We start from the raw sequence: 54,768 nt of genomic DNA on the forward strand, positions 1-54,768 counted from the left end.
CCGATCAGCTCCCTCGGCTGCCGGTGCACGCCGAGCGCGTTGCGCAGATGGCAGGAGTCCTGCAGCGCCACGCGGGCGCGCCGCGGCCCGGCCCGCACATCGCCACGCGGTGCGGCGTCCCGCTCGGCGAGGTACTCGCTCAGCTCCCGCACCCGCTCGCGGCCGAGGCACGCCGCCAGGTGCGCGGCACAGCCGCCCGCCGTGGTGACGATCGTGCCGGGCAGCCGCCTGCCCACCTCCGCCGCCAGCGACGTACAGCAGCCCGTGCGCGGCGGCCGCGTCGGCGAGGCACGCGGTGGACACCCCGGGCTGCACGCGGGCGAGCAGCTCCGCCTCGCTCAGCTCGACGATCGCCGCCATGCGGGTCAGCACGAGCACGATCCCGCCGCGCAGCGCGACGGTGGCCGCGCAGAGGTTCGACCCGGCACCGCGCGGGATCACGGGAACACCGCGCGCCGTGGCGAGTGTCAGGATCTCCGAGACCTCCCGCGTGCTGCCGGGAAACACCACCGCGTCGGGTGTGCCGCTGAACAGCGGGGTCGCGTCGCGCGCGTAGGGCGCCAGCTCGCCCTCGGCGAAGCGGACGTGGGCCGCGCCCACGATGCCCGTGAGCGCGTCGGCTACCTCGGCGTCGAGCGGCATGTCACGCTTGCCTGCACACCGACCGCTGCCTGCCGAGCCCGGCGACCTCCATCTCCATGACGTCCCCGTCGCGCAGGTAGCCGAACCGGCCCGACAGCGCCACGCCCTCCGGCGTTCCCGTGTTGAGCAGGTCGCCCGGTTCCAGGACGAGGAACTGCGAGAGGTGCCACACGAGCTCGGCGACGGTGAAGATCATGTCGGAGGTCTTCGAGTCCTGCCGTGCCTCGCCGTTGACCCACGAGCGCAGCGCGAGCGCCTGCGGATCGGCGATGTCCCCGGCGGGCACGAACCACGGGCCGACGGGGTTGAACGTCTCGCACGACTTGCCCTTCGACCACTGGCCGCCCGGCCTGCCGAGCTGGAAGTCGCGTTCGGACACGTCGTTGACGGTCACGTAGCCCGCGATGCACGAGCGGGCCTCGCCGAGCGACTCGAGGTACCGGGCCCTGCGCCCGATCACCACGCCCAGCTCCACCTCCCAGTCGGTCTTCTCCGACCCACGCGGGATGAGCACGTCGTCGTAGGGGCCGACGACGGTGTTGGGCGACTTGTGGAACAGCACGGCCTCCGACGGCGGTTCCACTCCGGACTCCGCGGCGTGCGCGCGATAGTTCAGCCCGATGCAGAGCACGGCACCCGGCCTCGCGATGGGCGGCCCGACACGCCTGCCCGTGACGTCCAGCGGTTCGAGCTCGCCCCGGTCGAGGGCGCGGCGCACGATCCTCGGGCCGTCCCAGCCGAGGAACACGCCGTCGATGTCGTCGGTGACGGGCGAGAGGTCGTAGTGCACGCCGTCCTCGGCCAGCACCACGGGACGTTCGGCGCCGGGCTCACCGACGCGCATCAGCTTCATCATGGGTTCCCGGGGTCGAAGTCGGGCAGCTCGAACGGATACATCGGACGGCGGCGGTGGTGGTAGGCCAGCTTGTCGAGGTTCATCGCGGTGACGCCCTCGGTGTCGGCCACGACCATGCGCGAGGCGATCGGCCCGTAGGCCGCGCGCGGCGAGTTGACGCCCTTCGCCACCACCACGCGGTAGTCCCTGGGATCCACGCCGACGCTGTAGTGCTGGTACAGGCTGGAGTTCATCACCGGCTTCGACGTGAGCACGAGCGTGTGGCCGGCCTCGGTGTCGACGACCGCGGTCGGTCCCATGTCGAAGAACCGCAGCCCGGCGTGCACCGAGTCCTTCGCCTCGAACCGGCCGTCCGAGAGCGCGCGGACCCGGCCCACGACGGGCACCGGGTTGCCCGCGGCGTGCGCGCTGCACGCCCCCACCCGCAGCCTGACCTCCGCCCCCGTCCCGGCCACCTCGCAGCAGCGGGCCGACTCCGGGTCCCACAGCGTCTGCAAGAGCGAGCCGAGGCCGCGTTTCACCGCCGCCTCGAGGATCACGGTCGAGTCGCCGGGCGCGCCGCCGCCGATGTTGTCGCCGACGTCGAGGAGCACCACCGGCCCCTCGGGTTCGCACTCGGCGAGGTCGAGCGCCTGGTCGACGTCCAGCTCGCGCGCCTGCAGCGCCGCCCTGCGGTCCCACACCTCGGCCGCGAGCTCGCGCGTGGCGGCGTCGGCCTGCGACTGGTCGCCGTCGTGAACCGCGAGGCACGTCATCCCCATGTGCGCGACGTCGGCGTACGGGAAGCCCTCCACGACGCTCACCGAGAGCATGCCCGGCCGCCGGGCCAGCTCGGCGGCCTTCGCGACAAGACCCGACATGGGCTGCTCGTTCGTGTCCTGGCGCGCGATGTTGACCACCAGCGGCAGTTGCACGAGCGACTGCCGGGGCGTGAGCTCCCCCCTCGCGCACCCGGCGACGAGGCGGGTGCAGGCGATCGCCTGCTCGCGCGCGTCCACGTGCGGGTTCGTCTGGTACACCAGCGTCACCGTGAGCGCGTCCACGAGGCGGGGCGAGATGTTCGCGTGCAGGTCGAGCACCGCGCCGACGGGGACGTCCGGCCCGACGACGCCGCGCACGCGGCTCGCGATCTCGCCGTCGGCGTCGGGATGGCGCTCGGCCACCGCCGCGCCGTGGATGTTGAGCAGCACGCCGTCCCACGGACCCTGCTCGGCGAGCCGGTCGAGCATCTCCCCCACGATCGCCTCGAACGCGTCGTCGGTGATCGCGCCGACGGGGTTGACGAAGGCGAACACGAGTGGCACCAGCTCGATGCCGAGGCGGTCGGCCTCCGCGAGGTAGCCGCCGATCGTGGCGCTCGACCCGTCGTACTCGGCGACGATCTCCCGGCCGCGCAGGATGCCGCCCGCGGTGAACAGCCGCCGGTCTGCCGGTGTCGGGGAGAAGGTGTTGGCCTCGTGGAACAATCCGAGTGTCGCGAAGCGCATCCCTTACCCTCCCCCGAAGGCCACGACGTCGATCTCGAACTTCACCGTGCCGCCAAGGCAGTTGGCGATCGTGGTCCTCGCGGGCAACGGCGGGTGGAAGTACTCCAGGTACAGCCGGTTGAACTCGGGCACGTCGGCGGGATCCTCGACGTAGGCGCCGACCTTGACCACGTCGGCCAGTGTCAGTCCCTCGCCCTCGAGGATCCGCCGGACGTTCTCGATCGACCGGCGCATCTCCTCTTCGAAGGTGCCGGGCACGATCGCCCCGTTCTCCACCGAAGCCTGGCCGGAGACGAACACGAAGCCGCCCGCCTTCCGGCACGGGGAGAACTTCGAGGTGTTGCCGTCGCGTGCGCCGTTTTCCGTTGAGCCAGCAGGCCGGGTCATCCTCACGCCCAATCAGTGAGAGTCTTGTCGAATCTGGTCAGTGCCGCGTCGAGCTCCTCGGGGCCGTGCTGCGCGGAGACGTACCAGACTCCGCGGCCCGCCACCCACAGCCCGTGCGCGACGAGCTCGGGCGCCAGGCGTGCGTACCGGCTGAGGTCGAGCTGTTGCAGCGAGCGGTAGTCGCTGACCTCCGCGTCGCCGAAGGAGACGTGGAACGCCATCGGCAGGCCCTCCACGCGCAGCGGGAGGTCGTGGCTGCGGCCGAGGTCGCGCAGCCCGTCCATGAGCGCGGAGCCGTGGGAGGTGATCGACGCGTAGGGAGGGTTCTCGATGAGGTGCGAGACGGTCGCGTGGGTCGCGGCCATCGCCATCACCGAGCCGTTGAACGTGCCGGAGTGGTTGACCTTGCCGCTGCCGAACAGCGTCATCAGCTCCGCGCGGCCTGCCAGCGCCGAGACCGGCCAGCCGCCCGCCATCGCCTTGCCGTACGTGGCGAGGTCGGGGAGCACGCCGTAGCGGCCTGCCGCGCCGCTGAGCCCGACCCGGAACCCGGAGATCACCTCGTCGAAGATCAGCACGACACCGTACTCGGAGCACAGCGCGCGGGCCGTCTCGAGGTAGCCCGGCTTCGGCTCGATGACGCCGGCGTTGATCATCACCGGCTCCATGATCACCGCGGCGACCTCGTCGTGGTACCGGTCGAGCGTCTCGGTGAGCGCCGTGGAGTCGTTCCACGGCAACAGAAGGAAGTCGTCGAGGTGCCCGGCGACCTGGCCCGCGCTGGCGACGCCCCACCCGTTGTCGCCGTCGGCCATGAGCACGTTGTCGAGCCAGCCGTGGTAGTGCCCTTCGAACCGGACGACCTTGGTCCTGCCGGTCGCTCCGCGGGCGAGCCGCAGTGCCGCCTGCACCGACTCCGTGCCGGACACGCCGAAGCGCACCATGTCCGCCCAGCCGAGCGCCTCGCACACCGTCTCCGACGCCTTCACCTCGAGCTCGTGCTGCCCGCCGAAGATGAGTCCACGGCCGCATGCCTCACTGACCGCCTCGGTGACGTCGTCCGGTGCGTGGCCGAGAAAGTTGGGCCCCTGCCCGAGGAGGTAGTCGACGTAGTTCACGCCGTCGACGTCGTACAGCCACGCGCCCCGTGCGTGGTCGATGAAGACCTGCGGTCCGGCGAGGCGGACGTTGGAATGGACCCCGCCGGGGGTGCGCGCGAGCGCCCGCTGGCGCAGGGCGTTCGAGCGGACGAGAAGCTCAGCCGCGTCGCTCATGTGCTCTCCGTTCTGCCTGGTGACGTTTCCGAGAAACCGCCGCACGCCGCACCGCACCCACCAGGTTTTATTGAATGAAACACGTGGACCGTTTCGCAATCACGCTACGGGCGCACGGTGGGCACCGTCAAGGGGGCCATGCGCCGAACCAGGGGCGCCCCAAATGCTGGCCCCCTGCTTCACCAGAAGGGACCCGCTAGGCTTCTGAAATGCCGAATCCGATTCTGAGGGGAAGTGAGTAAACTGCCACGGCGAAGGAACCAGGGGCAGGACGAGAACGCCGAAGAGACCCCGGCCACCGGCGAGGAACGCGACTACACCGTCCGTGCCGTGGAACGCGTCTGCTCGATCCTGAACCTGCTGCAGAATTCGATCGACGGGGTGTCCTTGATCGAGGTCGGTCAGGCCACCGAACTACCGAAGTCCTCCGCATTCCGTTATCTGTGGACGCTCGAGGCCCACCGTTACGTCGAGCGTGACGAGCACACTGGTCTGTACCGGCTGGGGCTCGGCTTCGTGGGCATGCAGTCGCGGCACCTCGAGGTGCTGCGTGAGCGCGCCCGGCCGTGGCTGGAGGAGCTGCGCGACGAGTTCGAGGAGACCACGAACCTCGGCATCCTCGACGGCGACCACGTGATCTACGTCGACATCGTGGAGAGCAGGCACAAGGTCCGCTCGGCCTCCTCCCGCGGCGACCGCGACCCGCTGCACTCCACCGCGCTCGGCAAGGCGATCGCGTCGCAGCTGCCCGATGCCCGGGTGCGGGACCTGCTCCAGCGCACCGGCATGGAGCGGCACTCGGACAACACGATCACCTCCATCGACGCCTACATGGACGAGCTGGCGAAGGTGCGCAGGCTCGGCTACGCCCTCGACAACGGGGAGAACGCGCCCGACGGCCGGTGCATCGCGGCACCGTTGCTCGGCACGCACCTGCCCGCCGCGGTCAGCATCAGCGCTCCCGCCGCCCGGTTCACGCTCAAGGACGTGGAGAAGGCCGCCAAGAAGCTGCTCGACGTCGCCGACCAGCTCACCACCAACCCGGTCACCGACCAGCAGCTCGACGAGGCGCCCGCCTGATCCGCCGCACGATGCTCACTCCCCTCAGCTGCCCGGCACCGTGTCGACGCCGGGCAGCTGTCGTCAGGTCCGGTCGCCGTCGGGCCACCAGCGGTCGGTGAGGTCCTTGCGGGCGTCGAGCAGCGCCTGCTCCCTGAGGTCCACGACGTACACGCCCCGCCAGCGCCAGAACCCGATGCGCTCCAGCGCCGCGCCCGCCCGCGCGGCGTCGAGCTCCGCGCCCGTCGCGTCCACGCCCTCGCCGGCGAAGTCCGAGGGCGCGGGGCTGCACACCGCGAGCCGCGCCGAGCGGGACATCGCCCGCAACGCACCGGCCAGCAACGCCGCGCCCATCCCGTGACCGCGCCAGTCCGGCGTGATCTCCACGCGCCGCACGATCACGAACCGCTCGGGCCCCGGCCCGATCCACTCGCCCAGCTCGGGATGCAGGCGGCGCTCGTCCAGTGCCACCGCCTCGACGAGGAAGTCCTGCACCCACCGGCCCAGCGCGGCGGCCTCCAGCAGGTCCCGATCGCGGAACAGGTCGGCAGCCGCGAACGCCATGTCCCCGACGTGCCGCAGATCGTCCGGGCAGACATCGAGCCGCCAGACATCCGCGGACACGTCCCACCGTTCGGGGTCCTCGTCCTGTTCCTCCGTGTGCCACCACAGCCGCCGATGGCGCAACGTGAGCTCGATCGACAGCGGATTGGCCGGAAGATCAGGTATCAACTGCCTCTCCTCACCGCGCGTTTCCCCGTGTGACATGCAGAGGGAGAAACGGCATCCACTACACGGCTCTGTAGGAACGACAGAGAACAGAACCATAACGAGTGACGCGAACCGACGCAGTGTAGCGCGGTGCCCCGCGTCCTGCCACTTCAGGCAGCTCAGGGCCGTTCTAAGGTTCGCGGTATGAGCGGTCCTGGCAAGAAGTACAACCCGGAGAACAAGACGGGTTACGAGTACGAGCTCCTCGCCGAGCACCTCGCCGGCCTCATCGAGCGGGGCGAATGGGCGCCCGGCAGCAGGCTGCCCGGTGAGCGGTCCCTCTCCGAGGAGTACGGCGTCGCGCTGGACACCGTCCGCAAGGCCACCCAGATTCTGCGCGACCGCGGGCTGGTGCAGACGCTGAAGTCCAAGGGAACCTTCGTCTCCCGCTAGGACCTCATCGCCGGAGGGTCTGGGCGGGGCTCTCGCCGAACCGGTCCCGGTACCAGCCCGAGAACCGGCCGAGATGCCGGAAACCCCAGCGCCGCGCCACCCGCGCCACCGCACCCACCTGCGGATCCAGCGCGAGCAGCTCCTCCCGGACCCTGCGCAGGCGCGCGTCCCGCAGGTACTCCGTCGGCGTCATTCCCAGCTGGCGGCGGAAGCCACCTTGCAACGCGCGCGTCCCGACGCCGGCCGCCGCGGCGAGGCTGCCGGCGGTGTGCGGCCGCTCGGGACCCGCCTCGATGAGATCGACCGCCACCCTGCACCAGGAGGAGCCCGGTGATCAGCTGCTCCTCCAGCGGCGCCGCCACGCGGGGGTCGGTGAGCAGCGTGCCGTCCAGGTTGGCCCGGCTGATCTCCGCCAGCAGGGACGCGAACCACTCCGCGGGCCTGCCCTCGCCCACGTTCATCCCCGGCCGGAACTCGAGCGGGTGGCGCAGCGGGCCGCCGAGGTGCCTGCTCAGCACCGCCTCGACCGCGGTGCGCTCGAAGCGGACGACCAGCAGCCTGCTCGTCTCGGACAGGCGCATGCGCAACGGCGCGGTCGGGGTCGTCACGGCAGCGAGCCCCGGCTCCGTGTAGACCTCGCACTTCCCGGACCGCACCACGCCCTTGCCCGCGAGGTGCGCCTGCACGACGTGGAACGACTCCGTCCTGCCCGGGGTCACGTCGACCTCGGCGCCGTAGTGCACGTAGTTCAGGCTCACCGCCCTGAGCCGGCACGAGTGCATCCTGGCGTCGAGGCGCCCGCGCGTTCCCACGAGCTCGAGCCGGTGGTCGCAGAGGACACGGGCCATCCGCTCCCGGGTCTGGTCGACGTCGCTGGACCGGAACAGCAGGTGCCGGTCCAGCGGCAGCCGGTTCACCGCCGGAGTGTCTGTGCGGGCCATTCGCCGAATCGCTCCCGGTACCAGAGGAGGAACGCCCGGTTGTGCGCGAAGCCCCAGCGCAGGGCGACCTCGTCGATGGTGACGCCGGCGAGCGGGGCCGCGAGGAGGTCCGCGCGGACCCCGTCGAGCCGCACCAGGCGCAGATACTGCTGCGGCGTCATCCCGCAATGCTCGCGGAAGGCGTCGTGCAGCGCGAGCCGGGTCAGTCCGACCGCGCCGGCGATCTCGGTCAGCGAACCAGACCCCGCACGCGGGCACCGCTCCAACGTCTCTATTACCCGCCGAACCGCCCGACCCCCGACGCCACTCATCCCGTCACTCCGCACGCGGCACGACACAGTGCGGCTGGAACGACAGCAGCTCGCGGATCAGCATCTCCTCGACTCCCGGCACGGCGCCGGCACCCGGGTAATCGCTGCGCAGGCAGGAGCGGACCCGGTTCCACCAGCTGAGGCCGTCGCCCTCGCGAAGGTCCAGCAGGGGGTCGAACACCAGCGACTGACTCGGGAGGTAGCCCGCCGAGCTCGCGCGGACCCTGGCGATCGCCCGCTCGTTGATCCGCAGGACGAACGCGAGGGTGTCCTCGCTCAGGCTCATCCACAGCGGCTGGCTCGGCGAGGCGAGCACCCCGACGCCCGGATCCGCCTCGACGACCTCGGCTCCACAGTGGAACGTGCCGTGCCCGCGCAGCGGGACGATCAGCGGGTGGTAGCCGGCGGTGAGGCCGGGAACGACGTTGGCGACGGCGCCGTAGTCGAGCACGGTCACGACGAGCTCTCGGAACCGCGTCGCCATCATGCGGACGTCCACGGCGTCGCCCTCCGTCAGCAACCGGAGCCGGTGCGGGGAGAGGTACCTCGAGACGCCGTCGCGGGCGTCCTCGACGCTGGTCCAGCGGAAGAACTCGAACTCGGGCACAGGGCCGACCTCCGTGTCCCCCCGACTGTTGCCGATATTGCCGTTTCGAGGCGAGTTCCATACAATGAAACTCACAGGTCATTACAGCGAAGGAAGCCTATCGACCCCGGGAGACGGGGTCAAGACGACCACGTCGGCAGCGGTGCCGTCGTCGAGCGAAACCAGGTGGGTCCGTGCCGGGACGCAGGAAACCTAATCCCCCAGAGGAAGAGCCGTCAAACGAGAGCCGGGACTACTCGGTGCGGGCGGTCGAAAGAGTGTGCTCGATCCTCAACCTCGTGCAGGAGTCGGTGGATGGGGTCACGCTCAACGCGGTCGCGAAGACGACGCAGCTGCCCAAGTCCTCGGCCTTCCGCTACCTCTGGACGCTGGAGAACCACCGGTACGTGGAGCGCGACACCGACAGCGGCCTGTTCCGCCTGGGGCTGGGCTTCGTCGGGATGCAGTCGCGGCACCTCGAGGTGCTGCGCGAGCGGGCGCGACCGTGGCTGGAACGCCTGCGGGACGAGTACGACGAGACCACGAACCTGGGCATCCTGGACGGCAACGCGGTGATCTACCTCGACATCGTGGAGAGCAGGCGCACGGTCCGGCTGTCGGTGTCCAACGGCCACCGGGACCCGATCCACTCGACGGCGCTGGGCAAGGCGATCGCGGCCCACCTGCCGGAGGGCCGGGTCCGCGAGATGCTGACGCAGGCGGGGATGCCGGGGGTCACGCCGAACACCATCACCACTCCGGACGCGTACCTCGACGAGCTCGGCAAGGTGCGCGAAGACGGATACGCGGTGGACAACGCGGAGAACGAACCGGACGGCCGCTGCGTGGCGGTGCCGATCCTGGGCACGAGACTGCCGGCGGCAATCAGCCTGAGCGCCCCGGCGTCCCGCTTCGCACGAGAAGACGTCGCCAAGGTGGCAAAGTCACTGCAAGAGATCGCGGACCAGATCGCCGCTCCGGAGGAACGCCCGGAACAGGAGTGACGATGGCGCCAGGAGTGAGGCCAACAGCATCACTGAGAGAACTTGCGCAGCCTGACGATTTCGTTTCCCATGAAATCGAATATCGCGACAGCCTCCTTGTCCGGACCTGAATCACCGCTCTTCTTGTCCACCGAACGCTCCGACCACAGCACGACCACCCTGTCGCCTTGCGCGAAGTACTCCAGGCTTCTGGTGAGGCGGATCTCTTCCGCCAGCATCGGGTCAGAAAGCGATTCGAACAGGTCAGTCACATAATCTACGAGTTCCTGTTTCGAACAGGTCGATCCCGACGCGCCTGGTGACGCGTACTCGAAAACGACGCCTTCAGCCAAGAGATCGAAGAAGGGGCGATAGTCCTCCAAGCTCCTTTCGGTGATCTTGGTGTCCAGATGCGACAGAGCCTTCCTTGCCAGCTGCACTCGATCAACCAGCACGTCACTCATAGTCGTTGATCCAATCTATACAGTCGTCTGACACGGATTACCTACTGTTTCAGCCGTCGTGCCACGTCGACGCGACGCCGCTTTCCGCCTCAGCGGGAATGAACTCACCTGCGGACACAGCCCGGCGTGCGGACTGAACCATGTCCCGGTAGTCGTACAGCGGCTCATAGCCAAGGCGCTCACGCGCCGCGTCGATACTCAACTCCAGCCGGAAAGTCATCGGCATCTCCACCATCAGCTGGGGTACACCGAAGGTTTCCGCGATCACCGCGGCTCCCTCGTCGTGCGAGGTGGGCTCAGCAGCGGCGATGTTGAAGGGGTGACCGATCGCCCCGGGCGCTGTCATCGCCCGGTAGACACCCTGGACGGCATCGCGCACGTCGACCATGCTCAATGTCCAGGGCTCGCCGTCCGGGCCGGTCAGGCCCACCGCCGCGTCGGCGGGCACATCCCTCACCGCGGCGTCGTAGAGCTTCGCGAGGTCGGGCTGGTTCTCGAACAACGGCCAGAGATGACTGTCCTTGCCCATCGCCTGCCACCGGAGAATCGATCGCCAGAAGCCGGCCCGGAAGATGTTCGGCGCTTCTTCCGGGCTCACCACGGTCGCGAACCGCACGATCGAGAACGGCAGGCCGAACTGGACGGCATGGTTGCGCAAGATGATCTCACCGAGCAGTTTGGCCGTACCGTAGTAGTCTGCGGGCTCCTGGGGCACGTTTTCCGTCAGCGGCACGGCGGGCGGAGCCCCGGGACGGTAGGTCCCGTCCGAACTCACCAACACGAACCGCTCGATGTCACCCCCCGCGTGAACAACGCCTTCGAGCAGGCGCAGCGTGCCGAAGGCGTTGACGTCGAAGAACCGGTCCACCGGAGTGGCTCCTCGTACCAGCTGCGCGGCGAGATGGACCACATGGGACACGTCCTCGCATGCCGAGTCGATCGCCGCCTGATCGGCGAGGTCCGCCTCCACGACCTGCACCTCGGCGAACCGGTCGAGCTTGCTCGCGTGCGGATCACCCGGCATCACCATCGCCCGCACCTCGTAGCCTTCCGCCAAGAGCCGCCGGACCATGTTCGCGCCCACCCGACCTGACGCACCGGTCACCAAAACCCGCATCAACGTTCACCGCTTCCGAGTCGCTTCGCCTGACTGCAGCGTTCCAAGTCGTCCTTGGGTTCGAACCCCGACACGGCTATAGTGAAATAGTCGTTTCGATAATGCAAGATGTTGCAACGCCGCGGGAGGACGATGCGTATGGCGGAGCCGGGCCCCACCTCCCGAAAGGAATCCGTGCTCACCGGTGGAGTGGTACTGACCACTCTCCGTGGGCGTCCCGAAGGCCCGGTTGTCGCGTTGCTGGGCGGAGTTCACGGCGACGAGGACGAAGGCGTACTGGCCGTCCTCCGAGTGCTCGACGAGGTGTCGCGAGCACCGATCGCCGGGACTCTTCGCGCGGTCGCGCGGGCCAACCCGGTGGCGTGGGCCGCGCAGAGCAGGTTCAACCCGCTCGACGGTCAGAACCTGGCCCGGTGCTTTCCAGGTGACGGTGACGAATCACCGACGTCGGCGCTGGCCGCCGGCATCACGGACGAGGTCATCACCGGCGCGGACCTCCTCATCGATCTGCATTCGGCAGGGCTGAACTACCAGATGCCGCTGTTCTGCGGCTATACCGAGGACAGCGCGGCCGAGGATTCCCGGCGGGCCGCGGTCGCCTTCGGCGCGCCCCTCATCTGGTCGCATCCGCGCACCGGCCCGGGTCGGAGCCTGTCCGTTGCCGCCGAGCTCGGAATTCCGGCCGTCTACGCCGAGTGCGCCGGAAGCGGTGCCGTCCGCAGCGGCGAACTCGACGCCTACGTTCGTGGCGCCCTCGGCATCTTGACCGAGTTCGGCATGCTCCCGGAGACGTACCGGACCGACACCCCATCGGACGCCAGGTGGGTGTACGGCGACGGCGACCTCGACGACGGCGCCCAGTCCAAACACGACGGTCTCTTCACCGGCACGGTGGCGGCGGGAGCGGCGGTCACGCACGGCCGGGAGATCGGCCGGCTCTACGACTACGGCGGCCGTCTGCTCGAGACGGTTCGCGCGACCTACGACGGTGTCGTGATGTTCCTGCGCCACCGTGCTCGGACGTCGGTCGACGACGTGCTGTTCGTACTGGCCAGGACCAACGCAGACCAGGAGTGAACCAGGTGGAACCTCGCAACCAGGGACTGAACCGGTTCGCAGCAGACCTCCCGGCTGTCGACCAGTTCGTCAGCCTCGGAGAGGGGAACACGCCACTGCTACCGCTGCCCTCCCTCGCACGGCAGCTCGGACTCGCCCGGCTGTCCGCGAAGCTGGAGTCGCAGAATCCCACGGGCTCCTACAAGGACCGGGTCGCCGCGATGTCGCTGTCCCTGGCAAGGCAGCGCGGGCAGAACGGATGGATAGCCACGTCCTCGGGCAACGCAGGACTGTCCATGGCCGCCTATGGCACGCGCGCGGGGCTGCCCGGGTTCCTGTGTCTCGTCGCGTCGGCACCGCTCGAGAAGCGCCAGCCCCTGATGCCGTACTCGATCGGCGTCGTCGCCGTCGAGGGAGTCGGACGGCGTTCGAAGGCATCCACCGACAACGGCCTCTTCGACCATGTCCGCTCGGCAGCGGAACGCCACGACCTGTACCTCGCTATCACCGCCCACGAGTTCAACCCCGAAGGCATGCGCGGCATCGACACCATCGCGTACGAACTCGTCGAGCAGGCGCCCGATGCCTCGCACGTCTACGTGCCCACCGGCGGTGGCGGCCTGGTCACCGCCATCGGGCGAGGGCTGCGGGCTCGCCGGTCGGCGGCGAAAGTGATCATTTGCCAGCCAAGCGGATGCTCACCCATCGTGCGTCATCTGAGCCGGGAGATTCCCTCACCTGTCATAGAAACGTGCGAGAGCGACATCTCGGCACTGCAGATCCCGCACCCTCCCGACGGGGTTTCCGCGGTCGAGGCGGTGCTCGACTCCGCCGGATGGGCCACCGCGACGGGAGACAACGCCATCCTCGCGGCCCAACGGCGTCTGGCGGAGACGGAGGGCGTGTTCGTTGAACCCGCGTCGGCCGCGGCCCTCGCCTGCCTCGAACGAGACGTCGCGGAGGCCCGGATCGGCGCCGGCGCTCACGTCGTGCTGATCCTGACGGGCGCAGGCTGGAAGGACCTGGGCCGGTTCGGCGCCGAAGCCGCCGCGATCGACCCGGCCGAGCTCGACGAGGTTCCGGCGCGCGTCGACGACTGGGCCGAGGCCTCCGTTCCCGGATCCTCCTGTACGGATTTCGTCGCCCGCTGACCCGCTCTCTGGAGGATCGATGTGCACGTCAGGCAGCTCACATGTTTAGGTCCACGTCCGAGTTCACGCTGCATGCGGTGCCGGTCTCCGAGTCGGTTTCCGGCCTCGGCGAATCGCCCCTGTGGGATCCCCCCGCCGGGCTCCGATGGCTCGACATCGCCGGCGACCGGCTCCACACCATCGACGCCGACGGCCACGAATCGTCAATCTCCCTGTCGGTGACCGCCACGGCCGTCGAACTCGGCCCCGGCTCCGACCTGTTCACCGTCACCCGGACGGGGTTCGGCTGGCTCGATCCCGCCAACGGGCGAATCGCGCAGAAGGTCACGGCAACGGAGGCCGACGGTGTCACCATGAACGACGCCGCGATCGATCCGCATGGCAGGGCCTGGGCCGGTTCCGCCGTCATGGACGACAGCCGCCGAGGTGCGCTGTACCGCCTCGACGACCGCGGCGTAACCACCCAGTTGCACCGGCTGAGCATGTCCAACGGCATCGACTGGTCGCCGGGCGGCGACACGCTGTACCACGTCGACAGCACCGCGGGCACCGTCACGGCATGGGACTACGACCTCGGCTCCGGCGAGCTGGGAGCGGCGCGTGTCCTGCGAACCGTTCCCGGCGAGATCGGGCTGCCCGACGGTCTCGCCGTCGACGCGGAGGGCTCGATCTGGCTCGCGATCTGGGGGCCAGGGCAGGTGTGGCGGCTGGATCCCCGGACCGGTGACGTCACGGCCACGGTCGACGTGCCGACTCCCTGCACCACGAGCTGCACCTTCGGAGGGACCGAACTGTCTACTTTGTACATAACGACCGCCAACCACGAGCAGCCGGAGGGTGGTGGTCTCCTGTACGCCGTGGAGACACCCCTGACCGGCCGCCACACCCACCGGTTCACCGAAGCGCTGTGAGGACGATGATGCATCGAACTGGAGTCGCACTCGTCACCGGAGCCTCGCAGGGCATCGGGGCTGCGATCGCCCGGCGGCTCGCGGCGGACGGCGAGTTCGTCGCGATCAACAGCTATCCCGACGAGGACATGATCGCCGCGGCGAAGAAGGTCGCCGCGGACATCCACAGCGCCGGTGGCAAGGCGGCCGTGCTGCCGGCCGACATCAGCGATCCCTCCTCCGTGGACACGATGTTCACCCGGTGCGAGGCGGAGCTCGGGCCGGTCGGTTCGCTGGTACTCAACGCGGCCGCGACCGGCCGGTCGACGTGGCACGAGATCACCGAGCACGAGTGGGACAGGATGGCCGACGTCAACCTCAAGGGCCTATTCCTGTGCTGCAGGAGGGCTTTCGCCAGGTCCGGCCGGCCAGAGAACTCGGCGATCGTCACCGTCAGCAGCGTGCAGGCCAAGCTCGGCGCACCCGACTCCCTGCACTACGCGACGACCAAGGCCGGCATCATCGGATTCACACGTTCCCTCGCCGGCGCGCTCGGGCCTCGCGGGATCCGCGTCAACTGCGTGATGCCGGGCGCGATCCAGACCGAGGCGGAGATCGCGGCGTTCCCCGACCAGGAGCAGGTCGCTCAGATCATGTTCGCCAGCCAGATGCTGCAGCGCAGGGGAAAACCGGAGGACGTCGCGAGCGTCGTGAGCTTCCTTCTCGGCCCCGACAGTTCCTTCATGACAGGACAGACGGTCTGCGTCGACGGCGGCTGGGTCCTGCTGTGAGCTTGAAGAAGCCCCTTCCCATTCAAGACAGCTCCGGAACGCGGCTCGACCAACCGACGCCAAGTTCCGACTCGATATAGTCATTCAGATTGGAGATTATCCTAATTCGGGTTATCAGCCCGTCTGTGAAATCCATGATGACGGCGTTCCAGTTATTACGTACCGTCTTCGCGGTTTTTTTAATGAAATATCTCTCCTCGTTGATCATCACAACTCGGTCCCCAGTAGCCAAGAACTCTAATGGCTTTACTACCGGGTCCTCAAGATCAACATCGACAATGACGCCTTGCTCCCATGAGAGCATTTCCACCAAAGCCTGCTTGCCCCGAACTTCACCAGGATAAGTCGGCAAATCAGGGCACTTGGGGCCTTCATGAGACCAGATCACATCTTCTGCCAAGAGCTCAAAGAGGACCTCGTCACCGTTACCAGGGGCACGAAAAGCCGAGTTTATATAGAAGAACGACCATGCCCGTAGCGCAAGCCCGATATTAAGCTGCTCACGAGTCCACCCACCGTTGCAGTTTTTCAAACCGATACCCTCCACTACGCCGTCAAAGAATCATTTTCCTTCAGATAAGGCCCTGTGAGCATCTACGAACTCCATCATCTCCTTAATACGCCTATCCCGAACCAATAGGCCATCTGCGAACTCCAGGATTACGGCGAACGCCTTACCTTCGACACGGTGACCATTCGCCCTAATGCGGTAACTTTCGCGCCCCAAGATTGCAACCTTGTCTCGTCCACCCACAAACTCCACGCTTCCGTCAACGCGCAGTTCTTCAAACAGTTCGTGCAAACCGGAAACAAAAAATTCTTCGACGGCAGCTTTACCGCGGATAGATCGCTGCAAAGGAGTCCCAGAAGGAATACCGAACTCTAACGATATGTCCGGCGCCAACAGATCCAGGTACGGGGCGTAAAAGTCTGACTCGCAGCCTCGCTGAAAACCAGTATTCTCAAGAGTGCAAAGCGCTCGCTCTGCCAGAAAATGTCCGCTCATACTCACTTCCCAGATCCGCTTTTCTCGCATCGAGACATCGTCGCGCCCACGTACAACTGGACAGACGGAATCTATCATCGCGCAGCCATCAAGCCCAGGGCCTAATTTCGCCCGCTCGAGGCCAATCTCACGTGGGGGTGATAGCAGGCAAAACCGCGACTTGCGTGCTCTTCGAGTATCGGACGCACGGAACATCTCTCAGTAACCCGCTCACACCGATCCCGAAATCTGCAACCTTCCAAAAACGATTCGGGCCGACGAACCTGCCCAGGAATCGACTTCAACTCCTCGGCCCCTTTCTCCAAACTGACACTTGCCGCAACAAGTCCTGCCGTATATGGATGACGAGGGTCTTGTAGCACTTCGGACGTCGGCCCCGTCTCTACGATCTGACCTGCGTACATTATCGCAATCCTCTGTGTGAACTCCGAAACCAAAGCCAGATCGTGGCTAATAAATAAAAGAGCGAACCGCAAGTTGCTTTGCAAGTTCAGCAACAGTTCCATTATCTGCGCCTGTACAGTCACATCGAGCGCGGTAGTCGGTTCGTCGGCGACGACAAGTCGCGGATTACGCGCCAGCGCCAGCGCAATGAGCACTCTTTGCCTCTGCCCACCTGACAATTGATAAGGTTTAGCCCGCAAAATACGTTGAGTATCGCTGAGCCGCACTGACTCCAATAGCTTCGCTGGCGTCGCTTCTGCGCCCGTGCGCTTGCAGACCTGCGACAATTGACTTCCGATGCTCATCCCGGGGTTCAGACTTGTCATCGCATCCTGATATATTATTCCTATCCCTCGTCCGCGTATCCCCCTACGCTGACTCTTCTTCATCGACCTAACATCTCTCCCCAAGAAATCGATGCAGCCATCTGAAACCGCGGCAGAAGGAAGCAGGTCCGATACGGCCAAGCCCAGAATTGACTTTCCACAGCCGGATTCGCCGACGATCGCTAGACGCTCGCCTGAACCGATCGAAAGGTTGACGTTATCCAACACTGAAACTTGCCCGTAACTACGAGGAAACCGTACCGACAAATTCTGTATTCTAAGTATGTCCTTTTCGTTCATCGGGACCTCAACCGCCTGCCGATCGCGTCGGAAAACCTATTCAGGATCATTACAGTCAGGACTATCGCCACACCGGGAAATAGCGAAACCCACCAGGCACCTGATTCCAGAACCTCCTGCCCGTCGCGGATCATGTTTCCCCACGAGGGCGCCGGCTGCCTAGTTCCCGCACCAATGAACGATAGTGCAGCTTCAGCGACTATGGCGTCCGCCATTACAAGGGTCGTATAGACGAGAACCGGCACTCCAGCGTTAATGCCAACATGATAGCCAACCAGCCTCACCGGACGGGTGCCTATGAGCCGTGCGGCGGTGACGTAGTCTTCGCCGTACTCACTGAAGACTGCTGCGCGAACCACGCGCGCCATAGGCGGAGTGTAGATAATAGCTAGCACGATTATCGTTGTCGACATGCTAGGACCAATGGCCGACGCAAGCACGATCGCTAGCAAAATCCCGGGGAAAGCCAATGCTATCTCAGTGATACGCATTACTAAATTCCCGATCCATTTTGGCCCGGTGGCTGCGATTGCTCCGAGAAAACCGCCTGCGATTAGCGCAGCCACTGCGGACGTTAGTGCAACAAAAAGACTGATTCTCGCCCCATAAAGCACTCGCGTTGCAACGTCGCGACCCGTTTGGTCTGTCCCAAATATGTTGTCCCTGCTGGGACGTAACAGTGGCTGTTCAGTACCGAGCTCTGTCGGTGACGTCGACACCAAAGCCGGCAGTACAAGCAGCACCAGCACCGCTCCCAGTACCATCATCGCGGACCAGAACGGTAATGAATTGAAGTGCTTAGGCCGCCGCATGTAAAAGTATCGAAGGCTTCGGCTGTCGCGGGTGCCGCTCTGCGGCAGTTTAAGGCTCATTCTGCTCCCGCCTCCGCCGCACGAGGATTCAAAAGTATGTAGAATAAATCTACCACCAGATTAACCAGCACAAACACGAACGCCGACACAATGGCTACCCCACGTACAACCCCGAGGTCTCCTTGATCCGCGCCCGAAACAAGTAGCGTGCCCATGCCGGGGAGGTTGAATACCGACTCAACCACGATTGCACCGGACATCAAGCCGCCAATATAGAGCCCGAGGACCGTAACGGGCGATATCAACGAGTTACGCAACACATTTCTCACCATGATCGTCGACCACGGAATTCCCGCGCCTTTCGCTGTCCGCACGTAATCTTTAGCCAGCTCGTCGGCGACCGAAGCCCTAACGATACGAGTCATCGCGGCCGTAAAAGGGAGCGCCAAAACCGTAGCTGGCCCGATGATAGACGAGAACCAATACCTGACTCCGTCACCAATGGGAAAATATCCACCGGATGGCAAGACGCCCAATGCCACAGCAAACAACTGAATAAACATGAGGCCAACCCAGAACGGCGGCGCCGCCTGAAAAAGGGCAGCCAGACCGCCGATCGTTCTATCGACCAGGCGACCGTCGGTCTGAGCCGCCAGTACCCCCAGAAGCAGCGATAAAAAGACCGCTATCACTGTGGCGAGTAGCATCAACTGCAACGTGACGGGAAAAGCCGCGCCGATCAGATGCGCCACCGGCTCGGGTCTGACGACGGAGCTTCCAAGATCCAAATGCAAGAGATTGACGATGAAGCGCCAGAATCGTACCCAGACTGGATCGTCGAGCCCATTCGCCGCAGCGAACCTCTCTCGAGCCTCCTCCGAAGCAAACAGACCCAGGCTGGCCCTGGCAGGGTCGTTCGGTGAAAGGTCAACGATGAGGAAAACAAGTAGGATGACACCAAAGAGCACAATAGGCGCGGTTACAATCCGCCGTGCGACAAATCGCCATACGGGTGCCTTCTGATACTTCCTGGTCGGTCGCACGCCCGGCTCATCATCGGCCGATGTACGTCGGGACCCGGAAATGTAATCCTTTGTCAAAGGCATCTTATGCCCTCCCCGGAACTACCCACTAACGCCGTCAGGCAGGAACCCAGGTCCGGGAAGTGCCCGAAACCCACTCAACTCGCTACGCCAGGCCGTCAGTTGCTTGACCCGATGCAATGCCGCGATCGGCACCTCGTTTTGAACGATACTTTGCGCTTCAGCCCATCGTTCGCGGCGTTGTGTTCCGTTATTCATCTCGATTGCCTCGTCTAAGAGCGTCTCTATGCGCGTCAACGCTGGCGAGTCCCAATGCGCAAACTGCCTAGGCAGAGGGCCATAGAAGTGGAACCTCAGCAAGAAGTCGACATCAGGCGATCCGGTCGACGCGTCCGAGTACCCAAGGAGCGCACCAAACCGACCTTCTGGAACCCGCGCATAGAGACCCAATCCTCCGGGAACCATGTTCGGAAGGAATCCGACGTCTCGAAGATTTTGTTCGATGATTGGCTGCTGAGATATTACGTAGCTCTCATTGAAGATCAGGAAATCGATCGGAACAGGATCGGAGCCATATCCGGCTTCCCTAATCAACTGACGAGCGCGCGTCGGCGAAAACTTGTAGACCACCTCAGGCTGCACGTATTCTGGATGCTCCTCTGGTATCCAGCCTCCCCAACAAGGTTGAGCCAAGCCAAAGAAGCTCGTGCGAGTTATTGCATCGCGGTCGAGCGCGTAACATACAGCTCGCCGCATGCGCGCATCGTTGAAAGGTGGCTTTCCACAGTTAAAGATCAACGTAGTCGACCGATAGCTATCGACAGCGGCTTCTTTGACTCCATCGTCGCCTTTTAGCGCCTGGTATGCCGCCGGGGGAACTTGTTCGATCACATCGAACTTGGCTGTCCGAAGCCCAGATATCCGGGCATTTCCATCTTCAACGATACTGATATCGAGAACTTCGTAACTTTGATTGCGCCGACCCTTGTACTCTTCGAATTTTTCGAGTCGAACACTTTTCTCCGATACGGCCGAAGTCACGCGGTATGGTCCAGAACCAATCGGCCTCAACTTTAATTGCTCGGAAGGAACAGACTTCGGCAGTACTGGAAACGCTGAAAGACGCTCGACCATCAAGGAAATTGGGACGCGAAGCTTGAACTCAACCTCATATCGACCTACCGCTCGCACCTGTTCAAAGAGTTCAAAAAAACGAGCTAGGTCAATATTCTCAGCTGGATCTTTTATCCGGTTCAGCGTGTGCACTACATCGCTGGCATCGAGATCAATTCCGTTGTGAAACTTCCGATTCTCTTCCAAACGGACCCGGTAGACACCTGGCGAGGTTTCCAGCGGCATTCCCTTCGCCAGCTCCCGCGAAAGCTGGGCACGTGGCGGGAATGGATCGACACGATACAGTCGCTCCGACCAAAGGTTGGCAATCGACTGCGTAGCCTCAAACTGGCCCGCAAGGGGGTCCAAGCTCGGAAACGCGTTGAACAGCGATACCGTAAGGGTTCCGCTGGATGAGTTGCCCGCCTGCGGTGGCGCCTCAGCTGTGCAGCCCGACAGGAGCAGGCCACTCGAGCCGACTGCGGCAGCTCCGGCGCCGAGGCTTATTGTATGCAACAGGTTTCGACGCGTGAGGAGCCTTGGCCAGATGGCCGCGAATCCGTCGTCTTCAGCCGTTGTGACCATGGCGAGACCTTCCCGAAGCGGAGCGTCGCACTGATTGAAATAGAAGTTTCAGAGGAAGATAGCCGTCTGCTCCCGACACGGTCAATACCAGCGGCCGCCGACCGTGTTGCTACGGGCCTAGCCGCGCTGCCGAGGCAGGTCGCGCAGGCTGGTGGCAAGATCCATGGGCATCTCGCGGAACACGGTGCAGTGCCGCGTTGGCCTCGGACTCGCCGCGAAATATGTGCGGAAGTGCTGACCATGGTGACCGGCTATGCGCTGTGCTCTTGGCGGTGCTGATCCCGTCGCGGCGGGCCGAGGATCTGTTCGCCGGCTGGTGGCAGCTGATCGGTGCGTTGGGCGCGGTGCCGCGGGTGCTGGTCTGGGAGGTGAGGGCGCGATCGGCCGCTGGCGCGGTGGGCGCAGCGAGCTGACCGGTGATTGCCAGGCGTTCCGGGTAACTTTGGGCGGCGAAAGTGATCATCTGCCGCCCGGCTGATCCGGAGTCCAAGGGGTTGATCGAGCGGGCGCCTGACTACTTGGAACGGTCGTTCTTGCCGGGCCGGGACTTCGGCTCGCCGGCCGAGTTCAACGGCCAGATGGCGGAGTGGCTGGCCGTGGTGAACGCCCGCCCGCGGCGGGTGCTGGGATTGCGCACCGACCGAGCGGATCACCGCGGACAAGCAGGCGATGCTGACGTTGCCGCCGGTCGCCCGGCGACGGCGTGGCGCTGCTCGACCCGGTTGCCGCGTGATCACTACATTCGCTTGGGCTCCAACGACTATTCGGTGCACCCCACGGTTATCGGGCGTCGGGTGGAGATCATCGCGGACCTGGCTCGGGTGCGGGTGGTCTGTGACGGCAAGACCGTCGCGGATCACGAGCGGGCGTGGGCATGGCATCAGACGATCTCTGATCGCGAGCAGGTTGCTGCGGCGAAGGTGTTGCGGCGCAAGCGCATCGGGGTGGTTCGGCCCGCGCCTGAGCCCGACGTGGAGCAGCGGTGCCTGCCTGACTATGACACCGCGCTCGGACTGAACGGCGATCGCGCAGATGGTGGGTGGCCTGATGCCCGCCACCCGCGCCACCCGAACAAACCTGCCGCTGCCCGCGACCTGGCCGCAGAGATCGTGTTCCTGACCCGGGCCTTGAAAGCACCCACGCTGCGCGAGTCGGTCGCGCGACTGGCCGAGCGCGCACGAGCGAAGTCCTGGTCGCACGAGGAGTTCCTCGTTGCCTGCCTGCATCGGGAAGTGTCCGCCCGGGAGTCCCATGGCGGTGAGGGACGTATCCGGGCCGCCGGTTCCACGCCGAAGTGATCGCCCTCAAGGGCGACAGCTACCAGCTCAAGGACCGCGACCTCGGCCGCGTCCCCGCCGCCAGCACAACCGAAGAGTAAACATCAACACACCGGGCAGAGGGGTCAGCATTCAGACGCCGAGAAGTGTTCAGTGTCCACGCGCCGTTGACAGCTCGCCCTGCGGCAGTTGCGAACTTGCTGACTGCTGGACGACCAACCCCAGCCGGTCAGGGTCTAACGGGCGGTCGGTCTGTTGGACGGAGCATGCGCTCGCGCGCGCTGCGTCGACCAAGCGGCGACTCCCTGATGTCTCTCTCGCCATCGAGCGACCTCATATCACCTGGCCGACGGACACCGTGTACGACCGGACGCCGGGCCGATACCGCGTCCCGCAGCATCAAAGAAGTGAGTCGCGAGTCTGAAACCAGAAGCGACGCCGCAGAAGGACACGGACCCGACGGGGCCGGTCCGTCTCCCGCACAGCACCGATCACAACAAGGTGGACGTTCCGGACAAGGACAGCACAGTCGACGTACGCGCCTCGACCGTATACCTCTATGCGAATTGCTGATTGCACGACGGGGTCCTCCACCTCGCTGCAGTGCTGCTGCCTCACTGTTGACGGCGCCCGCCTGTACGTTTAGTGTTTTTGAAACGCTAATTTCGAACCAGTCTCCTGGTTGTGTAAGTCTGATGCGAGGAGCCGGTGAGCTCAGGTGCGAAGGGCACTAGCCCGGCCACGACGCCACCTCGACTCCCGTTGAACGGAGGTTCGGGCGGTATGACCGGATACATCACAGCGACGCAGACTAGCCCTACACTCACTCCAGCGGTGCCGGAGCCTTCTGCCTCGGTTGTTCAAGCTGCGGATAGTTTGGTATCCGCCGACCACGTAACGATGGACTACACATCTCGCGGACGGCGCGTTCGAGCGCTCGACGACGTGACGCTCAGCATCGCACCGGGTGAGGCAGTCGGACTCATTGGAGAATCGGGTTCGGGGAAGACGACTTTGTCGCGCGCCCTCGTCGGACTGATACAACCAACTCGGGGCAACGTACGGTATCGAGGCCGAGACATCTACTCCTTGAAGGCAGGCGCCCGGCACCGTTTACTAGGCGGCGACATCGCTCTCATATTCCAAGATCCGCGCAGCTCATTGAATCCAAGGCTTTCAGTCGGCGCCGTTATACGAGATCCTCTGCGGGTACGGCGCATTGGCTCTCGGCAGGATCACGAAGCACGAGTCAACCTGCTCCTACGGGATGTCGGGCTCCCCACGGAACTGGTATACAGACCTGTACGGGAACTTTCAGGCGGCCAACTGCAGCGAGTTGCGATTGCACGAGCACTTGCGGTCGAGCCAAGCCTAATCATTGCAGACGAGCCTACATCCGCCCTGGACGTCTCGATCCAAGCCCAAATTCTAAACCTTCTCAATAACCTGAAAAGATCGCGTGGAATCGCGCTGCTGATCGTCTCGCATGACATTCGTGCTATCCGGTTCCTATGCGACCGTACTGCCGTGATGAATAGGGGAGAGATAATTGAGTCCGCATCCACTGACTCCATCTTGGATCACCCAGAGAATCCTTACACAAAGCAGCTTATGAAAGCCGCTCCCCGGCTGGCCGATAAGAGAAAATTCAACAAGGATGAACCACGCTGACTGTCATCGAATTGGACGATTCAAGCTGTTGAGTGAACCCGTTTATTCTTAGCCCGGTCGTCGATCGCTGCGGCGAGAACCGCGACAAAAGCGACGGAACCGCAGGCAACACTTACCCATGCCGCACTAGTGTAACTCTCCCATGCATTGATGGCTCTTCCGCTAATCCATGGGGCCAGAGCTATACCGACATTGAATGCGGTTACACAGGTTGCACCTGCGAGCGTGGGAGCACTGCCAGCCAACGCAAATATGCGAATATTGAGCGCTGGATTGGTAACGAACCCAAGAAAACCCATAAAGAAAACCAAGATTATCGAGGAGTGCATGTCGCTGGCTCTTATTGCCAATAGCGCGCAGACGAGGATCAGCGCCGCAAGAGCACTGGCGATCGTAAGAATCGGCTTCAGGTCGGCGAGTTTCCCACCTATGTAAACGCCAACCAGGGAACCAAGGCCAAAAAGCGAAAGAACCCCTGGAAGCCAACCCTCGGGGAGCCCGGACACCTCCGTAAGTATCGGAGATAAATAGCTAAAGGTCGCGACAGTGGTCGCGGCCGCTAGTACGATAGTTGCGATAGCAAGCCAAAGCCTTGGATTTCGATAAACATTCAATTCCGCTCCCAACCGGACCGTCGTATTCGACTTCCCCGAGCCAGGAACGAGTATGATCACACCGACAAGCGCTAGCACTGACAACAGTCCGACAGATAGGAAAGTCAAACGCCATCCACCATGTCCACCCACGAAAGTGCCTGCAGGGACGCCCAATACGTTCGCGGTCGTGAGCCCACCGACGATGGTAGCCATAGCCCTGCCTCGATGATGAGGCGGGACCAGCATGATCGCCGAAGCAGCTGCAACAGCCCAGAACCCGGCACAACCTAGAGCGCTAAGCACTCGAGTCACGAAGAGTATTTCGTATGTCGGCGCGAGTGCTCCAACTAAGTGGCTAGCCGAAAAAATCGCCAACATGACTATCATGATGGACTTGCGAGATGCCCTGAATGCTGTTACGGCAACCAGCGGAGCGCTTACGAGCATGCCTACCGCGAACGCGGAAACCAGTAGTCCGGCTTCCGCAATAGTCACGCCAAGATCATCAGATATCATCTTCAAAAGGCCAGCGACCATGAACTCGGACGTGCCGAGGGAAAACACGCTCAAGCCCAGAACGTATACAGCCAAGGGCACCGGAACTTTCCTCCCAGCTCTCTTCCCGCTACCGACACTGACATCGCGTTGACCTAAATCGCGGACCGGTTCTCACCAACGGACTGGTAGACGCTCTACCCCGTAGATCATGTGCTGGCGCCTCAACGGGATTTCGGCAAGTGGGACGGCGAGTTCCAAGGTCGGGAAGCGGCGAAGTAGCATCGAAAATGCGATTTGCATCTCCAACCGCGCCAGATGCTGGCCCAGGCATTGATGCAAGCCGTATCCGAAACCGAGATGTCCAGGGGTGGTCCTCGATAGATCGACCTGGTCGGGCTCGGGAAAGCGAGTGGAGTCTCGATTCGCCGCAGGTAAAGAGACGGTCACCGTCTCGCCTGCCCTGATGAGCTCGCCAGCGAGCTCGACATCTTCCACCGCTGTCCTGGGAAGTCCGTACTGAACGATCGTCAGGTACCGGAGCATTTCCTCGACGGCGCGTTCCGCGGACGCCTCACCCTCTCGCAGCGCCTCCGCATGCTCCGGGTGAAGCAGGAAGACCAGCGTACCGAGCGCTAGCATGCTGGCCGTCGTGTCGTGTCCGGCGACGAGGATGAGCATGGCTATTCCAGCAGTCTGATCCTCGCTGAGATCGTCTTCTCGCGCGAGCGCGCTCAGCAGGTCGTCCGAAGGCCGTCGACGTCTTTGTCCGATCAGTCCCTTCAGGCAATCTGACATCGCGGTCATGCCGCTTTTGATCTCAGCCGCGTCCACCTCAAGGCTATTGAGCAGCGACCCATACCGTTCGAACACCCCGCGCTCGTCGGCAGGAACCCCTAACAGCGCACAGATCGCGAGCGATGGCACCGGCAGTGCGAAACTCGGTACGAGATCGGCTGGCGGTCCGGTTTCCGCGAGAACCTGCAACCGGCTCTCGACGATCTGTTCGATGGTCGGCCGCAGCGCATTCATGCGACGGACAGTGAAGTGGCCCGTAAGCAGTCGTCGGTACTTGGTGTGTTCAGGTGGGTCCATGATGGCGAAGAACCCCGCGGGCGCGCTCTCTCCCCGCTCGACCTCGGCGATGCGCGTCGGATGCACTGCCGAGCGAAGCAACTCGGAACGCGAGCTGAAACGCTGATCGCCCAGCACGCACCGGGCCAGCTCATAGCTCGTCACAACCCAGCCAACGTGACCGTCGGGATAGAGGAGCCGACACAACGGCTCCTCGGCACTGAGCCGCCGCAGTTCGGTTGGTGGATCAAGCGGATGGTCTCGCGCTGTAGGCAACGCCTCCAACATGTGGTCGTTCCTTTCTCACGTACCTGCCCGGGTGTGAGCGATCGGTGTCCACCTGCGCCGGTCCTCAACGGCAGCGGCCATCGTCTTGCTTCATCCTGGGCCCTCGTGTTCACGACTGGGCAGGTGACGAGTTCCGCCGGGCAGGGTCCGGCGCGGCGGGCGGAAGCTGGCCTCTGGGAACCCCGCTCACTCGGCGAGGATCGTGAGTAACCTCTCTCACCCCGAGAAAGGAGCCGTATGCGCAGGGTGTGTGTCTTCACCGGTTCCCGGTCCGACTACGGGCCGATGCAGTCCGTCATCGAGGCGCTTCACGCGGAGCCCGGCATCGACCTGCGGCTACTGGCCACCGGGGGTCACCTCGTCGGCGAGCAGGGCTACACCGTCCGCCAGATCGAGGCCGACGGGTTCACCGTCGACGAGCGCGTGGAGATGGTGCTGGCCGGCGACTCGCCCACCGCCGTCGCGAAGTCGTTCGGGCTGGGGGTCATCGGCTACGCCGACGCGCTCGACCGCATCGGCCCCGACATCCTCGTGCTGCCCGGCGACCGGTACGAGGCGCTCGCCGCCGCCGTCGCGGCCGCGTTACGCCTGCTGCCCATCGCCCACGTCGGCGGCGGGGAGGCGACGAGCGGGGCCACCGACGAGTCCGTGCGGCACGCGATCACCAAGCTCGCCCACCTGCATTTCACGTCCACCGAGCGCTTTCGCGACAACGTGGTCCAGTTGGGCGAGAACCCGTCTCACGTGCACCTCACGGGCACCCCGGGGCTCGACACCATCCGCACCGCGACCCGGCTCGACCGATCGGCGCTGGCGGCCGAACTGGGCGTCGAACTGCGCACCCCGACGATCGGGGTGACCTACCACCCGGCGACCGCCGATCCCGGCGGCAGCACGAGCGGTATCGCCGGGCTCCTCACCGCGCTGGACGCGTTCCCCGAGGCCACGGTGGTGTTCACGGGCACCAACGTCGACCAGACGAGGAGCGGCGTCGCCACGGCCATCCACGCCTGCGCCGCCCGCAGGCCGGGGCCGACCGCCGTGCTGCCCTCACTCGGGCAGGTCCGCTACCTGAGCCTCGTCCACCACGCGGACGTCGTGGTCGGCAACTCCTCCAGTGGTGTCATCGAGGTGCCCGCGATGCACACGCCGACCGTCAACATCGGCACCAGGCAGGACGGGCGGCCTCGCGCCAAGTCGGTGCTCGACTGCGGCGAGGACCCCGGCCAGATCGAGCGGGCGATCCGCCACGCGCTGACGCCAGGGCACCAGCGCGTGGCGGCCGAGGCCCGCTCCCCCTACGGCGACGGGCATGCCGCCGAACGCATCGTCGCCGTGCTCAGGACCGTCGAGCTCGCGACGCTACCCCGCAAGCGCTTCTTCAGCTACCCGCTCGCCGGCACGGACCGGGCGGGCGACTCGCTCAACGCGGTCGTCAGCATCCCGTCGAAGTCCCACTTCGGCGCGTAGCCCAGCACGCGCCGGGCCTTGTCCGTCGACAGCTCGAAGGCCAGCTTCACCGGCAGCCGCGCGACGACGGTGCCGGTGCCGAAGTGCCTGTTCAGCACTTCCGCGGCGGCCGTGAACGTCGTCGTGCCCGGACCGCCGATGTTGAACGCCTCGCCCGCCGCGCCGGGATGCTCCATCGCGAGCAGCGTCCCGGCGACCACGTCCCGGACGTCGGTCAGGTGGATCGCCCACGGCTCGCGGTCCGGGCCGGTCAGCACGACGGCCGGATTGTCGTCGCGCTGCCCGGTCGCCTCGTCGAGCGCGCCGACGGGGTCGTCGCCCGGCGAGAGGAGCCCGCACAGGTTGCTCCGTTTGCCCGCCACGACGTGCCCGGTGAGGAACGCCCGCACCCACTCCAGCCGGAACAGGCCGACGGTCTCGTGCGGAGCCACGACGGAGCCGTACCGCAGGATCGTGAAGGGCAGGCCGTACAGGCGCTGGTAGTTGCGCACGAGCGTCTCGCCCAGCAACTTGGACGTTCCGTAGTAGTCGCCGGGGACCTGCGGATGCTTCTCGGTGATGGGGTTGGCCGCCGGCCTCGCCGGGCCGTAGGTGTTGTCGGTGCTCGCGTAGACGAACCTGCGCACCGGCGACGCCTGGCCCGCCGTGGCCTCGAGCAGGCGCAGGGTGCCGAGGACGTTCGTGTCGTAGTACTCGTCGACGGGGCTGTCGCCGATCACGATCTGCGCGGCGAGATGCACCACCGTGTCCACCCCGCGCAGGGCCTTCTCGATCGCGGCCGTGTCGCCGAGCGACGCCTCGACGAGCTCCACCTTGCGCGCCAGCGCGTCGTCCGGTGCCCGTCCACCGGGGCGCACCATGCCCCGGACGTCGTAGCCCGCGCGGGTCAGCTCATCCGCGAGCAGGGAGCCGACCCTTCCGGCCACACCGGTCACCAATACGGTCATGTCTGTTCACCATCCGCTCTCACGGCGCGGTGGGCAGGATCCGGTGAAGCCGGTCGCACACCACGCGCTGGTCACTCTCTGGCAGTCCGGCGGAGCTCGGCAGGGAGAGCCCGCGCCGGTAGAGGTCGTCGGCCACGTGCCCGCCGAGACGCTCCGTGTGGACATAGGGTTTCTGCCGGTGCAGCGGCGGCCACACCCTGCGGGCCTGCACCCCCGCCACCGACGCGGCGTCCACAATGGAGTCCAGGTCCACGGCTGCGCTCAGCAGGATCGAGTACAGCCAGTACGACGGCCTGGCCCATTCGGCGCACGGCGCCGGAGTGACGGCGAGGCCGGCGAGCCAGCGTTCGTACCGCTGCGCGATGAGGCGTTTGGCGCGCATGATGTCGCCGATCCGTTCGATCTGCGCCACCCCGAGCGCCGCCCCGACGTTCGCGAGCCGGTAGTTGTAGCCGATCGTGTCGTGCAGGTACTGGTCGTCGCTGAGCTTCGCCTGGTTGATCAGGTGCCGCGCCCGCTCGGCCAGCGCACGCTCGCCGGTGACGATCATGCCGCCGCCACCGGTGGTCACGAGCTTGTTGCCGTTGAAGGAGAAACAGCCGATGTCACCCACCGTGCCGACCTGGGGGCCCGGCTTCCACGACGCGCCCAGCGACTCGGCGGCATCCTCCACGATCGGGATGCCGAAGCGGTTCCGCAGCTCCAGCAACGGTTCCACGTCCGCGGGGTGGCCGAGCACGTGCACGATCTCGATGACGTCCGGCAGGCGCCCGCCATTCCTCGCCCTGCGGACCACCTCGTCGTGCAGCAGCTCCGTGTCCATGTTCCACGTGCGCGGCTCGCTGTCGACGAGCAGCATGTCGGCGCCCGTGTAGCTGATGGCGTTGGCCGAGGCGATGAACGTGAAGTCCGAGACCGCGACGAGCTTGCCGGGGCCCGCGCCCAGCAGGCGCAGCGCCACGTGCAGCGCCGCGGTGCCGCTCGCGCACGCCACCGCGTGCTCCGCGCCGAGCTGGGCCGCGAACTCCCGCTCGAACCGGCCGACGAACGGGCCCGCCGACGACACGTACCCGCTCGTGACACATTCCTGGAGGTACCGGGCCTCGTTGCCGGCCAGCTCCGGTACCACGAGGGGGATCACCTGTGGTACCTGCCCGCGCGTGCGGCGTCGACGCGCGGCGCCAGCCAGCGCGCCGTCTCGGCGAGCCCGTCGGCCAGGGACTTCGTCGCCTGCCAGTCGAGCTTCTCCTTGGCCAGGCTCGGTTCCGACAGCAGCACCTGCACCTCGCTGGCGTCGGGACGCACGCGCTCCCGGTCGGTGACCACCTCGGCGGCCACGCCGGTGACCTCGCAACACAGCTGGAACAGCTCGCCGATCGACGCCGTCTGGCCGGTGCCGAGCTGCACCAGCGAGCCGGGCGGGAGGTCAGTGCAGCCCATGCGCACGAAGCCGTCGACGGTGTCGGTGACGAACGTCAGGTCGCGCCTCGGCGCGAGGCTGCCCAGCCTGACCGAGGTCGCGCCGGCCAGCAGCTGCCCGAGGATCGTCGGGATCACGGCACGCATCGACTGTCTCGGCCCGTAGGTGTTGAACGGCCGCAGGGTCACCACCGGCGCCTCGAACGAGCGCGCATACGCCTCGCACAGCTGGTCGGCCGCGATCTTCGAAGCGGCGTACGGGGACTGTCCGCGCAGCGGGTGGGTCTCCCTGATGGGCACCGACTCCGGCGTCCCGTAGACCTCGCTGGTGGAGGTGTTGACCATGCGCACCCCGCCTGCGTCGCGGACGGCCTCCAGCACGTTGAGCGTCCCCGTGATATTGGTGTCCACAAAGGACTCGGGAGCTTGGTAGCTGTACGGGATGGCGATCAGGGCGGCGAGATGGAACACGACGTCCACGTCGGTGACGGCCCTGCGCACGGACCGGCCGTCCCGGATGTCGCCGAGCTGCACGTCGATGTCGGCGATCCGGTCGGTGCCGAGCTCGTCGAGCCAGCCGTAGGAGCCGTTCGAGTTGTAGACGCAGAACGCGCGTACGTCGGCTCCCTCCGCCATCAGCCGTTCGACGAGGTGACTGCCGATGAACCCGTCGGCGCCCGTCACCAGAACCTTCTTGCCAGCGAATCTGCTCACGACACTCCACCCATGAGAAAGCCTGTGTCTGCGCGGACACCCCAGTCTCACGACACCCGCCCGCATGCCCCAGGAGTCGGCTTCCACTCCCGTCCCCGGCGTGTGAATTCGCCGTCTCCCGCTCCCTCCCACTCGCCGGGAAGGCTCCTCGTCGTGCGTCAACTCGTGATATTGGGAGCCGGGGAGCTCGCGCGGCAGATCGCCGGGCTCGTCGAGGACATCAACGAAAACACCGAAACCTGCACACTGGTCGGCGTGCTCGACCGGAACGCCGACGCGGCGTCGGCCGCACTGCCCGTGCTCGGCGGCGACGAACTGCTCGCCAGGCTCGACGCGGAGTACGTCCTCGGCGTCGGCGCGCCGGAGCTGCGCCGCAGGGTCGGCGAGAAGGCCGACCGCCTCGGCGCCACGGCGGCGAGCCTCGTCCATCCGCTCGCCCGCATCGGGCGGGGCGCGACCGTGGGGCCAGGCGCGCTGCTGCTGGAGGGCACCCACGTGCTCTACGGCGCCACCGTGGGCAGGCACGTGCTCGTGAACGTCAACTCCATCATCGGGCACGACTCCCGCGTCGGTGACCACGTCACGCTGGCGACGAGTGCCACCGTGGGCGCCCGCGCGACGATCGGCGACGAGGTGATGCTCGGCATGGGCGCGATCGTCATGAACGACGCGAAGGTCGGCGACCGGTCCGTGGTGGGCGCCGGCGCCGTCGTGACGCGCGACGTCCCGCCGGACACGTGCGTGGCCGGAGTCCCCGCACGTCCGCTGCCCACCCGGTGACAAGACTGAGGAGACACCGATGAGCCAACGGTTGCTCGGCAAGACGGCGTTCGTGACCGGTGCCGCGGGCACGCTCGGGTCCGCCATCGCGCGGGCGTTCGCCGGCGAGGGGGTCCGCGCGCTTGTGCTGGCCGACCTGCGGGAGGACGGCCTGGACATCGTCGCCAAGGAGCTCGGCATCGAGACCGTGACGGCCACGCTCGACGTCACCGACGGGGACGCGTTCGACGGCGCCGTCGCCGACGCGGTCGAGCGGTTCGGCACCCTCGACGTCCTCGTCAACAACGCGGGCAACGTCTCGCCCAACGCGCGCGTGCACAATCTGTCGACAAAGGACTTCGACGACTGCGTCGCGGTGAACCTGACCGGAACGTTCCACGGCGTGCGCGCGGGCGTGCGGGCGATGCGCGGGCGCGGCAGGCTGTCCATCGTCAACACCGCGTCGGTCGCCGGGCTCACGGCGTGGCCCTACTGCGCCCCCTACAGCGCGGCGAAGGCCGCCGTCATCCACTTCAGCAGGGTCGCCGCGCTCGAGTACGTCAAGGAGGACATCCGCGTCAACTGCGTATGCCCCGGCGCCTTCCCCTCCACGCTGACCAACGGCCTTCCCGACGGCGCGCTGGACGTTCTCGCCAGCCGGCACCCCGGCGGGTTCGGCACGGCCGAGGACCTGGTCGGCGCCGTCGTCTACCTCGCGAGCGACGAGTCGAGGTGGACCACCGGGCACGCGCTCGTGGTCGACGGCGGCTACTCCCTCCCGTAGGGAGCAGCCGCCGTCGGCGCCGGGCGCTACGGCCGGTACCCGCCGAGCAGCTCCCGCGCGGTCACCATGTACTGGATGGTCGGCGGGCCCTCCTCCAGCCAGTTGAGCCGTGCGTCGCGGTAGAGCCGCTCCACCGGCAGCTTGCGCGTGTACCCGATGCCGCCGTGCACCAGCAGGGCGCGGTCGGTGACCCTGCCGACGGCCTCCAGCCCGAACTGCTTGACCATCGACGACTCCGCCGGGATGCGCTCGCCCGCGTCCCACTTCGCCGCCGCGTCGGCGAGCATGCCGCGCAGCGCGTACACGTCGATCGCCATCTCGGCCAGGTAGCGCTGCACCGCCTGCCGGTGCGCGATCGGCTTGCCGAAGGTGACGCGCGACTCGGCGTGGGCGATCGAGAGCTCCAGCGCCCGCTCCGCGGTGCCGAGCGAGCTCGCCGCGATGAACACCCTGCTGATCTCCAGTGCCCTTTCCAGGTGGTCCTGTCCCTCGCCCTCGGCGCCGACCAGCGCCGAGCGCGGCACCGGCACGTTGTCGAACGTCAGCAGGCCGTGCTGGCCGCCCTTGCAGCCCATCGTCTCCGGCAGCGGCTCGATGGTCAGTCCCGGCGCGTCGCGTTCCACGAGCAGCGCCGACACCGCACCCGGGTCCGTCTTGGCGAACACGAGGAAATGGCTCGCCAGATCGGAGTTGGTGATGAGCCACTTCCTCCCGTCGAGCACGTACCCCGAGCCGTGCGCCTTGGCCGTGGTGCCGAGATCCGCGCCCGTGCCGTGATCCGGTTCGGTCAGCGCGAACGCCACGGAACGGTCTCCCGTGGCCGCGCCGGGCAGGATCGCCCTGCGCTGCTCCTCGTCACCGATCTCGGACAGGGCATGGGCGAACGAGTTGTGCACGTGGACGATCACCCTGATGCCACCCTGGATCTTGGCGAACTCGCCGATGATCGGCAGGTACTGCGCGATCGACAGGCCGCTGCCGCCGTAGGACCTCGGCACCAGCAGGCCGAACGCGCCGGTCTCCCGCAGGATCGGCAGCACCGTCTCGTACGGGATGCGCTCCTCGTTCTCGATCTGCTCCTCGAGTGGGTCGAGGCGATCCCAGATCGCCGTGGTGATGTCCTTCCACAATGCCGCGTACTCGTCTGCCGCCAGGCCTTCCGCCACGGTGTGTCTCCCCATCCCCTTCGTCACGGTCGCTCCGGGGACCCGGGCAGCCAGCGGATCGCCGTGCCACCCCAGGTCATGCCGCCGCCGAACGCCAGCAGCAGCGCGATGTCGCCGGGCGAGAGCCGCCCCGCGCGCACGGCGTCGTCCAGCGTGATCGGCACCGAGGCCGCGCCGGTGTTGCCGTACCTGTCAACGGTCAGGTGCAGCTGCCCCGGCGCGAGCCGCAGCGACTCCGCCCACTCGGCGAGCATCACGCCGTTGGCCTGGTGCGGGACGAGCAGCTCGACGTCCTCGAGCGTGAGGTCCGCGGCCTTGAGCAGTTCGGCGACCACCTCGGGCAGCACCTCGGCGGCGAGGCTGCGCACCTCGCGGCCGATCATGGTGAAGTAGTGCTCCTTGCCCGCCACCGTCTCGAAGCTCGGCGGTCTCCTGCTGCCCCCGCCCGGGATCTGCACGAGGTGCGCGAGCGTGCCGTCGGAACCGATCGTGCTCGTGATGATCCCCTGGTGCTCGCCGCTCTTGGCGAGCACCACCGCACCGGCGCCGTCGCCGAGCAGGCACGACGTGCGCCGGTCGTCGTAGTCGAGGAACCGCGAGTAGAGGTCGGCGCCGATCACCACGGCCACCCGCCGCTCGGGGTCGGCGGTCAGCATCGCGTTGGCGGTCACGAGCCCGTAGACGAACCCGGTGCACACCGCGTCGATGTCGAACGCGGCCGCGCGGTGGGCGCCGATCTTCGCCTGCACCTGGCACGCGGTGGCCGGCATCGGCTGGTCCTTCGTGGACGTCGCGAGCACGATCAGGTCGACGTCGGCGGCGGGGATTCCCGCGGCTTCCAGCGCCCGTTCGGCGGCGTGGCTGCCCAGGTCGGAGGTCGCCTCGTGCGCGGCGGCCACGCGCCGCTGGCGGATCCCGGTCTTGCGGAGTACCCACTCCTCGCCCACCCCGAGCCGGGCCCCGAGCTCCGCACTGGTGAGTACCCCATCCGGTAGGTAGGAACCGGTGCCCAGGATGGCGGTGTTCATCGGTGATCGTGTTCCCTTCGTCGGTGTGTGCGCTTCGGTTCTTCACAGCTGGCCACGGGCGTGGGCGAGTTCGTTCGGGCGCCCGACGTCCTGCCAGGACTCGTGCATGGGCCACAGGGCGACGGACCAGCCGGAGGCGAGGCAGTCGTCGAACAGCGCGGTGATCGGGAAGAGCTTGCCGCGCGGGATGCGGGTGATCAGTTTCGGCTCCAGCACGTAGATCCCGGCGTTGACCGCCCACGACGACAGCGGCTTCTCCACCATCCGCACCAGCCTGCCCGAGGAGGACTCCAGCACCCCGAACGGAACCTGGTGCTGGTACTCGGTGGCCGCGATGGTCGCGACGGCGGCACTGTCCACATGCGCGTCGATCAGGTCGGTGACGGAGAACTCGGTGACGAGGTCTCCGTTCATCACCAGGAACGGATCGGTCGGTTCGTAACCGAGGTCGTCGAGCAGCCGAAGTGAACCGCCGGTGCCGAGTGGCACTTCCGGATCCTCGCGCAGGTACTCGATCTCGCAACCGAACTGCGTTCCGTCGCCGAAATGTTCCTCGATCATCTTCCCGAGGTAGTTCACTGAGATGAATATTCGATTTATCCCGGAGCCGACGAGATGCAAAACCAGCCTTTCCAGAATGGGCCTTCCAGCTACCGGAAGCATGGGCTTCGGAATGTTGTCGGTGAGCGGCGCCAAGCGCGTTCCGCGACCCCCGGCCATGATGACGGCCCAGTTCTTCAGCCGGGTGGTCCCGACCAGCTCGCGCTCGCGGTGCACGCCCACGACGCACCCCTGTTCGTCGACGACGGGGATCTCCGACAGCCGAAGAGCGCGCATCAGGTCGAGCACTTCCGCCCTTCCCGCACCAGGTTTCGTGGTCACGACCGGCTTGTGGATGAGCGGGTAGGCGGGCGCGCCGAGCCCGGCCCCCTCGAGCAGGGCGCGGCGGATGTCCGCCTCATCGATGGAGCCGATGAGCCGGCCCCTGCCATCCACGACGAACGCCTGCCGGGCGCGCTGCTTGTCAATTGTGAAAAGCGCTGATCTGATCGACGCTTCCCTGCGGATCAGCAGGTCGGCAAATGGCATGTTTTTCTCCTCCACCCTGGAAACATCGGCAGACCGCCCCGTCACCCAGCGTTGCGATCGATCGACTGGAGCGGCCAGGGGACGACTTCAGGCCAATGGCGTCTTGACATTCGTGAAGAATTCAGGGGGCCACAATCCGCAGGTTCGCGAAATCGCCTTCAACCGGTCGCGAAACGGACAGACGGCGGGCCGGGAAGCGGCTAGCGTCGAGTTGTCCCGAACCCCGAAGGAGCGGATCACGACCATGGAACACGTGTCCGACGAACCGATCTCACAGCTCATCCGGTCTGCCCGCAGGCACCGTCAGCTCAGCCAGTACACGCTCGCCCGCGAACTGGCGACGGTGGCGGGCAAGCCGACGGTGACGCGCGATCTGGTCGCTCGCTGGGAGCGCGGGCACCAGATTCCCCGGCACGGCTCGCGACAGTGGCTCTCGGTGGTCCTGCACATCCCGCAGGACCGGCTCGACGCCGCGGCCGCCGCGTCCCGCAGGCGCGCCAGGCTCGGACACGCCGTCGTGACGAACAACGCGCCCGTCAAACCCGGCCCGACGCGCCGCGCACAGGGCACGCCCGCCCTGCTGCCGGTATTCCGTTCACGTGTGCAGGCAGGCATTCTGGCCGCGACGCTGCTCAACCCCCACCGCTCGTTCAGCCTCTCCGAGCTCGCCGAGCACGCGGGCGGCTCGCTCGCGTCGGTGGACAAGGAGAGCCGGATGCTGGAGGTCGCGGGCATCCTCACCAACCGCGTCGACGGCACGATCCGGCTCATGCGCGCCGCCGACGGCAACCCGATGATCGCCCCGCTGACCGAGCTCATCAAGGCGACCTATGGGGTGCCCCAGATCGTCGGCGAGGAGTTCGGCCGGATCCCCGGCGTGGCGAGGATCGTGCTCGGCGGCACCTGGGCGGAGCGGTTCGCGGGAATTCCCGGTGCCCCGGCGGAAAGCCTCGAGATCCTGCTCGCGCTCGCCCCCGGCCAGCCCGAGGACCACGACCCGATCGACGTGGCCGCACGGCGCACGCAGACGCGGCTCAAGTGCCACGTGCACGTCGCGGCCCGGCCGCTGGAGGCCAGGCTCGACTACCTCCAGATCCCCCGGCAGCGGCGCGGTCAGCCCGTGGTCGAGGTGGCTCCCGTCCGGCCGCGGCAGCGGCCCGCGACCGGGATGCCGTGGCCGGACGGCCGCACGGTGCTCGCCAAGATGATCGACTCCGGGCAGCTCGACCTCGTGAGCGGTCCCGCCGCGAACAGCCGCCCCTTCATGGAACTGGCAGGCCGTCACCTCGATGCCGCCGAGCAACTGCTCGGCACCTCGCCGCCGTCGGCGTTCCTGTTGCTGTCCCACGCGGCCCAGCTCATCGCCTCGGGTCTGCTGGCACACCAGGGCCTGCGCACGGCGGTCGGCGCGAGCGACCACCTGGCGGGCGACGCGGTGACCGCGCAGTTCGGCCACCAGTTCTCGCAGGTCGAACTGCTGCGGCAGCGGTCGGCGGAGCTGAAGAACCCGACGAGCCGGGACAGCAGGGTCACCGACGACGAGGTCAAGACCTATCTCACGACCGTGCGATCACTGCTGTCGGTCGCGCACAACGTCACGAGCACTCTCGGGACCTTCATCCAGCGTTAGCCGATCGGACTCGTGAAGAGGGACGCTGCGTTGCCCGCACCACGCCATCGACCGGGGCTCTCCGCCGTGCGATCACGACGGAGAGCCTCGTGACGACGGCGCCGAACGCGCCGGTTCCGGGACCCGGCCGCACCCAGCGCCGGTCGGCGGTACTGCTGATCATGTGCCTGGTGCAGTTCGTCGTGCTCGTCAACGCGATGTTCATGATCGTCACACTGCCCGCGATCCAGCACGACCTGCGGTTCGAGGGCGACAGCCTCACCTGGGTCGTCAACGCCTACACGCTGCCGCTCGGCGGTTTCCTGCTGCTCGGCGGCCGCAGCGCCGACCTGTTCGGGCGCAAGCGGGTGTTCGCGACAGGGCTCGGATTGTTCTCGGCGGCCTCGGCACTGTGCGGGCTCTCCACGACGCAGCCGGCGTTGCTCGCCTTCCGCGCGCTGCAGGGGCTCGGCGCCGCGCTGCTGGCTCCGGCGGCGCTGTCGATCCTCACCGCGACGTTCTCGGACGGCCCCGAGCGGCGCAAGGCGCTCGCCGTGTGGAGCGCCGTGAACGCCGGCTCGACCGGGGTGGGCCTGCTGATCGGCGGCGTGCTGACCGCGACGGTGTCCTGGCCTTTCGTCTTCCTGCTCAACGGAATCGCCGGCGTGGCCATCCTGCTGGTCTCCTCGCGCCTCGTCCCGGAGTCGCGGGCTCCCGGTGTCGCCGGGTTCGACCTCGGCGGCGCCGTCACGGTCACCTCGGGCCTGCTCGCCTTGGTCTACGCCGTGCTGCGCGGGCGGCAGCACGGGTGGGCCGACGCGGTCACCCTCGGCGCGTGTGGCGCCGCGATCGTGTTGCTCGCGGCCTTCGTGCTGATCCAGCGCATCCGGCGCGCACCGCTCGTGCGGCTGGACGTGTTCCGGTTGCGGACGCTGACCGCCGCCAACGCGACGATGTTCCTCGTGGCGGGCGCGCCGGCGACCGTGTTCTACGTGCTCACCATCCACCTGCAGGAGACGCTGGGCTACAGCGCGCTGACGACCGCACTCGCCCTGCTTCCCGCGGCCGCGACCGTCGCGCTCGGTTCCCTGATCGCCCCGCGCCTGCTGCCGCGGCACGACCCGAGGCTCGTGCTCGTGGTCGCGCTCGCGCTGGTGGCGCTCGGCGTGACGCTGCTGGCGAGGGTGGGCCCGGGCAGCGACTACCTCAGCGAGGTGCTGCCCGCGCTGTGCACGATGTTCCTCGGCTGCAGCTGCGCGATCCTCACCCTGTTCATGCTCGCGACGACGCGGCTACCCGAGTCCGACGCCGGGCTGGCCTCCGGGCTGATCAACACGACCCTCCAGGTGGGCAGCGGCCTGTGGCTGGCGGTGCTGTCCTCCGCGGCACTGCGTTCCGGGCTCACGCCGGGCGGCTACGCCGTGGCGTTGTGGGGCGTGGCCCTGCTGGCGGGGTCGGCGGCGCTCGTGGTGCTGGTCCTGTTGCGGCGCAGGCACGTCACGGCGGCCGACCTGTCCGATGCGGACCGTCATGGCTGAGTGGTCAGCGCACCAGCCGGAACGGCGTCCTCGCGAGCTCCGCGACGTCACCGGCGAGCTCAGCGCCGGACCGCGGCGCCGGCGCCGCCGCCGTCGGGTAGTCGGCCCAGGCCTGGACACGACAGCGGAAGACCGCGCCGTCCTCGCCCTCGACCGTCAGCCGGACGATCGGCTCGGCGACTCCCCGCGTGATCAGCGGCCCTCTGGTCCGGACCTTCAGCCAGCGCAGGCCGTCCTCGGTGTAGACCACACCCGGTGCGAAGTCCCGTCCCAGCATCGGCATCGACCTCCTCGTCCGGCGTCACGGCGCGACGGTGCGGGCGTCTCACAGCGGACAGCCACACCGATTCGCGTTTTGTTGTATGAAACTACTACTTTGATTTTGCCGCAAGACCTTGTTGGCTTTCCGGCAGGTGAAACACCATGAACCCAGAATCGCTCTCCGTCAGAGCAATGGCCATGCTGCGCGCGATCGCGGCCGGCCGCGCCGAGATGGCGTGCAGCTCGGAACCCGACCTCTTCTTCGACGGGCTCGCCTCGTGCGACCAGTCCACGGCCCACCTGCTCAGCCACTACGGCCTCATCCGCCCCGCCCGCCCTGGCCTGCTCGGCCAGCGCGTCCCGGTGCAGCTCACCGACGCCGGGCGCAGCCTCCTGGCACTGCCCGACTCGGCCGCCTGACCCGCGGGACCCCCTCCGGCCAGGCCGCCGCGAACGCACGACTCGGCGTCGGGAACGCACGACTCGGGGTCCTGAGCGCACGACTCGGGGTCCTGAGCGCACGACTCGCGGCCGGGAACGCACGACTCGCGGTCAGCGGCCACCGGGCCGAGTGTGCCCGTACGATGGCCGGATGCCGCAGGTTGCCCGCACCGATGTCGAAGGAGCCCTCACCGCGTTTCCGGCCGTCACCGAGCCCGCGAACGGCAGGCGGGCCGCCGCCGTCGCCATCACGCTCGTGGAGCGGGACGGCAGGCAGGGCATCTGGATCACCAGGCGGGTGCCGACACTGCGCGCGCACGCCGGGCAGTGGGCGCTGCCGGGCGGCAGGGTCGACGACGGCGAGGACGCACAGGCAGCCGCACTGCGGGAGCTGCACGAGGAACTGGGCGTGGAGCTGGGCCGCGACCGGGTGCTCGGCAGGCTCGACGACTACGTGACGCGCTCCGGCTACGTGATCGCCCCGGTCGTCGTGTGGGCGGGCGCCGAGCCGCCGGTGCGGCCCAACCCGGCCGAGGTCGCCCGGCTCGTCTTCCTGCCGCTGGCCGACCTGGACGTGGAACCCCGCTTCGTCCGCATCCCCGAGTCCGAACGGCCCGTGATCCAGCTGCCCGTGCTGGACACGCTCCTGCACGCCCCCACCGGCGCGGTGCTCCACCAGTTCCGCGAGGTCGTCCTGCACGGCAGGCCCACGCGCGTGGGCGGCTACGAGCAGCCCGTGTTCGCCTGGCGCTGAGGCCAGGGGCATCACCGGGCCAGGCCAAAGCACTGCCGCCGCGGCGGCGCACGTGCGAGGCTGGGGCCATGACCGATCGGAACGTGCTCGGCGGGAACCTGGAGCCCTGCGGCACCGACCCGCTCACCGGTTTCTACCGCGACGGGTGCTGTAACACCGGGCCCGCCGACCTGGGCAACCACACCGTCTGCGCGGTCGTGTCGGCGGAGTTCCTCGCCCACCAGAAGGCGACGGGCAACGACCTCGTCACGCCTCGTCCCGAATACGGCTTCCGCGGGCTGGTCCCCGGAGACCGCTGGTGCGTGTGCGCCGCGCGGTGGCTCGAGTCCTACGAGGAGGGGCACGCCCCGCCCGTGGTGCTGGCCTCCACCCACGAGCGGGCGATCGAGGTGATCCCCCTCGACGCGCTGCAGGAGCACGCCGTCGACGTACCGGCCGATCCCAGCGGGCTGTTGTGACGGAGCCGGCGAGCCCGGGGCGGGCGGACCTGCCGCTGCCCCGCGGCCTCGTCGTGCTCGTGGGCGCGGCCGCGCTGGTGGTCGTGGTGGCGGGGGTCCGCAGCCTCGGCGGCATCCTGGGCCCGGTCTTCCTCGCGCTGATCCTCACGATCGCGGTCAGCCCTATCGCCGCGTGGCTCCGCCGCCGGGGCGTGCCGGTGTGGCTCGCGTCCGTGGCCGGCATCCTCACGGCCTTTCTCCTGCTCGCGGCGCTGGCCGGGTCGCTGGCGTTCGCCATCAGCGAGCTCGTCACACAGTTGCCCGCCTACAGCGATCAGTTCAACGCGCTGGTCGGCGAGGTCACGTCGCTGCTGGGGCGCCTCGGCGTGGAGCAGGCGCAGATCCAGGACGCGCTGCGCCAGCTCGACCTCGGCAGTGTGGTGGGGGTCCTGCAGAACGTCCTCGGCCAGGTCGCCGGCGTCGCCTCCGACCTGCTGCTGATCGTGCTCGTGATCCTGTTCATGGGCATGGACGCGGTGAACTTCCGCAGCAGGCTCGCCGCGATCTCGGGCGAGCGCGGCGACGTGGTGACGGCACTGACCTCGTTCGCGGCGGGCACGCGCCGATTCCTCTGGGTCACCACGGCTTTCGGGCTCGTCACCGCCATCCTCGACACGATCCTGCTGCTGGTGATGGGCATCCCGCTGGCGTTCGTGTGGGGTTTGCTCGCGTTCATCACCAACTTCGTGCCCAACATTGGTTTCGTGCTGGGCCTCGTCCCGCCCGCGCTGCTCGCGCTGCTCGAGGGCGGCCCCGGGACGATGCTGCTGGTGATCGTGCTCTACATCGCCATCAACTTCGTGGTGGAGAGCCTGGTGCTGCCGAAGGTGGTCGGCGATGCCGTCGGGATCAGCGTGACGTTGTCGTTCCTCGCGCTGGTGTTCTGGGCGTGGGCGATCGGGCCGCTCGGCGCGCTGCTGGCGATCCCGCTGACGCTGATGACGAAGGCGCTGCTCGTGGACGTGGACCCCGCCAACCGCTGGATCAACGTCCTGATCGCCGCGCGCCCGCCGAGACCGCCGGAGGCCGCGAGGGACGAAGAGTCCTCAGTGGACTCGGCGGACGACTAGCTTGGGCCCGAGGCCGCCCAGCGGTCTTCCCTCGCCGACCTCCCACGTGATCAGCCCTGCCGCGTCAGCCTCCGCCGGCCCAGCGACGGCCCGCCCGAACACCGCAGCCGGCAGCAACGCCTCCAGCACCGCCCACGCCTTGCCTGGCCCGGTCAGGCGGACACGATCATGATGAGGTTGCCGCACGTGTCGTCGAAGACGGCGCTGGTCACCTCGCCCGTGCTCGTCGGCTCGCCCGGGAACCGCACCCCGAGTGCGGACAGGCGCTCGTACTCCTCGTGCACGTCGTCGACCGTGAACGTGGTCCACGGGATGCCGGCGTCGTAGAGGGCCTTCTTGTACACCTGCGCGGCCGGCCTGCCGTCGATCACGACGGCGGGGTTGGCGTCCGGTTCGAGGAGCAGCTCCACGTCGTCGGGGCCGTCGGGGGCGATCACGGTGAGCCACTTCGCCCCGCCCGCGGGGAACTCGTTCTTCTTCACGAAACCCAGCACGTCGGTGTAGAAGGCCAGCGCCTTGTCCTGGTCGTCGACGAGCACGCTGGTGAGACTGATCTTCACGACGGCTCCTTCCCCGTTGCCTTGTCCGGGTTCGCGTACGGGTGCACGGCGACGACGACGCGGTGGTCGCGCCCGCCGGGCGCGGACTCGTCGTGGTACTTCGACACGAGGCCCGCGACGGCGGTGGCGAGCTCGTCGGCGAACGCGGCCCGGTCGGAGGCGGAGGCGAACCGGACCTTGCCGTCGACGGCGAAGGTCGCCAAGCGCTTGCGGGCCTGCGTCGCGCCGGTGATCAGCTCGCCCAGCTCGCGCACCATGCGCGACGCGAGCGCCAGCAGCCAGCGCGCCGACAGCCGGTCCGGCGAGTCCTCCGGGTCCGGCTGCACGTCGCCGAGGACGTTCGGCGAGATCACGTACGACGACGCCGTCGCCCGCAGCACCCGCTCGTTGACGTTGCCCTTGCGGCGTTCCTCGACCAGCTCCACGAGCCCGTGCCGCTCCAGTGCACGCAGGTGATAGTTGACCTTCTGCCTCGGCAGGCCGATCCGCTGGGCCAGCGAGCTGGCGGAGCCGGGCTGGGCCAGCTCGGCGAGCAGCCGGGCCCGCACGGGGTCCAGGGAGACTTCGGCCGCCCCCGGATCGTCGATCACCGCGACTTCGTGCATGGCCTCACCGTGACACCGACAATAAGTATTGTCAAGACACGCTCAGTTGTCGGTTCACGCGCGTTTGGTCGCCAGCGCATGCAACACGAACGCGGCCTGCCGCGTGTGCACGGTGTCCGCGCCCGCGTCGTGGAGGCCGTCTGCCAGTTCCTCCGCGCCCAGCAGCACCAGGCCGGCGGGCGAGTCCGTGATGAGCTTGCCGACGCGCGTGGCCAGCCTGCCGCGCGGGCTCGGCACCATGATCGCGAGCCTGCCCCCCGGCGCGAGCACCCTGACCAGCTCGGCGACCACGTCGAGCGGGCGCGGGACGAGCTGCAGCACGGCCAGGCACGTGACGGCGGCGAACGTGCCGTCGTGGAACGGCAGCCGCGTCGCGTCGGCGCGCACGAACCCGACGTTCGGCGCACCGTGGTCGCGCACCGCGCGTTCCAGCATCGACTCCGAGATGTCGGCTCCGAGGGCCAGTCCGCGCGGTCCGGCGGCGCGGCCCAGCTCCGCCGTGATGTCGCCGGGACCGGAACCGACGTCGAGCGTGAGCCCGCCGTCAGGCATCCGCAGCACCGACAGCGGCGGCCGCAGCGAGAGGAACACCTTGCGGGTGAGCCGCTGCGCGGTGTCGTAGACCGCGGCGCCCGCGGTGGACTCCCACGCCGCCTGGATCGGGCCCGGCGGCTCGCGGTTTACCGGACCGAGCAGGTCGAGGTAGCCGCGGGTGGTGTCGGGCTCGTCCGGCGGGTCCTTCAACAGCGGCAGCGTGCGGCTGATGGCTTCCGGTACCACGTGCTCCAGGCGATCCATGCCAGCAGACAGTAACGTCGAGGGCATGGCCGAGCACAGCGAGGAGAGGCGACCCATGATCGAACGAGAGGTCAAGTTCGAACTGGACCTGGACGTTCCGGTGCCGCGTCTCGACGGCGTGGGTCCCGTGGCCAGGCAGGCCGATCCGGTGAAGTCGGTACTCGAGGCCACCTACTACGACGCGCGGGACTACCGCCTGCTCGGCTCCGGCGTCACCCTGCGCAGGCGCACCGGCGGGAGCGACGCCGGCTGGCACCTCAAGCTGCCGCGCCAGGACGGGCATCGCGAGGAGATCACCGAGCCGCTCGGTGGCCCGGCCAGCGCGGTGCCGCCGGCACTCGCGGAGCGCGTGCGCGACCGGCTGGGCGACGAGATACTCGTGCCGGTCGCGCGCATCACCACCACGCGGTACTCCTACTCGCTCCTCGACGCCGACGACCATCCACTCGCGACACTCGTCGACGACCACGTGACGGCGGAGGTCGCGGGCGAGGGTACGGGCCTGGACAGCTGGCGGGAGCTGGAGGTGGAGCTCACCGACCAGGCCGAGGAGGGCCTGCTCGGTCTGGTCACCGAAGCGCTGGCGACGGTCGGCGTCCGGCCTTCGCGGTGGCCGTCGAAGCTGCGCCGCGTGCTGGGCGACCGGCTACCGCCCGGCTGACAGGAACTCCGTCAGCGCACCGGTGAGCCGGGCGGGCGCGTCCTCCTGCGCGAGGTGCCCCGCGCCGTCGAGCAGGGTGAGCCGCGCGCCGGGGATCCGGGAGGCCAGGTCCTTGCCGCGCTCGGGCGGCAGCCACGAGTCGGCCGCGCCCCAGCACACGAGCACGGGCAGGTCCAGCTCATCGAGGCGCGGCTCGATCTCGTCGGTGTAGCGCTGGTCGGCTTGCGCGATCTGCCGGTAGAACGCCGCCTGCCCCTGCTCACCGAGCCACGGCCCGGCGAGCGCGTCCAGCGTCGCGGGGTGCAGGCCGGGCCCGCTGGCCGTGCCCACGTACTCGCGCACGAGCGCCCGGTGCAGGTGGGGCGGGAGCTGCTCGAAGACTCGTGCGTGCTCGGCGACCAGCCGGAAGAACGGCGAGCCCCACGGGGCCAGCGCGACGACGTCGACGAGCGCGAGCCGCGCGTAGGCGGCGCCGTGCAGCAGCCGCGCCCGGAGCGAGACGGCGCCGCCGAAGTCGTGGGCCACCACCGACGGCTCACGAAGGCCCCAGTGCTCCAGCAGCGCGGCGAAGATCTCCGCCTGGGCGCGCAGCGAGACGTCCTGACCCTCGCGCATCTCGGAGCGCCCGTAGCCCAGCATGTCCCACACGTAGACCTCGTGGTGCGCGGCGAGCGCGCGGCCCACGTCGCGCCAGACGTAGGACGAGAACGGCGTGCCGTGCAGCAGCACCACCGGCGGCCCCTCGCCGAATCGCGCCCACCGGACGGTGCCGCCCGCAGTCTCGTACCGCTCCGGCAGTTCCCAGTCCGTCATGCCCCTCCTCCGTCCTGTTACCGGCTTAGCCGCTTTGACGGTAACATCACGGGCATGGTCCACGCACGCTCCGGTGCGCCGGGAGAGCTGGGCGCGCTCGAAGCCCTCTGCAACTCGGCGCGCCTGCTCGACACCGAGGACGCGCTGCTCACCCCCGCCAGCACGGCGGCCTGGCTGCGCGAGCACGGGCTCGAGCTCGGGGAACCGAACCGCAAGGAGCACGAGCTCCTGCTCGCGTTCCGCGAGACCGTGCGCGAGCACCTCGCCGGCACGGACCCGGCCGCGAGCGCCGCGGCGCTGAACCGGTTCGCCAAGTCCACTGTGGCCGGTGTGCGATGGTCGGCGGCGGGCGAGCCGGTGGTACCGCCGAAGCGCGAGGGCGGCGTCGAGGGCTATGTCGCGTCGCTGCTCGGCATCCTGTTCACCGCCGGGCTGCTGGGCGAGCTGGAGCGGCTGAAGGTGTGCCGCAACCCCGACTGCCGCTACGTGTTCTACGACCGCTCCCCCGGCCGCAACAGCGTGTGGTGCAGCATGGACAGCTGCGGCGCCCGGCACAAGATGCGTGCCTACCGCTCACGGCACGCACACCGCTGACTCGTCAGCCGCGGGCCGGCCGGCGGCGGGTCAGGCGTGGGCCGGCCGCCGCGGCTTCGCCGGTGCCGACCTCGCCAGGAAGACGCCGATCAGCACCAGCACGGCGCCGCCGAGGGTGTTCCAGCCGATGCCCTCGCCGAGCAGCACCACGCCGATGCCCGTGGACCACAGCGGGGTCACGTAGGTGACGGTGGAGGCGACCGTGGGCCCCGCCGTGCGGATCACCCTGAGGTTGAGCACGTAGGCGACGCCGGTGGCCCCCGCGCCGAGCACCACGAGCGCGAGCGCGGGGCCCGCGCCCGGCCACACCGGTGCGCCCTCGGCCAGCGGCGTGACGAGCAGCAGCTGCACCGTGGCGGCACCGATCTGGGTCGCCGACAGCGCCGTCGCCGACTCGTGCCGGTGCGAGAAGAACCTTCTGGTGTAGGCGAAACCGGCGCCGTAGCACGTCGTGGCCGCCACACACGCGAGGCTGCCCGCGAGCACGCCCCCGCTCGTGCCCTGCCAGACGCCCAGCAGCACGAGCACCCCGGCGAAGCCGGTGAGCAGGCCGGCGACCCGCCCTGGCGTTGGCCGCTCCGACGGCACCAGCGCGAGTGCGAACAACAGCGTCGTGAGCGGCGTCGTCGCGTTGATCACCCCGGCGAGCACGGAGCTGACGTGCGTCTGGCCGTAGGCGACGAGCGTGAACGGCACCGCGTTGAGCAGCGCGGCGACGACGGCGGCGTGACCCCAGGTCCGCGGGTCCCTCGGCAACGGCGTGCGCAGCACGGCGCACAGCGCGAGCAGGGTGAGCGCCCCGAACAGGCAGCGCCAGAACGCCACCCAGAGCGGCGCGACGCCCGCGTCGACGGCGATCTTGATCAGCGAGAAGCTCGCCCCCCACATCGCCGAGACCAGCACGAAGCCCGGCAGCCAACGGATCATGTCCCCACCTTCGCGTCTCGCCGCCCCCGGTACCGGCGGTTTCCGGTCACGACCTTGCCCGCCGGGCGATAATGAGTCCAACAAGTCGTTCCGGCAAAGCTATGAGGCTTGCTCATGACATTGAACCTCGCGCAGCTGCGCGCCTTCGTCGCGGTGGCCGACGAGGGCGGCTTCAGCGCGGCGGCGGACTCACTGGGGATCAGCCAGTCCGCGGTCTCGCACGCGGTGGCGGCCCTCGAGAAGACGGTCGGCCTCCCGGTGCTGTCCCGGGACCGGGGGCCGAGGCCGACGGCGTTCGGCGAGGGAATCCTGGTGCACGCGAGGGCCGCGCTGTCGGCGGCGGCCGCGATCACCACGCTCGCCGCCGAGCACACCGGAGCCGCGAAGGGCACCGTTCGCCTCGCCGCGCCGCCGAGCGTCTGCCAGGGGTTGCTGCCCGGGCTCTTGGAGCACTGGGCCGCCGAGCTGCCGCACGTCTCGGTGCAGCTGTTCGAGGGCGAGGACGACGAGGTGGCCGAGTGGCTCGGCAACGGCACGGCCGACGCCGCGGTGCTGGTGGATCCCGGGCGCGACACCGGGGTCGTGGTCGGCGAGGACGTCTTCCACGCGGTGGTGCGCCGCGATCACCCGCTGGCCGGCGAGGCCGCGATCTCGGTGGCCGAGCTCGCCGACGACCCGCTGCTGCTCTCGGCCGGCGGCTGTGAGGCGCACGTCCGGCGCCTCTTCCGCGCGGCGCGCACCCCGCTCAAGCCGACCCACCACGTGCGCGAGCTGGGGACGCTGCTGGCGATGGTGACGCACGGCGTCGGCGTGTCCGTGGTGCCGGGGCTGGTGTCCGCGTTGCTCGGCCGGGAGCTCGTGCTCGTGCCGCTGCGGGAGCAGGTGGGGCGCCGCCTGGTGCTGACCGGACCGCGGCACCAGCCGTGGCAGCCCGCGACCACCGCGCTGGTCACGTCGGCGTGCCGCCGGAGGACCTGACTAGATCGATTCAGTGGACGCGGGCGCCCGCGTCGGCGCGCTCGCTCACGGCGGCGATCGCCTCGCCGAGATCGGCGTAGACCGGCAGCGACCGGTCGAGCCCCGTCACGGCCAGCGGGCGCAGCACCGGCTGGCGGCCCGTCAACGCCCAGGGGACCGCGCGCTGCCTCGCCGCGGCCGACAGCCGCACGAGCAGCGACAAGCCCGCCGCTCCGAAGAAGCTGGCCTCGGTCAGGTCGAGCACGAGGGAGTTCGCCGCCCCCAGCTGCTCGTCGACACAGTCGCGCAACGGGGGCACGGCGACGATGTCGACCTCGCCCGCCACGTGCGTCACCACGAGCCCGGCTCTGCGGGGCTCGACTCTGATGTCGATGGTCCTGACGTTATCCACGGGGTCGCCGCCTTCCGGTTGCTCGCGGTTTCGCGGGGAGCCGGCTGGGACAGGGGTGCGACAGCTCAACCACCAGTTGCGACCGTACGCGTACCGCGCGTCGGCACGCAAGACCGGTCACCGTCCGAGCAACGTCCATTATGGACTGTTTTGCGCTCGGCGCGGTCCGGGTAACCGGCGGTCGCCACGAAGCGAGTGAAGGAGCTGACGATGTCCGAACCGCGTGCGGAGGGACCCGCCCTGGTGTGGGCCGGCGAGAACGGCGCGCCCGTCGTGCTCGTGCTGGACCCGCTGGGGGAGGCCAAGCACGAGGAGATTCCGCCCACGTGGAACGAGATCGCCGGCGATCGGCACGTCTGCTGGTGCCGGCTGCCCGTGGAGGGAGGACTCACCGAAGCCGAGGAACTGCTGGCGGATCCCGCCGCGCTCGGCTCACCGGTGGACCTCGTCGTGAGCGGACCGAACGCCTTCGAGGGCCTCGACATGGCCGCGCGGCACACCGGCACGGTGCGCTCGGTACTCCTCGTCGACCCGGAATCCCACAGCCTCCACGACGGCGAGAACCGAATGTCCACACGGAGGAGTGAACTGGAGGACGCCGGGATCATGGTCGCCGTGGTCGCGCGCACCTTCGAGGGCGACCGCGACCGGATCGGTCCGCCGTTGCCACTGGGCCATCCCGATGTCGTGAAGGAAGTCCACAGCTCGCTGATCGCATTGGACGCCCCCAGCCGTGGCGGTGTGTGACCCGCAGCGGAGCGGGGTAGCCGTTCCCGTGACGTCCGAGCAGCAGCCTCAGCCGGAGGTGCCGGAGCAAGGACGCGGGTACGAGGACGTGGCGCCCCTTCTCACCGAGCTCGCCACGCTCCCCAGGGGAGACCCCCGGCACACCGCCTTGCGCGAGGAGGTCATCACCCGGTGCCTCCCGCTCGCCGAGCACATCGCACGCCGGTTCTCCGGGCGCGGCGAGTCCCGCGACGACCTGCTCCAGGTGGCCAGGCTCGGGCTGCTCAACGCGATCGACCGGTTCGACACGAGCCGGGGCACGGAGTTCGTCGCGTTCGCCGTGCCGACCATCATGGGCGAGGTCCGCAGGCATTTCCGCGACGCGAGCTGGGCCGTGCGCGTTCCGCGCAGGCTGAAGGAACTGCACCTCGCGCTCAGCCAGACCAGCGGCAGGCTCGCCCAACGTCTCGGCAGGGCGCCAACACCGAGCGAGCTCGCCGCCGAGCTCGACCTCGATCCCCAGGACGTCTGGGAGGGCCTGCTCGCCGGCAACGCCTACCAGTCGGTGTCGATGGACGCCGCGCACAACGAGGACGGCACCCTGCCACTGGCCGAGACGGTCGGCGAGGACGACGCCGAGCTGGAGAACGTGGAGTACCACGAGTCCCTGCAGCCGCTGCTGGCCCAGCTGCCCGAGCGCGAGCGGCGCGTGCTGATCCTGCGCTTCTACGGCAACATGACGCAGACCCAGATCGCCGAGCGCGTGGGGATCTCGCAGATGCACGTCTCCCGGCTGCTGGCGCGGACGCTCGCGTTCCTGCGCTCCAGGCTCACGGAATAGCCCGTTTGGCCGTCCGGCGTGAAGGGTACTTGCGAGGGCATGGTGAGCATCGGCTACGCCTCCGCCAGCCGGCCCCCGTGGGTCCCCGGGAACGTGCCGCCGAACGTGCCCCGGGACTGACATGGTGAACACCGAGTCCGAGATCACCCTGCTCGTCGACGGCGCGCCCCGCCGGCTCACCGTCGACAACCGCGTGACCCTGCTCGACGCGCTGCGCGACCGGCTCGGCGTGACCTCGCCCAAGAAGGGCTGCGACCACGGTCAGTGCGGCGCGTGCACGGTGCTGCTCGACGGGCGGCGTGTCACCACGTGCCTCACGTTCGCGGTCGCCTGCGACGGCGCGGAGGTCACCACGAGCGCGGGCCTCGCCGTCGACGGGCGGTTGCATCCGCTGCACCAGGCGTTCCTCGACCACGACGGGTTCCAGTGCGGCTACTGCACTCCCGGCCAGATCTGCTCGGCCGCGGGCGTGCTCGACGAGGCCAGGGCGGGCTGGCCGAGCGCGGTCACCGCCGACGTGCGCACGACGCCGTCACTGGGCGAGGAGGAGATCCGCGAGCGGATGAGCGGCAACCTCTGCCGGTGCGGCGCCTACGTCAACATCGTCGCCGCGATCTCCGAGGTTGCCGGGAAGGGAGAGGCGGGGCCGTGATCCCCTTCGACTACCGCCGCGCCGACGACGTGGACAGCGCCGTCGCCACGGTGACGGGCAACCCGGCGGCCGCGTTCCTCGGCGGCGGCACCAACCTCGTCGACCACATGAAGCTCGGGATCGCCGGGCCGGAGCTGCTCGTCGACGTCACCCACCTGCCGTTCGACCGCGTCGAGGAACTCCCGGACGGCGGTCTGCGGATCGGGGCGAACGTGCGCAACAGCGACCTCGCCGCCCACCCGCTCGTGCGCGAGCGGTACCCGGCGCTCGCGCAGGCCGTGCTCGCGGGCGCGTCCGGGCAGCTGCGCAACCTCGCCACCACGGGCGGGAACCTGTTGCAGCGCACGCGGTGCGTGTACTTCCAGGACGTGACGACGCCGTGCAACAAGCGCACCCCCGGCGAGGGCTGCGCCGCGCTGCACGGCTACACGCGCTACCACGCCGTGCTCGGCGCGTCCCGGCACTGCGTGGCCGTGCACCCCTCCGACCTGGCCGTGGCGCTGACCGCGCTCGACGCCGTGGTGCGGGTGCGGAGGGCCGACGGCGAGCGCACCGTGCGCGCCTCGGCGCTGCACCGCCTTCCCGGCGCCCACCCGGAGCGGGACACCGTGCTCGAACACGGCGAGCTGATCACCGCCGTCGACCTGCCCCCGCTGCCGCTCGCGGCGAACTCGCGCTACCGCAAGGTCAGGGACCGGGCGTCGTACGCCTTCGCACTGGTGTCGGTGGCCGCGGCGCTCGACGTGGCCGACGGGCGGGTCCGTGACGTGCGGCTCGCGCTCGGCGGCGTGGCCCACAAGCCGTGGCACGCCACGCTCGCCGAGCACGTCCTGCGCGGCGGACCGACCACTGTGGACGCCTTCAACGCCGCCGCCGACGCCGAGCTGGCCGAGGCGCAGCCGTTGCCCGACAACGGGTTCAAGCTCAAACTGGCCCGCAACCTGATCGTGTCGGTGTTGCGCGCGCTGGCCGGGGAGGACACGCGATGACGGGCCTGCTGGAACCACGGTCGGTCGGCGCGGACCGGGAGCGGGTCGACGGGGCCGCGAAGGTCACCGGCACCGCCCCGTACGCCTACGAGCAGCCTGTGCCGAACCCCGCGTACCTGCATCCCGTGCAGGCCACCATCGCCCGCGGCGAGGTCACGGACGTGCGCACCGGGGACGCCACCGCGCTCGACGGCGTGCTGGCCGTGCTTACGCCGTTCGACGCGCCGAGGCTGGAGACCGGGCGGGACGCCGAGCTGGAGATCCTCCAGTCCCCCGAGGTGCACTTCCGCGGCCAGCTCATCGGTGCCGTGGTGGCCGAGACACCCGAGATCGCCAGGCAGGCCGCCGACCTGGTGCGCGTGAGCTACGCGCGGTCCGACCACGACGTGTCGCTGTCGGCCGACCACCCCGGCCTCTACCGCCCCGACGAGGTCAACGCCGGCGGGGAGACCGACACGCGGCAGGGCGATCCGGATGGCGCGTTCGCCGGTGCGGCCAGGACCGTCGAGGCGACCTACACGACGCCGATGTACCACAACAACCCCCTGGAGCCGCACACGACGGTCGCGTCGTGGGACTCGTCGGGGCTGACGATCTACGACTCGACGCAGGGCGTGCACTCGATGCGGCAGGTGGTCGCCTCGACGTTCGGCATCGACGAGAGCGGCATCCGCGTGGTCGCGCCGTACGTGGGTGGCGGCTTCGGCTCCAAGGGGACCCCGCACGCCAACATCGTGCTCACGGTGCTCGCGGCCAAGCGCATGGCGGGCAGGCCGGTGAAGTACGCGCTCACGCGGCAGCAGATGTTCTCGTTCGTCGGCTACCGGACGCCGACCATCCAGCGGGTCCGCCTCGGCGCCGACGAGCACGGCAGGCTCGTGTCGCTCAGCAACGACGTGGTCGAGCAGACCTCGCGGATCAAGGAGTACGCCGAGCAGAGCGGTGAGCCGGCCAGGAAGCTGTACGCCGCGCCGAACCGGAGGACCACCCACCGCCTCGCGCCGCTCGACGTGCCGGTGCCCTCGTGGATGCGGGCGCCCGGCGAGTGCCCCGGCATGTTCGCACCCGAGGTCGCGATGGACGAGCTGGCGCAGGCGTGCGGCCTCGACCCGATCGAGCTGCGCGTGCGCAACGAGCCGGAGACCGACCCCGGCTCGGGGCTGCCGTTCTCCAGCCGCAACCTCGTCGCGTGCCTGCGTGAGGGCGCGCGGCGGTTCGGCTGGGACACACGACCCAGGCCGGCACGCTCCACCCTGGAGGACGGCTGGTGGGTCGGCACGGGCGTGGCGAGCTCGGCCTACCCGGTGCACCAGTCGCCCGGCTCCTCCACCGCGACCGTCCGGTTCACCGCCGCCCGGCGCTACGAGGTGCGCATCGGGGCGGTCGACATCGGCACCGGCGCGTGGACGGCGCTGACACAGATCGCGGCCGACGCCCTCGACGTGCCGTTCGAGGACGTCGACCTGCGTATCGGCGACACCGGCCTGCCCGCCGCGGCCGTGGCGGGCGGCTCGTCGGGCATCACGAACTGGGGCTGGGCGATCGTCGAGGCGGCCAGGGTGTTCCGTGAGAAGTTCGGCGCCGACCCGAGCCCCGGCGACGAGCGGACGGCGACCCAGCCGGAGAACCCCAACACCGAGCGGTACGCCATGAGCGCCTACGGCGCGCAGTTCGCCGAGGTGCGGGTCGACGCCTACACCGGCGAGATCAGGGTCCCGCGCCTGCTCGGCGTGTTCGCTGCGGGGCGGATCGTCAACCCCCGCACCGCGCGCTCGCAGCTCGTCGGCGGCATGACGATGGGGCTGTCGATGGCGCTGCACGAGGAGAGCGTGACCGACGAGCGGTTCGGTTTCGTCGTCAACCACGACCTCGCCGAGTATCACATCGCGGCGTGCGCTGACGTGCGGCGGATCGAGGCGCACTGGCTCGACGAGCACGATCCGTACGTCAACCCGATGGGCACCAAGGGAATCGGCGAGATCGGCATCGTCGGCACGGCCGCCGCCATCGCCAACGCCGCCTACCACGCCACCGGCGTGCGAGTGCGGGACCTGCCGATCACGGCCGACAAGTTCCTGTGAGCACACCGACGTCGAGGAGGGACCATGAGCCAGCCGGCGCAGAGCCAGCAGCCGCCCGGCGAGACCGGGCCGATGGAGCCGCGGCCACGCGACGAGATGGCCGATTACGTTGGCCGCGACCTGCTCAAGGGCAGGCGGGCCTTGATCACCGGAGGCGACTCCGGCATCGGGCGCGCCGTGGCCGTCGCCTTCGCGAAGGAGGGCGCGGACGTGGCGATCGCCTACCTGAGCGAGGACGCCGACGCCGAGCACACGAAGAAGCTCGTCGAGGCGCAGGGCAGGCGGTGCGTGCTGCTGCGCGGCGACCTCGCCGAGGCCCGCCAGTGCACCCACGTGGTCGAGGAGACCGTCCGCGAGCTGGGCGGGCTCGACCTGCTCGTCAACAACGTCGCGACGCAGCGGGAACTGGAGTCGGTCGACGAGCTGACCGACGAGCAGTGGACGCACACGTTCGACGTCAACATGCACAGCTACTTCCGCGTCACCGCGGCGGCGCTCGAGCACCTGCCCCAGGGCGGCGCGATCGTCAACACGGGCTCGGTGAACGGCCTGCGCGGCAACAAGAAGCTCATCGACTACTCCGCGACGAAGGGCGCCATCCACGCGTGGACGATGGCGATGGCGCAGGCACTGGCGCCGCGCGGGATCCGGATCAACTGCGTCGCCCCGGGTCCGGTGTGGACACCGCTCATCCCGTCGACGATGTCCGAGGAGCACGTGGAGAAGTTCGGCGGCAACGTCCCGCTCGGCCGCCCCGCGGACCCGGACGAGCTGGCGCCGTCGTTCGTCTTCCTCGCGGCCCCGCGGCTGTCGTCCTACTACACCGGCGAGGTCATCGCGGCGCTCGGCGGCGAGACCATGCCGGGCTGACGGAAGGAGGAACCCATGGCGGATCAGCAGACCGACGAGCTGTGGACCGAGTTCCACCGGGTCGTCAACATGACGTCGCGTGAACTGGCGGAATGGCTGCGCACGGAGGCCGCGTCGCCGGTGGACGAGGAGCTGCCGGACCACGCGGGCCCGCACCTGGGCCAGCGGGTGTTGGAGATACTGGGCAAGCGCAAGACGGACCTGGACACCGACGACCGGAAGGTGATGCAAAAGGTGGTGGACAAGGTCCACGCCCAGCGCCGCGACGACCTGGAACCGACGGCAGGCCAGGCCCACTGGCGGCACAAGCTGATGTCACTAGGCCACGATCCGCTCAAGCCGGTCTAGGTGTCGTGACCTGACACGTTGTTGTCAGGCGGCGAGCCTGCTGATGGGTGGTCGGCCGCCGAGGGCGGAGTGGCCGCGTTGAGTGTTGTAGTGGTGGAGGAATCGGTCAAGGCCGCGACGGCGGGACGTGTTGCTGGTCCAGGGTCGGGCGTAGGCCCATTCGTTGAGCAGGGTGCGGTTGAAGCGTTCGGCTTTGCCG

General features: G+C 68.2%; 60 protein-coding genes and 4 pseudogenes (2 of these 64 only partly in view). 29 read left to right on the forward strand and 35 right to left on the reverse strand.

The window, feature by feature from the left end:
• From BA062_RS22805 to BA062_RS22830, 6 genes and pseudogenes are all read right to left on the reverse strand, one after another.
• Nucleotides 1-236 carry the start of a heterodisulfide reductase-related iron-sulfur binding cluster gene (locus tag BA062_RS22805; RefSeq protein WP_245959958.1) on the reverse strand. It extends 298 nt beyond the left edge of the window, so the window shows 236 of its 534 coding nt (coding positions 1-236); the start codon lies at nt 234-236; the stop codon falls past the left edge of the window.
• Between the two features lie 73 nt (nt 237-309).
• Nucleotides 310-642 (reverse strand): annotated as a pseudogene (locus BA062_RS22810) (FAD-binding oxidoreductase); the annotation flags it as partial.
• Between the two features lies 1 nt (nt 643).
• Nucleotides 644-1,495, reverse strand: coding sequence for a fumarylacetoacetate hydrolase family protein (locus BA062_RS22815; protein ID WP_110339980.1), 852 nt, complete (start codon nt 1,493-1,495; stop codon nt 644-646).
• Nucleotides 1,495-2,985 carry a M81 family metallopeptidase gene (locus BA062_RS22820; protein WP_110339982.1) on the reverse strand — a complete coding sequence of 497 codons (1,491 nt, stop codon included), beginning with the start codon at nt 2,983-2,985 and terminating at the stop codon, nt 1,495-1,497. The genes BA062_RS22815 and BA062_RS22820 overlap by 1 nt, the downstream gene beginning before the upstream one ends.
• A gap of 3 nt (nt 2,986-2,988) precedes the next feature.
• On the reverse strand, nt 2,989-3,372 hold the full coding sequence (locus BA062_RS22825) for a RidA family protein (protein WP_110339984.1): 384 nt from the start codon (nt 3,370-3,372) through the stop codon (nt 2,989-2,991).
• Between the two features lie 2 nt (nt 3,373-3,374).
• The gene (locus BA062_RS22830; protein ID WP_110339986.1) at nt 3,375-4,646 is read right to left on the reverse strand and encodes an aspartate aminotransferase family protein; all 1,272 of its coding nucleotides are present in this window, start codon (nt 4,644-4,646) and stop codon (nt 3,375-3,377) included.
• Between the two features lie 243 nt (nt 4,647-4,889).
• Between BA062_RS22830 and BA062_RS22835 the strand changes: the two genes are divergently transcribed.
• Nucleotides 4,890-5,726 (forward strand): IclR family transcriptional regulator, encoded by an 837-nt coding sequence (locus BA062_RS22835; RefSeq protein WP_110340475.1) that lies wholly within the window; start codon nt 4,890-4,892, stop codon nt 5,724-5,726.
• A gap of 63 nt (nt 5,727-5,789) precedes the next feature.
• Here BA062_RS22835 and BA062_RS22840 read toward each other — a convergent pair whose 3' ends face one another.
• Nucleotides 5,790-6,437, reverse strand: coding sequence for a hypothetical protein (locus tag BA062_RS22840; protein WP_110339988.1), 648 nt, complete (start codon nt 6,435-6,437; stop codon nt 5,790-5,792).
• Nucleotides 6,438-6,620: 183 nt separating this feature from the next.
• Here BA062_RS22840 and BA062_RS22845 point away from each other — a divergent pair, with 183 nt between their 5' ends.
• A complete protein-coding gene (locus tag BA062_RS22845; RefSeq protein ID WP_110339990.1) occupies nt 6,621-6,869 on the forward strand; it encodes a GntR family transcriptional regulator in 249 nt (82 codons plus the stop codon).
• A 4-nt stretch (nt 6,870-6,873) separates the two neighbouring features.
• On the opposite strand, the gene BA062_RS22850 is transcribed toward BA062_RS22845, so the two are convergent.
• From BA062_RS22850 to BA062_RS22865, 4 genes and pseudogenes are all read right to left on the reverse strand, one after another.
• A complete protein-coding gene (locus BA062_RS22850) occupies nt 6,874-7,179 on the reverse strand; it encodes a helix-turn-helix transcriptional regulator (protein ID WP_110339992.1) in 306 nt (101 codons plus the stop codon).
• Between the two features lie 67 nt (nt 7,180-7,246).
• Nucleotides 7,247-7,810: pseudogene (locus BA062_RS41360) on the reverse strand (cupin domain-containing protein); the annotation flags it as partial.
• The gene (locus BA062_RS40995) at nt 7,783-8,121 is read right to left on the reverse strand and encodes a helix-turn-helix domain-containing protein (protein ID WP_110339994.1); all 339 of its coding nucleotides are present in this window, start codon (nt 8,119-8,121) and stop codon (nt 7,783-7,785) included. The gene BA062_RS40995 and the pseudogene BA062_RS41360, both read right to left, overlap by 28 nt.
• A gap of 4 nt (nt 8,122-8,125) precedes the next feature.
• Nucleotides 8,126-8,728 carry a cupin domain-containing protein gene (locus BA062_RS22865; RefSeq protein WP_168214060.1) on the reverse strand — a complete coding sequence of 201 codons (603 nt, stop codon included), beginning with the start codon at nt 8,726-8,728 and terminating at the stop codon, nt 8,126-8,128.
• A 239-nt stretch (nt 8,729-8,967) separates the two neighbouring features.
• Here BA062_RS22865 and BA062_RS22870 point away from each other — a divergent pair, with 239 nt between their 5' ends.
• Nucleotides 8,968-9,711 (forward strand): IclR family transcriptional regulator, encoded by a 744-nt coding sequence (locus BA062_RS22870; protein WP_342768940.1) that lies wholly within the window; start codon nt 8,968-8,970, stop codon nt 9,709-9,711.
• A 29-nt stretch (nt 9,712-9,740) separates the two neighbouring features.
• Here the strand turns inward: BA062_RS22870 and BA062_RS22875 are convergent, their stop codons facing one another.
• Entirely contained in the window at nt 9,741-10,154 is a 414-nt protein-coding gene (locus BA062_RS22875) for a nuclear transport factor 2 family protein (protein WP_110340000.1), read from the reverse strand.
• A gap of 49 nt (nt 10,155-10,203) precedes the next feature.
• Entirely contained in the window at nt 10,204-11,271 is a 1,068-nt protein-coding gene (locus BA062_RS22880) for an NAD-dependent epimerase/dehydratase family protein (protein WP_110340002.1), read from the reverse strand.
• A gap of 138 nt (nt 11,272-11,409) precedes the next feature.
• On the opposite strand from BA062_RS22880, the gene BA062_RS22885 reads away from it, so the two are divergent.
• From BA062_RS22885 to BA062_RS22900, 4 genes are all read left to right on the forward strand, one after another.
• Nucleotides 11,410-12,348, forward strand: coding sequence for a succinylglutamate desuccinylase/aspartoacylase family protein (locus BA062_RS22885; RefSeq protein WP_168214061.1), 939 nt, complete (start codon nt 11,410-11,412; stop codon nt 12,346-12,348).
• Nucleotides 12,345-13,478 carry a pyridoxal-phosphate dependent enzyme gene (locus BA062_RS22890; RefSeq protein WP_110340006.1) on the forward strand — a complete coding sequence of 378 codons (1,134 nt, stop codon included), beginning with the start codon at nt 12,345-12,347 and terminating at the stop codon, nt 13,476-13,478. Before BA062_RS22885 ends, BA062_RS22890 begins: the two co-directional genes overlap by 4 nt.
• A 77-nt stretch (nt 13,479-13,555) precedes the next feature.
• Nucleotides 13,556-14,389: an SMP-30/gluconolactonase/LRE family protein gene (locus BA062_RS22895; protein ID WP_168214062.1), complete on the forward strand. Its 834-nt coding sequence runs from the start codon at nt 13,556-13,558 to the stop codon at nt 14,387-14,389.
• An 8-nt stretch (nt 14,390-14,397) separates the two neighbouring features.
• On the forward strand, nt 14,398-15,159 hold the full coding sequence (locus BA062_RS22900) for an SDR family NAD(P)-dependent oxidoreductase (protein ID WP_168214063.1): 762 nt from the start codon (nt 14,398-14,400) through the stop codon (nt 15,157-15,159).
• A gap of 22 nt (nt 15,160-15,181) precedes the next feature.
• Here the strand turns inward: BA062_RS22900 and BA062_RS22905 are convergent, their stop codons facing one another.
• The 6 genes from BA062_RS22905 to BA062_RS22925 form a co-directional block, all read right to left on the reverse strand.
• A complete protein-coding gene (locus BA062_RS22905; protein ID WP_110340012.1) occupies nt 15,182-15,706 on the reverse strand; it encodes a nuclear transport factor 2 family protein in 525 nt (174 codons plus the stop codon).
• A 15-nt stretch (nt 15,707-15,721) separates the two neighbouring features.
• Entirely contained in the window at nt 15,722-16,195 is a 474-nt protein-coding gene (locus BA062_RS39565; RefSeq protein ID WP_146240065.1) for a nuclear transport factor 2 family protein, read from the reverse strand.
• Between the two features lie 71 nt (nt 16,196-16,266).
• Nucleotides 16,267-17,235 carry an ABC transporter ATP-binding protein gene (locus BA062_RS22910; RefSeq protein ID WP_110340014.1) on the reverse strand — a complete coding sequence of 323 codons (969 nt, stop codon included), beginning with the start codon at nt 17,233-17,235 and terminating at the stop codon, nt 16,267-16,269.
• Nucleotides 17,232-18,107 (reverse strand): ABC transporter permease subunit, encoded by an 876-nt coding sequence (locus BA062_RS41000; RefSeq protein WP_110340016.1) that lies wholly within the window; start codon nt 18,105-18,107, stop codon nt 17,232-17,234. The genes BA062_RS22910 and BA062_RS41000 overlap by 4 nt, the downstream gene beginning before the upstream one ends.
• Nucleotides 18,104-19,153, reverse strand: a complete 1,050-nt coding sequence (locus BA062_RS22920; protein WP_110340018.1) for an ABC transporter permease — start codon at nt 19,151-19,153, stop codon at nt 18,104-18,106. The genes BA062_RS41000 and BA062_RS22920 overlap by 4 nt, the downstream gene beginning before the upstream one ends.
• A gap of 18 nt (nt 19,154-19,171) precedes the next feature.
• Nucleotides 19,172-20,788, reverse strand: coding sequence for an ABC transporter substrate-binding protein (locus BA062_RS22925; RefSeq protein WP_110340020.1), 1,617 nt, complete (start codon nt 20,786-20,788; stop codon nt 19,172-19,174).
• A gap of 231 nt (nt 20,789-21,019) precedes the next feature.
• Here BA062_RS22925 and BA062_RS22930 point away from each other — a divergent pair.
• From BA062_RS22930 to BA062_RS41365, 3 genes and pseudogenes are all read left to right on the forward strand, one after another.
• Nucleotides 21,020-21,807 (forward strand): annotated as a pseudogene (locus BA062_RS22930) (Mu transposase domain-containing protein); the annotation flags it as partial.
• 75 nt (nt 21,808-21,882) lie between these two features.
• Nucleotides 21,883-22,068: pseudogene (locus tag BA062_RS22935) on the forward strand (IS21-like element ISAau2 family helper ATPase IstB); the annotation flags it as partial.
• A gap of 897 nt (nt 22,069-22,965) precedes the next feature.
• Nucleotides 22,966-23,736, forward strand: a complete 771-nt coding sequence (locus BA062_RS41365; protein ID WP_425452944.1) for an ABC transporter ATP-binding protein — start codon at nt 22,966-22,968, stop codon at nt 23,734-23,736.
• 20 nt (nt 23,737-23,756) lie between these two features.
• Here BA062_RS41365 and BA062_RS22950 read toward each other — a convergent pair whose 3' ends face one another.
• Both BA062_RS22950 and BA062_RS22955 read right to left on the reverse strand, forming a co-directional pair.
• Entirely contained in the window at nt 23,757-24,929 is a 1,173-nt protein-coding gene (locus BA062_RS22950) for a Cmx/CmrA family chloramphenicol efflux MFS transporter (RefSeq protein ID WP_110340024.1), read from the reverse strand.
• Nucleotides 24,930-25,001: 72 nt separating this feature from the next.
• Entirely contained in the window at nt 25,002-26,189 is a 1,188-nt protein-coding gene (locus BA062_RS22955) for a cytochrome P450 (protein ID WP_110340026.1), read from the reverse strand.
• Nucleotides 26,190-26,426: 237 nt separating this feature from the next.
• Between BA062_RS22955 and neuC the strand changes: the two genes are divergently transcribed.
• A complete protein-coding gene (gene neuC / locus BA062_RS22960) occupies nt 26,427-27,659 on the forward strand; it encodes a UDP-N-acetylglucosamine 2-epimerase (protein WP_110340028.1) in 1,233 nt (410 codons plus the stop codon).
• On the opposite strand, the gene BA062_RS22965 is transcribed toward neuC, so the two are convergent.
• Genes BA062_RS22965 through BA062_RS22975 form a run of 3 tightly spaced genes read right to left on the reverse strand, consistent with a single transcriptional unit; the run spans nt 27,575 to nt 30,739 of the window.
• Nucleotides 27,575-28,606 carry an NAD-dependent epimerase/dehydratase family protein gene (locus tag BA062_RS22965; RefSeq protein WP_110340030.1) on the reverse strand — a complete coding sequence of 344 codons (1,032 nt, stop codon included), beginning with the start codon at nt 28,604-28,606 and terminating at the stop codon, nt 27,575-27,577. The two genes, neuC and BA062_RS22965, sit on opposite strands and share 85 nt — an antisense overlap.
• A 19-nt stretch (nt 28,607-28,625) precedes the next feature.
• Nucleotides 28,626-29,747 (reverse strand): DegT/DnrJ/EryC1/StrS family aminotransferase, encoded by a 1,122-nt coding sequence (locus BA062_RS22970; RefSeq protein WP_110340033.1) that lies wholly within the window; start codon nt 29,745-29,747, stop codon nt 28,626-28,628.
• Nucleotides 29,744-30,739, reverse strand: a complete 996-nt coding sequence (locus BA062_RS22975; RefSeq protein WP_245959962.1) for an SDR family NAD(P)-dependent oxidoreductase — start codon at nt 30,737-30,739, stop codon at nt 29,744-29,746. Before BA062_RS22975 ends, BA062_RS22970 begins: the two co-directional genes overlap by 4 nt.
• 153 nt (nt 30,740-30,892) lie before the next feature.
• On the opposite strand from BA062_RS22975, the gene BA062_RS22980 reads away from it, so the two are divergent.
• Nucleotides 30,893-31,519, forward strand: coding sequence for a NeuD/PglB/VioB family sugar acetyltransferase (locus BA062_RS22980; RefSeq protein ID WP_168214065.1), 627 nt, complete (start codon nt 30,893-30,895; stop codon nt 31,517-31,519).
• Between the two features lie 19 nt (nt 31,520-31,538).
• Complete coding sequence (locus tag BA062_RS22985; RefSeq protein ID WP_110340037.1) at nt 31,539-32,282, forward strand: SDR family NAD(P)-dependent oxidoreductase; 744 nt, start codon at nt 31,539-31,541, stop codon at nt 32,280-32,282.
• A gap of 26 nt (nt 32,283-32,308) precedes the next feature.
• On the opposite strand, the gene BA062_RS22990 is transcribed toward BA062_RS22985, so the two are convergent.
• Genes BA062_RS22990 through BA062_RS23000 form a run of 3 tightly spaced genes read right to left on the reverse strand, consistent with a single transcriptional unit; the run spans nt 32,309 to nt 35,565 of the window.
• Nucleotides 32,309-33,448 (reverse strand): acyl-CoA dehydrogenase family protein, encoded by a 1,140-nt coding sequence (locus BA062_RS22990; RefSeq protein ID WP_245959963.1) that lies wholly within the window; start codon nt 33,446-33,448, stop codon nt 32,309-32,311.
• 23 nt (nt 33,449-33,471) lie between these two features.
• A complete protein-coding gene (locus tag BA062_RS22995; RefSeq protein ID WP_110340041.1) occupies nt 33,472-34,476 on the reverse strand; it encodes a 3-oxoacyl-ACP synthase III family protein in 1,005 nt (334 codons plus the stop codon).
• A gap of 42 nt (nt 34,477-34,518) precedes the next feature.
• Complete coding sequence (locus BA062_RS23000; protein ID WP_110340043.1) at nt 34,519-35,565, reverse strand: nucleotidyltransferase family protein; 1,047 nt, start codon at nt 35,563-35,565, stop codon at nt 34,519-34,521.
• Between the two features lie 244 nt (nt 35,566-35,809).
• On the opposite strand from BA062_RS23000, the gene BA062_RS23005 reads away from it, so the two are divergent.
• Complete coding sequence (locus BA062_RS23005; protein ID WP_110340045.1) at nt 35,810-37,195, forward strand: helix-turn-helix domain-containing protein; 1,386 nt, start codon at nt 35,810-35,812, stop codon at nt 37,193-37,195.
• A gap of 89 nt (nt 37,196-37,284) precedes the next feature.
• Complete coding sequence (locus BA062_RS23010) at nt 37,285-38,712, forward strand: MFS transporter (RefSeq protein ID WP_110340047.1); 1,428 nt, start codon at nt 37,285-37,287, stop codon at nt 38,710-38,712.
• Between the two features lie 4 nt (nt 38,713-38,716).
• Here BA062_RS23010 and BA062_RS23015 read toward each other — a convergent pair whose 3' ends face one another.
• Nucleotides 38,717-38,995 (reverse strand): hypothetical protein, encoded by a 279-nt coding sequence (locus BA062_RS23015; RefSeq protein WP_110340049.1) that lies wholly within the window; start codon nt 38,993-38,995, stop codon nt 38,717-38,719.
• A 140-nt stretch (nt 38,996-39,135) separates the two neighbouring features.
• On the opposite strand from BA062_RS23015, the gene BA062_RS23020 reads away from it, so the two are divergent.
• The 4 genes from BA062_RS23020 to BA062_RS23035 all read left to right on the forward strand — a co-directional run bounded on the left by BA062_RS23020 (nt 39,136) and on the right by BA062_RS23035 (nt 41,735).
• Nucleotides 39,136-39,393 (forward strand): hypothetical protein, encoded by a 258-nt coding sequence (locus tag BA062_RS23020; RefSeq protein WP_245959964.1) that lies wholly within the window; start codon nt 39,136-39,138, stop codon nt 39,391-39,393.
• Between the two features lie 172 nt (nt 39,394-39,565).
• Nucleotides 39,566-40,168 carry an NUDIX hydrolase gene (locus BA062_RS23025; protein ID WP_110340053.1) on the forward strand — a complete coding sequence of 201 codons (603 nt, stop codon included), beginning with the start codon at nt 39,566-39,568 and terminating at the stop codon, nt 40,166-40,168.
• 68 nt (nt 40,169-40,236) lie between these two features.
• Nucleotides 40,237-40,626: a DUF2237 family protein gene (locus BA062_RS23030; RefSeq protein ID WP_110340055.1), complete on the forward strand. Its 390-nt coding sequence runs from the start codon at nt 40,237-40,239 to the stop codon at nt 40,624-40,626.
• Nucleotides 40,623-41,735, forward strand: coding sequence for an AI-2E family transporter (locus BA062_RS23035; protein ID WP_168214066.1), 1,113 nt, complete (start codon nt 40,623-40,625; stop codon nt 41,733-41,735). Before BA062_RS23030 ends, BA062_RS23035 begins: the two co-directional genes overlap by 4 nt.
• A gap of 152 nt (nt 41,736-41,887) precedes the next feature.
• Here BA062_RS23035 and BA062_RS23040 read toward each other — a convergent pair whose 3' ends face one another.
• From BA062_RS23040 to BA062_RS23050, 3 genes are read right to left on the reverse strand one after another with little or no spacing between them, the layout of a single operon-like run.
• On the reverse strand, nt 41,888-42,295 hold the full coding sequence (locus BA062_RS23040) for a VOC family protein (RefSeq protein ID WP_110340057.1): 408 nt from the start codon (nt 42,293-42,295) through the stop codon (nt 41,888-41,890).
• On the reverse strand, nt 42,292-42,900 hold the full coding sequence (locus BA062_RS23045; protein ID WP_110340060.1) for an ArsR/SmtB family transcription factor: 609 nt from the start codon (nt 42,898-42,900) through the stop codon (nt 42,292-42,294). The genes BA062_RS23040 and BA062_RS23045 overlap by 4 nt, the downstream gene beginning before the upstream one ends.
• Before the next feature lie 54 nt (nt 42,901-42,954).
• Nucleotides 42,955-43,698, reverse strand: a complete 744-nt coding sequence (locus tag BA062_RS23050) for a class I SAM-dependent methyltransferase (RefSeq protein WP_110340062.1) — start codon at nt 43,696-43,698, stop codon at nt 42,955-42,957.
• Between the two features lie 55 nt (nt 43,699-43,753).
• Here BA062_RS23050 and BA062_RS23055 point away from each other — a divergent pair, with 55 nt between their 5' ends.
• Nucleotides 43,754-44,359 (forward strand): CYTH domain-containing protein, encoded by a 606-nt coding sequence (locus tag BA062_RS23055; protein WP_168214067.1) that lies wholly within the window; start codon nt 43,754-43,756, stop codon nt 44,357-44,359.
• Here the strand turns inward: BA062_RS23055 and BA062_RS23060 are convergent.
• On the reverse strand, nt 44,345-45,172 hold the full coding sequence (locus BA062_RS23060) for an alpha/beta fold hydrolase (RefSeq protein WP_110340064.1): 828 nt from the start codon (nt 45,170-45,172) through the stop codon (nt 44,345-44,347). The genes BA062_RS23055 and BA062_RS23060 overlap by 15 nt on opposite strands.
• A gap of 54 nt (nt 45,173-45,226) precedes the next feature.
• On the opposite strand from BA062_RS23060, the gene BA062_RS23065 reads away from it, so the two are divergent.
• Nucleotides 45,227-45,766 (forward strand): CGNR zinc finger domain-containing protein, encoded by a 540-nt coding sequence (locus tag BA062_RS23065; RefSeq protein ID WP_110340066.1) that lies wholly within the window; start codon nt 45,227-45,229, stop codon nt 45,764-45,766.
• 30 nt (nt 45,767-45,796) lie between these two features.
• Here BA062_RS23065 and BA062_RS23070 read toward each other — a convergent pair whose 3' ends face one another.
• Nucleotides 45,797-46,693, reverse strand: a complete 897-nt coding sequence (locus tag BA062_RS23070) for a DMT family transporter (protein ID WP_110340068.1) — start codon at nt 46,691-46,693, stop codon at nt 45,797-45,799.
• Nucleotides 46,694-46,807: 114 nt separating this feature from the next.
• On the opposite strand from BA062_RS23070, the gene BA062_RS23075 reads away from it, so the two are divergent.
• Nucleotides 46,808-47,671 (forward strand): LysR family transcriptional regulator, encoded by an 864-nt coding sequence (locus BA062_RS23075; protein WP_110340483.1) that lies wholly within the window; start codon nt 46,808-46,810, stop codon nt 47,669-47,671.
• Nucleotides 47,672-47,681: 10 nt separating this feature from the next.
• Here BA062_RS23075 and BA062_RS23080 read toward each other — a convergent pair whose 3' ends face one another.
• On the reverse strand, nt 47,682-48,062 hold the full coding sequence (locus BA062_RS23080) for an anti-sigma factor antagonist (protein WP_110340070.1): 381 nt from the start codon (nt 48,060-48,062) through the stop codon (nt 47,682-47,684).
• 210 nt (nt 48,063-48,272) lie between these two features.
• On the opposite strand from BA062_RS23080, the gene BA062_RS23085 reads away from it, so the two are divergent.
• The 7 genes from BA062_RS23085 to BA062_RS23115 all read left to right on the forward strand — a co-directional run bounded on the left by BA062_RS23085 (nt 48,273) and on the right by BA062_RS23115 (nt 54,569).
• Nucleotides 48,273-48,809 carry a hypothetical protein gene (locus BA062_RS23085; protein WP_110340485.1) on the forward strand — a complete coding sequence of 179 codons (537 nt, stop codon included), beginning with the start codon at nt 48,273-48,275 and terminating at the stop codon, nt 48,807-48,809.
• A 28-nt stretch (nt 48,810-48,837) separates the two neighbouring features.
• A complete protein-coding gene (locus BA062_RS23090; protein WP_110340072.1) occupies nt 48,838-49,629 on the forward strand; it encodes a SigB/SigF/SigG family RNA polymerase sigma factor in 792 nt (263 codons plus the stop codon).
• Between the two features lie 121 nt (nt 49,630-49,750).
• Nucleotides 49,751-50,281, forward strand: a complete 531-nt coding sequence (locus tag BA062_RS23095; RefSeq protein ID WP_110340074.1) for a 2Fe-2S iron-sulfur cluster-binding protein — start codon at nt 49,751-49,753, stop codon at nt 50,279-50,281.
• Nucleotides 50,278-51,270, forward strand: coding sequence for an FAD binding domain-containing protein (locus tag BA062_RS23100; RefSeq protein ID WP_110340076.1), 993 nt, complete (start codon nt 50,278-50,280; stop codon nt 51,268-51,270). The genes BA062_RS23095 and BA062_RS23100 overlap by 4 nt, the downstream gene beginning before the upstream one ends.
• Entirely contained in the window at nt 51,267-53,351 is a 2,085-nt protein-coding gene (locus tag BA062_RS23105; RefSeq protein WP_110340078.1) for a xanthine dehydrogenase family protein molybdopterin-binding subunit, read from the forward strand. Before BA062_RS23100 ends, BA062_RS23105 begins: the two co-directional genes overlap by 4 nt.
• Nucleotides 53,352-53,375: 24 nt before the next feature.
• Nucleotides 53,376-54,221 carry an SDR family oxidoreductase gene (locus tag BA062_RS23110; protein ID WP_110340080.1) on the forward strand — a complete coding sequence of 282 codons (846 nt, stop codon included), beginning with the start codon at nt 53,376-53,378 and terminating at the stop codon, nt 54,219-54,221.
• 15 nt (nt 54,222-54,236) lie between these two features.
• Nucleotides 54,237-54,569: a DUF3140 domain-containing protein gene (locus BA062_RS23115; RefSeq protein WP_110340082.1), complete on the forward strand. Its 333-nt coding sequence runs from the start codon at nt 54,237-54,239 to the stop codon at nt 54,567-54,569.
• Between the two features lie 24 nt (nt 54,570-54,593).
• Here BA062_RS23115 and BA062_RS23120 read toward each other — a convergent pair whose 3' ends face one another.
• A protein-coding gene (locus BA062_RS23120) for an IS481 family transposase (protein WP_110340084.1) crosses the window boundary here: on the reverse strand, nt 54,594-54,768 show its final stretch. The gene runs 797 nt beyond the window's last position; 175 of the gene's 972 nt are visible here — the last part of the coding sequence; its start codon lies off the right edge, out of view; it ends in the stop codon at nt 54,594-54,596.

The sequence above is a fragment of the Prauserella flavalba genome, from assembly GCF_003202235.1.
Classification (GTDB): Bacteria; Actinomycetota; Actinomycetes; order Mycobacteriales; family Pseudonocardiaceae; genus Prauserella_A; species Prauserella_A flavalba.

Bases quoted from the DNA above. Each gene is read 5' to 3' on its own strand.
- BA062_RS22925 (WP_110340020.1), bottom strand. From the start codon at position 20,788: ATGGTCACAACGGCTGAAGACGACGGATTCGCGGCCATCTGGCCAAGG.
- BA062_RS23060 (WP_110340064.1), bottom strand. From the start codon at position 45,172: ATGACGGACTGGGAACTGCCGGAGCGGTACGAGACTGCGGGCGGCACC.
- BA062_RS22820 (WP_110339982.1), bottom strand. From the start codon at position 2,985: ATGCGCTTCGCGACACTCGGATTGTTCCACGAGGCCAACACCTTCTCC.
- BA062_RS23020 (WP_245959964.1), top strand. From the start codon at position 39,136: ATGAACCCAGAATCGCTCTCCGTCAGAGCAATGGCCATGCTGCGCGCG.
- BA062_RS22875 (WP_110340000.1), bottom strand. From the start codon at position 10,154: ATGAGTGACGTGCTGGTTGATCGAGTGCAGCTGGCAAGGAAGGCTCTG.
- BA062_RS22910 (WP_110340014.1), bottom strand. From the start codon at position 17,235: ATGAACGAAAAGGACATACTTAGAATACAGAATTTGTCGGTACGGTTT.
- BA062_RS39565 (WP_146240065.1), bottom strand. From the start codon at position 16,195: ATGCGAGAAAAGCGGATCTGGGAAGTGAGTATGAGCGGACATTTTCTG.
- BA062_RS22815 (WP_110339980.1), bottom strand. From the start codon at position 1,495: ATGAAGCTGATGCGCGTCGGTGAGCCCGGCGCCGAACGTCCCGTGGTG.
- BA062_RS23065 (WP_110340066.1), top strand. From the start codon at position 45,227: ATGGTCCACGCACGCTCCGGTGCGCCGGGAGAGCTGGGCGCGCTCGAA.
- BA062_RS22885 (WP_168214061.1), top strand. From the start codon at position 11,410: ATGGCGGAGCCGGGCCCCACCTCCCGAAAGGAATCCGTGCTCACCGGT.
- BA062_RS22965 (WP_110340030.1), bottom strand. From the start codon at position 28,606: ATGACCGTATTGGTGACCGGTGTGGCCGGAAGGGTCGGCTCCCTGCTC.
- BA062_RS23050 (WP_110340062.1), bottom strand. From the start codon at position 43,698: ATGGATCGCCTGGAGCACGTGGTACCGGAAGCCATCAGCCGCACGCTG.
- BA062_RS22920 (WP_110340018.1), bottom strand. From the start codon at position 19,153: ATGCCTTTGACAAAGGATTACATTTCCGGGTCCCGACGTACATCGGCC.
- BA062_RS23005 (WP_110340045.1), top strand. From the start codon at position 35,810: ATGGAACACGTGTCCGACGAACCGATCTCACAGCTCATCCGGTCTGCC.
- BA062_RS40995 (WP_110339994.1), bottom strand. From the start codon at position 8,121: ATGAGTGGCGTCGGGGGTCGGGCGGTTCGGCGGGTAATAGAGACGTTG.
- BA062_RS22900 (WP_168214063.1), top strand. From the start codon at position 14,398: ATGCATCGAACTGGAGTCGCACTCGTCACCGGAGCCTCGCAGGGCATC.
- BA062_RS23075 (WP_110340483.1), top strand. From the start codon at position 46,808: ATGACATTGAACCTCGCGCAGCTGCGCGCCTTCGTCGCGGTGGCCGAC.
- BA062_RS22985 (WP_110340037.1), top strand. From the start codon at position 31,539: ATGAGCCAACGGTTGCTCGGCAAGACGGCGTTCGTGACCGGTGCCGCG.
- BA062_RS23045 (WP_110340060.1), bottom strand. From the start codon at position 42,900: ATGCACGAAGTCGCGGTGATCGACGATCCGGGGGCGGCCGAAGTCTCC.
- BA062_RS22825 (WP_110339984.1), bottom strand. From the start codon at position 3,372: ATGACCCGGCCTGCTGGCTCAACGGAAAACGGCGCACGCGACGGCAAC.
- BA062_RS23110 (WP_110340080.1), top strand. From the start codon at position 53,376: ATGAGCCAGCCGGCGCAGAGCCAGCAGCCGCCCGGCGAGACCGGGCCG.
- BA062_RS41000 (WP_110340016.1), bottom strand. From the start codon at position 18,107: ATGAGCCTTAAACTGCCGCAGAGCGGCACCCGCGACAGCCGAAGCCTT.
- neuC (WP_110340028.1), top strand. From the start codon at position 26,427: ATGCGCAGGGTGTGTGTCTTCACCGGTTCCCGGTCCGACTACGGGCCG.
- BA062_RS23085 (WP_110340485.1), top strand. From the start codon at position 48,273: ATGTCCGAACCGCGTGCGGAGGGACCCGCCCTGGTGTGGGCCGGCGAG.
- BA062_RS22845 (WP_110339990.1), top strand. From the start codon at position 6,621: ATGAGCGGTCCTGGCAAGAAGTACAACCCGGAGAACAAGACGGGTTAC.
- BA062_RS22880 (WP_110340002.1), bottom strand. From the start codon at position 11,271: ATGCGGGTTTTGGTGACCGGTGCGTCAGGTCGGGTGGGCGCGAACATG.
- BA062_RS22830 (WP_110339986.1), bottom strand. From the start codon at position 4,646: ATGAGCGACGCGGCTGAGCTTCTCGTCCGCTCGAACGCCCTGCGCCAG.
- BA062_RS23015 (WP_110340049.1), bottom strand. From the start codon at position 38,995: ATGCCGATGCTGGGACGGGACTTCGCACCGGGTGTGGTCTACACCGAG.
- BA062_RS23025 (WP_110340053.1), top strand. From the start codon at position 39,566: ATGCCGCAGGTTGCCCGCACCGATGTCGAAGGAGCCCTCACCGCGTTT.
- BA062_RS23095 (WP_110340074.1), top strand. From the start codon at position 49,751: ATGGTGAACACCGAGTCCGAGATCACCCTGCTCGTCGACGGCGCGCCC.
- BA062_RS23105 (WP_110340078.1), top strand. From the start codon at position 51,267: ATGACGGGCCTGCTGGAACCACGGTCGGTCGGCGCGGACCGGGAGCGG.
- BA062_RS41365 (WP_425452944.1), top strand. From the start codon at position 22,966: ATGGACTACACATCTCGCGGACGGCGCGTTCGAGCGCTCGACGACGTG.
- BA062_RS23070 (WP_110340068.1), bottom strand. From the start codon at position 46,693: ATGATCCGTTGGCTGCCGGGCTTCGTGCTGGTCTCGGCGATGTGGGGG.
- BA062_RS22955 (WP_110340026.1), bottom strand. From the start codon at position 26,189: ATGTTGGAGGCGTTGCCTACAGCGCGAGACCATCCGCTTGATCCACCA.
- BA062_RS23055 (WP_168214067.1), top strand. From the start codon at position 43,754: ATGATCGAACGAGAGGTCAAGTTCGAACTGGACCTGGACGTTCCGGTG.
- BA062_RS23115 (WP_110340082.1), top strand. From the start codon at position 54,237: ATGGCGGATCAGCAGACCGACGAGCTGTGGACCGAGTTCCACCGGGTC.
- BA062_RS23030 (WP_110340055.1), top strand. From the start codon at position 40,237: ATGACCGATCGGAACGTGCTCGGCGGGAACCTGGAGCCCTGCGGCACC.
- BA062_RS23000 (WP_110340043.1), bottom strand. From the start codon at position 35,565: ATGCCATTTGCCGACCTGCTGATCCGCAGGGAAGCGTCGATCAGATCA.
- BA062_RS22995 (WP_110340041.1), bottom strand. From the start codon at position 34,476: ATGAACACCGCCATCCTGGGCACCGGTTCCTACCTACCGGATGGGGTA.